This window comes from Achromobacter ruhlandii (genome assembly GCF_902859695.1).
In the GTDB taxonomy this organism is placed as follows: domain Bacteria; phylum Pseudomonadota; class Gammaproteobacteria; order Burkholderiales; family Burkholderiaceae_B; genus Achromobacter; species Achromobacter ruhlandii.
On sequence record NZ_CADIJL010000001.1, the window covers coordinates 227,662 to 283,691 of the forward strand.

Below are 56,030 nucleotides of genomic sequence, written 5' to 3' on the forward strand. Positions count from 1 at the left end.
CGCTCCTGACCGTCGCGGGCGATGAACTCAGGAAGACGGTGGCAACAGGGCCAACCGGGTTCCTCTCGCCGACCGCACCAAACAGCCGAAAGGCTGGGCTCCGAATCTAGGAATCCGGTGTGCGGTGAACAGCAAACCCTTTTTTCTTTGTCAGGAGAAATGAAATGCAACTCGCATCCCGCTTCGCTTCCCGCTCCCCCTCGCTGCGCAGCGACTACCCGCTGTCCGATGACCAGATTCACCGCGTAGCGCCGTCCATCTTCGCGGACGCGCCGCATGAAAGCCGTTCGCAGCGGTACGCCTATATCCCCACCGCCGCCGTGCTGGCCGAGCTTCGCAAAGAAGGGTTCCAGCCCTTCTTGGTGACGCAAACCCGCGTGCGCGATGAAGGCAAGCGCGAGCATACGAAACACATGCTGCGCCTGCGCCACGCCAGCCAGATCAACGGCGCGGAGGCCAATGAAATCGTGTTGTTGAACTCGCACGATGGCACGAGCAGCTATCAGATGCTCGCGGGCATGTTCCGGTTCGTGTGCAGCAATGGGCTGGTGTGTGGCGACACCGTGGCCGATGTGCGCGTACCCCACAAGGGCGACGTTTCCGGGCATGTCATCGAAGGCGCTTACGAAGTCTTGCGCGGCTTCGACCGGGTGAAGGATTCCCGCGATGCCATGCGTGCGATCACGCTGGACGAAGGCGAGGCCGAAGTATTCGCCCGCGCCGCGCTGGCCCTCAAGTACGACCCCACCGACAACAAGCCCGCGCCCATCACCGAATCGCAAATCCTGATGCCGCGCCGGTTCGACGACCGCCGCCCGGACTTGTGGAGCGTGTTCAACCGCACGCAAGAAAACCTGACCAAAGGCGGATTGCATGGCCGCAGCGCCAACGGACGCCGCCAGCAGACCCGCCCCGTGCAGGGCATTGATTCCGATGTGCGCCTCAATCGCGCCCTCTGGATGCTGGCCGATGGCCTGCGCCAGTTGAAAGCCTGATTCCCCACGCGGCAGGGGCAGGCAGCAGCCCTTGCCGCTTCTTTCGCTGCTGCATCCCTGAACCGTTAGGAGTTATCACCATGAACGCAACCACCTACACCGAAGCCCGCGCCGTCAATGCCGCCGCCGCTATCCCGCTGGAAGCCGCCGACCCGACCAAGAACCTGATTCTGGTTCCGCTGTCGCGGCTGGTGCTGCGCCCCACGGGCCGCAACGTGCGCAAGACCCCGCGCATGTCCATCCCCGAACTGGCCGCGAGCATCCAGCGCGTGGGCCTGCTGCAAAACTTGATCGTGATTGCCGCCGCCGATGGCGAACATTACGAAGTCGTGGCCGGTGGCCGCAGGCTGGCCGCGTTGAAGCTGCTGGCGAAGAAGCACCGCATCAGCAAGGAATGGGAGGTGCCTTGCCTGCTGGTGGCCGATGGCACGGCGCGCACCGCCAGCCTGACCGAGAACGTGCAGCGCGAAGCCATGCACCCCGCAGACCAGTTCGAGGCATTCGCCGCGCTGGTGGCCGAAGGCCGACCCATCGAGGACATAGCCGCCGATTTCAGCGTGTCCCCGCTGGTGGTGCAGCGCCGCTTGAAGCTGGCGAACGTCTCGCCCCGGCTGCTGGCCGACTACCGCGCCGAAGCCGTAAGCCTTGACCAGTTGATGGCCCTTGCCATCACCGACGACCACGCCGCGCAGGAAGCCGCCTTCTACGATGCGCCGACGTGGCAGCGCCAGCCGTCCGCGCTGCGCGACCGCCTCACCGAGCGGGAAATCGACGCCTACCGGCATCCGCTGGTGCACTTCGTCGGGCTGGACACCTATGAAGCCGCAGGCGGTGGCGTGCGCCGTGATCTGTTCGCCGAAGGTGACGCGGGCGTGTATCTGACCGATGCCGCGCTGCTGGACAGGCTGGCGCAAGACCGGCTGGCGGGCATGGCCGCCCAGGTGAAGGCCGAAGGCTGGGCATGGGTGGATGCCACGCCGGGCGTGACCCATGCTGACCTGCACGCTTTCCAACGTGCGCCGAGGGAGCGGCGCGAGCCGACCAAGCGCGAAGCGCAGCGCATCGAGAAGCTGCAATCCAAGATGCAGGAACTGGCCGCAGCCGTGGATGACGCGCTGGACGCCGAGGACGAGGACAAGGCCGATGCACTGCAAGAGGAAGGCGAAGCCGTGGGCGAGCAGTTGCAGGCGCTGGAAGATGGCTTGCAGGACTACAGCCCGACCGCGAAGGCCGCAGCCGGTGCCATCGTCACCATCGACCGCAACGGGCAGGCCGTGATTCATCGCGGGCTGATGCGCGAGGCCGAGGCCAAGGCGCTGCGCACGCTGGAACGCCTGCGCCAAGGTTTCAGCGGCGAGGATGCCGGGAACGACGACGAAGGCGAGGACGGAGACGGCGACGGCGACGGGCAGCCAAAGACCGCCGCCATGTCCGACCGGCTGGCGCAACGGTTGAGCGCCCACCGCACCGCCGCGCTGCAAATCGAAGTCGCCCGGCATCCGCAAGTGGCGCTGGCCGCGCTGGTGCATGGCATGGTGCAGACCGTCTTGCAGGAAAGCCGCTACGGCCACGACTTGCCGCTGGGCGTGAGCCTGAAAATGCAAGACCGGCTGGAAGGCATGGCCCCGGACTGGCCGGAATCGCCCGCCGCCGTGGCGCTGCGCGAACTGCAACAAGTGGCCGGTGAAGGCTTGCCGCAGGACAGCGCCGAACTGTTCGCCGCGCTGCTGGCAAAGCCGCAAGACGAACTGGTGCGGCTGCTGGCCGTGTGCGTGGCTTCCACGGTGGACGTGGTGACGCCTCGCGCCATGCTGCGCCAGCCCGGCGAGGAACTGGCGCAGGCCGTGGGCCTCGACATGGCAGCATGGTGGCAGCCGAGCGCGGAAGGCTACTTCCAGCACGTTCCCAAGGCCGCCATCCTGCAAGCCGTGGGCGAGTACGCGCCAGAGCAGGTTTCCCGGCTGGCGAAGTTGAAGAAGGCCGACATTGCCAGCGAAGCCGAGCGGCTGGCGAACGGCACAGGCTGGATGCCTGCCATCTTCAAGGCCGAAGGCACGCAGGCAGCCACGCAGGCAGAACCGCAGGCAGAACCGCAGGAGCAGGACGACGCCCCGGAGGATTCCGAGGCAATGGCGGATGAACCCGCCGTGGCGCTGGCCGCTTGACCCGCGCCGACAGCAAGCGCCCCGGCCTCGACCGGGGCGCTTCGCTGGAAGGAAAACGCCCCATGACCCGCACTACCACCAGCCGCCCACGCATGGCGGCGATCTATGCCCCCGGCGTGGTACGCGCCCGCCGCTGGCACGGCGACGGCGACGTGCGCGGCTACCGTCCGCCCTCGGGCTGGTCAGCCCGCGCCGACCTCACCGACATTCACCCCATCACGGGCCGCGCCTTGCCGCGTGCCGTGTGGTGGCTCATCGAGACGAAGGAATAACCCGAACAGCACCGCGCCCAGGCCGTTCCGCCCTGGGCGCGGTGAAAAGAAAATCCGGGCGCGGCGGTGGCCGCGCCCGGTGTTCAAGGCCAACAGCCGAATCAGAACGCCGCCGCCTTCGCGGTGGCTCAGGCGGCGGCGTTAGAGCAGCCGAGCATTCGCCCGGCCCATACCTGCGCGCTACGCTTATGTCCAGGGGAAAGCCCTGCGGGCTATCCCCCGCCGCGCAATGCTTGGCGCCCCTTGATGCCGCCGAACCGGCTGCGCCGGATCGGCTCGGCCAGCGCCCCGCCGCGATGGACGGCGTGCCGGCGAACACGCTGGCGCTTGCTGCGGCGGGTTGTGCAAATGCGTGCGGTCCTCAACGCTGGCGGTTCCTGCCTGTCACGTCACGAAGGACGGTTCACGGACAACCCGCCCGACATCGCTATGGAGCTTCCACACCACGCCTCAAGACCGGCACCGCAAGGTGCGGCAGGGGCGTTCTCGCCTGTCGTCGGGTGGTTGACCTGGCCCGCGTCAGCGGGCGAGCCGGAGCAGCCTTCATGCGGGGATGCCGAGCCGGCCCCATCTCCTTTCGGAGCGGTTCGGCCCAAGGCGTCCTTGTCTCGTTGTGAATCCTGGCGGTGGCGCGGCTGCGCCTCGGGCTTCATGACTGCAACCGTCCGGCGAAAACAATTTCCCCGCCGCTGCGCGGCTTCCTCGCGCAGCAAATTCTTTTCGCCTTCCGGTTCTCCACTGCGTTTCGACCGCAAGCGGTGCAGCCAGCCCGTCTCCCGCCAGCCGGATCACAACAAGGACGCGATGGGCGCGAACCTTGTTCAACCGACAGGAGAAAACATCATGGCCAACATCGGCACCTTCACCGCAGACAAAGACGGCTTCACCGGCACGCTTCGCACCCTGACGCTCAATGTCAAGGTCAAACTGGTTCCCAACGACAAGGGCAGCAGCGAGAACGCTCCCGACTTCCGGCTCCAGGCCGCCGGTCACGACATCGGCGCGGCATGGAACAAGAAAAGCGAGGCCGGGCGGGATTACAAGTCCGTGAGCATTGACGATCCTTCGTTCCCGGCGCCGGTCTATGCCCGCCTGATCGAAGGCGAGGACGGCACGCACGACCTGATCTGGTCGCGCAGCAAGCCCCAGGCGGCGTGACCGCCACAGCGCCCCGCCCATCGCGGCGGGGCGCTGTGCTGCTGATCGCAGCACATCACCGCATCACGCACGCGGCTTCGCCGCGTCGCGTTCGCTCAACACCGCCTCTAGCTCCTGGCGCACCTGCGCCAGCAGCTCGTCGGCCTTGCTCGGGCTGTTGCCCGCATAGGCCAGCGTCAGCAGCGTGAGCGGGTGGATCTCCATCACCTCGCACAACTCCGCCAGCTTGTAGAAGGTCGGGCTTTTCAGATCGCGTTCGAGGGTACTCATATAGGTGCGGCTGGACACGTCAGAGAAGGCTTCCTGGCTCAAGCCACGCGCCTTTCTGACCGTCTTCAACGCCTTTGCCAATGAATACCCAGCCGCCACCTATGGTTTCCCTCAAAAAACCAAGATGACAGCCCATTGCGCCCTATAGGACTACAATCTATAGTGTTCATTTGGTGTTGCTATCCGTTTTTGTGCCTTTACGGAAATCCGCATCGGCGGGTTCCAGCAAAGCCACGGAACCGCGTCCGTGCTTGCGCACGAAGGCACAAATCCGGCTCGGCAGTTCTGCGCTTTGGCGCGAAACCGCATCCGTGCATCATTGGATTCGTGGGATTACCGACCATGCCCCAGCCACTCGCCACCGACCCAGAGCGCGCGCAACTGCTCGCCAACGGCGAGGCCCGTGCCGCTGGCCGGGCCATCGACCCGGTGCCCGTGGTGCGGCTGTTCACGCCCGACGCGCATGTGACTTGGCTGCTGGCGGCGCTCGATCCCGCCGATGGCGACACCGCTTGGGGCCTTATCGACCTGGGGATCGGGATGCCCGCGCAGGGCACCGTCAAGCTGTCCGAGCTGGCCGGCATCGTCGGGCCGCGCCAGCAGCCCGTACTGCGCGACCTCTATTTCCGGCCCACGCGCACGCTGTCGGAGTACACCCGCCTAGCCGAGCGAGACGGGGCCATTCCAGATTGACCACCGCCGACTGTGACTTTTTCAGTCTTTTGTCATACCGGGCAAGTCTCAATCGGGATTATTGCGGCATACCCACGCCAGTCTGATCCAAATAGACATGATGCCCCGCGCGGGCTGCGGCAGGCTGGACGATACGGCGTCCCACGGCTGGGGCGCCGCTGCCCCGCCATTGAGACGACTACCGCAACGCGTCGGAGCCAATCGGTCTTGACAGGTCCATCCATCTTTTTTAACCCATGACGTTCTGACGATACCGATGTAGCGCGTAGTTCTTCCGTGGCGGCCAGTCCTGTTCGCAGGGAGGTTGCGTCATGGTCGATCGCAGCGCCGAGCCTTGGTATCCGACTGCCGCGTACCTGTACGCGCTGCATTTGGACGACCTCGCGCTCGCCTGGGAATACCTGCGCAGGCATCCCGACTACCGGCTCGACTGGCTGCGCCGTCATCGCCGGCCGCAGGCGGCACAGGACGCGGCGCATCGCTGGGGCTTGCGCCTTCTGGAAGACCCGGTGCTGGATGTGCGCGACGCGCATCCAGCCTGGCTGCCCGGCCACGCTGCCGTGGTGCAGCTCTATCCCGACGCCGACCCGCCGCTCGATGCGGCGGTCTTTGCGTTCTGGCACATCCCTGGGCACAAGCAACTGCTGCATGACGGCAAAGGGCTGGCGCTGATCGCGCGCAGCCCTGGCCGATGCGTGCGCTTCGTGCTGGCGCCCGGCCTGGAGGACGGCATGGCTGTCGCCTATGCCCACCGCGGCGGCGCTGCCGCGCCGGTGCATGGGCATCTGCCCAGCTCCGACATGGCCGATACGAAGCCCCGGCCGACACTCGCCGCGCTGCTGGAACTGCACACCTTGCAGGCGCTCGACGCAGCCCTGGCGGGCGCGTCCTTGCGCGAAATCGCCGAAGGGCTGTTCGGCGCCGATGCCGTGGCGGCCGACTGGCACGCCGACGGTGATCTGCGCGCCCGCGTGCGCCGTCTGGTACGGCGCGGCGATGCGCTGATGCGCGGCGGCTATCGCCGCCTAGCACAGCTTGCGCCGCTTGAGAAGGGACGTTTTGCAGCCGACGCAAAACGTCCCTGATCGAAAACCCCTCGCTTCTTGAGACTGCCTCCATCCGGTCGCGCTGTGTGGCTGGTCGTTTTCAACCGATGGAGGTTCACACCATGCGTCCCGCTCCCTTGCGGCCTGCCGCCACTGTCTCGACCGCTGCCGCGCAGCCGCAGCGTTACCTCACCAACGACGAAGCCGCCGAGTACCTGCGCCTGTCGCCGCGCACGCTGGAAAAGCAGCGCGTGATCGGCGGCGGCCCACGCTTTCGCAAGTTCGGCCGGCGCGTCATGTACGCCGTGGCCGACCTCGATGCTTGGGCCGCCGACCGCAGCTTCGAGACGACTTCCGATCCCGAGTACGCCGAGCACCACTCGGCGGACAGCCGTGCGCGCTGATCGCTGGCGCGCGTCAGGCCATCGTCATGTCCAGCCCCGCGCTGCCCGTGCGGCAGCGGCCGATGCAAGAGCGCGAACAGCTCGACCTGTTCCGCGCCTTGCCGGGCGACATGGCGCCGCGCGACAGCCAGGACTTGATGGCCTTTCCGTTCTTCTCGCTGGCGAAGTCTCGGCGCGTTGCGCCAATCGACTTCCGGGCCGGCAACGTCACGATCCGCGTGGAGGGCACAGCCGAGCACGGCATCGCCACGATTTGGGATGCCGACATTCTGATCTGGGCCGCCAGCCAGATCGTGGAAGCGCGCGACGCGGGCCTGCGCCCGTCGCGGCTGATGCAGGCCACGCCCTACGAGATCCTGCGCTTCATCGGGCGCGGCACGTCGCTGCGCGACTACCAGCGCCTCAAAGCGGCCTTGGATCGCCTGCAATCGACCACCGTGGCCACGTCCATCCGCGAGACGACAGGCCGGCGCCTGCATCGGTTCTCATGGATCAACGAATGGAAGGAACTGGCCGATGCCAGCGGCACGCCGCTGGGCATCGAGCTGATCCTGCCGGACTGGTTCTATGCGGGCGTGATCGACGCCGCCCTGGTGCTGACCATCGACCCGGCGTATTTCCGATTGACCGGCGGCATCGAGCGGTGGCTGTACCGCCTGGTGCGCAAGCACGGCGGCAGGCAGGAACACGGCTGGCAGTTCGACTTTCAGCACCTGTACCGCAAATCGGGCAGCGTGGCGCGCTACTACGACTTCGCCGCCGACCTGCGGGCATTGGTCGCGCGGCAGTCCTTGCCCGGCTACCACTTGGGCATCGAGCACGTATCCGGGCTTTCGTCGCCGCTGCTCACGTTCCGGCCCGTGCCGTCCACGGCACGGGGATAAGTGCGGGAGAGCCTGTGGACGGACTCGTGCTATCAGGCAACAGAAGTATCGTGCTATCAGGCAACGAACTATCGTGCTATCAGGCAACAAAATCGGCCGCAAACCCGCGCCAGCACTGGGTTTGCGCGCCCTCTAACTTCCCTAACTTAATTTCTCTAACTTTTAGTAGGGAAACGCCGCTGCGGTGGATAACCGCCACGCGGCCATCAACGCAGCAGCAACAGCCGGGCTTTCCAACATGGAGGGCCAAGCCATGATCGTCGCGCTACTCAACCAGAAAGGCGGCGTGGGCAAGACCACGCTCGCCACCCACATCGCTGGCGAACTGGCAATGCGCGGCCAGCACGTCGTGCTGCTGGACGCCGACCCGCAGGGTTCATCACTGGACTGGACGCAACGCAGAAGCCAGCAAGGCTTGCCACGGCTGTTCAGCGCCGTGGGCCTCGCACGCGAGACGCTGCATCAGGAAGCGCCAGAGCTGGCACGCCGCGCCGATCACGTCGTCATCGACGGCCCGCCGCGCATCGCCGCCTTGGCGCGCTCCGCGCTGCTGGCGGCCGAGCGCGTGCTGATCCCGGTGCAACCCAGCCCCTACGACTTGTGGGCCAGCGCCGAGATGGTGGCGCTGATCCGCGAGGCGCAAGTCTTTCGGCCTGCGCTGCGCGCGGCCTTCGTCATCAACCGGCGTGTCAGTACCACCGTGATCGGGCGCGAAGCACGCCAGGCGCTCGCCGACCAGCCGCTTCCTGCGCTGCGCGCGGAAGTGCATCAGCGCATCGTGTTCGCCGACAGCGTGGCCGCTGGCCGGCTTGCACGCGAGACGGCACCGGACAGCGCCGCCGCCCGTGAAATCACCGTCCTGGTGGACGAACTGCTGCGGTGGACGACATGACAGCGAAGCCACCACCGAACGGCAAGCGCGCAGCAAAGCGCGTCGGCATAGGCGCGCGTCCGCCCGCGAATCCGCACGCTGAAGCGTGGATTCGGCAAGGCGACGCCGATGCGCTGGGCAAGGGCGACCTCTACACCGCCCGCCTCACGCTCGACATCACGCCCGCCATGCGGGCGCGCATCAAGGTATCGGCCTTCACGCAAGGCGTGACCGTGGCCGACCTGCTGCGCGGCCTGCTGGAGCGGGAGTTTTCCGAGAACCGCAGGGAGAACACACCATGACCGCATCCACTGCACCTGCTGCCGCGCCTGCCGCTGGCGCGGCCACGGCTGCGCCACAGCCATCATTCAGCGCGCCTTCCGGCCAGCCCGCCAGCGCGCCGCTGACGCGCGTGGCGCTGGCCTACATCGAGGCCCGTTTCAAGCTCTACCTGCGCTTCGGCGAACCCGCGCGCACGCACCAGCTCGACCGCTGGCGGCGTAGCGCGGTGTTCCTGCCGGGTGCGGTGTTCTGCCGCGTGCGCTGGCAGTCCAACGATTTCGGCACCGTGCGCTGGCAGCTCATGGTGATGCAGGCTTGCACGCCGCTGGACGGCGCGCAGCGCATCCCCGGCGTGCAGCCGGGCGCGCGCCTGCTGCTGCACGCCGAGGGCGACGGGCAAGTGCGCGCCGTGCTGGAGCGCATCGACGCCATCGAGGCGCTGGGCATCGCAGCCATCGCCGTCTCGCCCGCGTACTGGCGCACGCTCGCCAACCGGCTTGCTGCGCGCCTGCCGCTGCCCGAATACACCACCGAGCGGCACGCCGCCTGGCTGACCGGGAGGGCGCTGCCATGACCGCCGTTTCCACTGGCGGCACTGCGCCGCGTCCTCGCTCGCACACCCGCTCACGCTTGCGCGCTCGCATCGTGCTCGCGGGCCTCGCCGCCTGCGGCCTCGCTGCGCTGGCCTGGGCGTCCTTCGTTCATCCGCTGCCGCGCCTGATCTACAACCCGTCCGACAGCGTGGCGGTCGGCTGGTATCGCATCGACCCGTTCGACCCACGCACCGCCTCGCTGCCACGTCCCTTGTCCGTGGACAGCATCGTGCTGGTGCCGCTGCCGACCACGGCCGCCGCACTCGCTGCGCAGCGCGGCTATCTGCCGGTGCGCGTGCCGCTGCTCAAACGTGTAGGCGCAGTCGCGCCGCAGCACGTTTGCGTTTTCGATGCGCTGGTGTGGATCGACGGCGTGCCGGTGGCTGCCGTTCGGCCCGCCGACCGGCTGGGCCGCCCGCTGCCATCCTGGCCGCAGTGCCGGCAGCTTCGGCCTGGCGAACTGTTCCTTCTCAGTGTGACCAATCCGGCGTCGTTCGACAGCCGGTATTTCGGGCCGGTCAGCGCATCTGCCGTGATCGGCGTCGCGCGCCCGATCTGGCTGGAGGCCCACCCATGATGGCCGCCGACTCACTGCACGTTGCCGTGCATCTTGTCGTGCCATCGGGCGTGCCGATCCCGTGGCTTTCCTCATGTCGTCGCGCGTGCCGTGCGAGCGCCGATCCTACGTATCGGGCGCCGCACTTCGCGCTGCCTTCCCATGTGCAGGCGTCTTGCCTCGAATGCGCCCGGCCTTTGGCCGTCGCTGCGTTCGCCGGCGCGCTGGCTGCTCGCGCAGCAACGCCGCCGGGCCGCCGCTGCCCGGAGCGTCAGCGAGGGGCAAAGGCGGAAGGCAAGACAAAAGTACGCGGCACCGGGCCGCGTCGAAAGCCAGTCTGCACGTGGGGTTGGCACGGCACGGAGCGGCTTCGCCGCCGTGCCGCGTGTGGTGCGAGGCCCACGCCAAGACAGGGCGGCCCGCGTGCTTCGCACGCCGGGGCACGCCCCAGCTTTCATGGAACGCAGCCATGAGCGACCGCCGCGATGACGATTTCCGCGTGCGCCCCAGCGCCCCGAAGAACCGGGGCAAGGGACAGGGGCAGAGCTTCGTTTCCAAGGTGCTCAAGCAGACCGGCAAGGCCAGCGGCGGGAAGTCCTCGGTGCGCCGTCCTGGCGCGACGGGTGGCACCGGCCAGCGGCCCGGCTCGCGCCTGGGGCGCGGCCATACGGCGGCGCGCTTCGCGGACGCGAAGCTGACGCCCATGTCCCGGCGCGTGACCATCAAGACGCTGCTGGTGAATCACCAGCGGGCCAGCCCGCAGTCGCTCGCCAAGCACCTGCGCTACATCGAGCGCGACGGTGTGGGACGCGACGGTGAACCGGGTCAAGCCTACGGAGCGCAGACAGACGTGGCCGACCTCGACGCCTTCAAGGAACGCTGCGCCGACGACCGGCACCATTTCCGCTTCATCCTCTCGCCCGAGGATGGCGCGGAGCTGGAAGACCTGCGCACCTACACGAGGCACCTCATGGGCCGCATGGAGGCCGACCTGGGCACGGGCCTCGATTGGGTGGCCGTGAACCACTTGAACACCGACAACCCGCACACGCACATCGTCGTGCGCGGGCGCGACGACACCGGCAAAGACCTCATCATCGCGGGCGACTACATCGCCGACGGCTTCCGCCACCGCGCCGCCGAACTGGCGACCGAGTGGCTGGGGCCGCGCACTGAGCTGGAGATCCAGCAGACCTTGCAGCGCGAGGTGGAGCAAGAGCGGTGGACGAGTCTGGATCGCACCTTGAAGCGCGAGGCCGGCGACGATGGCCTGGTGCATGTCGAACGGCTCAACGAACCTCGCTTGCAGCGCCAACGCCTGTTGCTGATCGGCCGCCTGCAACGCTTGCAGCGCCTGGGCCTGGCCGACGAGACGCAGCCCGGCTCCTGGGCCATCCATGCCGATGCCGAGAAGACCTTGCGCGCCTTGGGCGAGCGCGGCGACATTATCCGCACCATGCAGCGGGCCATGAGCGGCCAGCCGCGCGAGCTGGCGGTGTTCGAGCCGGGCGAGGATGGCCGCACCATCGTCGGCCGCGTGGCCGCGAAGGGGCTGGCCGACGAACTGCACGACCGGGGCTATCTGGTCATCGACGGCGTGGACGGCAAGGCCCACTACGTCGCGCTCAACGCCCGCGACGAGTTGGCGAACTATCCGACCGGGGCCGTGGTGGAGGTGAAGGGATCGGCCGACGTGCGCGCGGCCGACAGGAACATTGCCGCGCTGGCGAGCGATGGCCTGTACCGCACCGACCACCACCTGGCCGTGACACAGGGCCAGGCCGTCCCCGGACGCGATCCGCAGGAAGTTGTGGCGGCCCATGTCCGCAGGCTGGAAGCCCTACGCCGGGCGGGCATCGTGGAGCGCGTAGCCGAGGGGCTATGGAAGGTGCCGGGCGACCTGCCCGAGCAGGGCCGCCGCTACGACGCGCAGCGCCTGGGCGGCGTGGCCGTGGAGCTGAAATCGCACCTGCCCATCGAGCGGCAGGCGCGCGTGATCGGGGCCACCTGGCTTGACCAACAGTTGATCGGCGGCGGCACTGGCCTGGGCGACCTGGGGTTTGGCGGCGAGGCCAAGCAGGCGATGCAGCAGCGCGCCGACTTCCTCGCCGAACAAGGGCTGGCCGAGCGGCGCGGGCAGCGCGTGATCCTGGCGCGCAACCTGCTGGGCACGCTGCGCAACCGGGAACTGGCACAGGCCGCGAAGGCCATTGCTGCTGATACCGGCCTGGAGCATCGCCCGGTCGCCGACGGGCAGCGCGTGGCCGGAATCTACCGGCGCTCCGTCATGCTCGCCAGCGGGCGCTACGCGATGCTCGATGACGGCATGGGATTCAGTCTGGTGCCGTGGAAGCCGGTGATCGAACAACGCTTGGGGCAGCAGCTTGCCGCCACGGTGCGCGGCGGTAGGGTGTCGTGGGAGATTGGGCGGCAGCGAGGATTCGGGCGATAACCAACCCCCAATTTCAGCTCTGCTACAGGACAGTTAAGGTTCAATGCGTACCTCTTGCCATCCCCAGCAGACCGGAATCACCATTGTCAGAATCAGTGCCATGCCACGTGCGTGTTTTGGCAAGGCTTCATTGAGGCGACTTGGGCCCATGCCATGTAGCAGTGCTGGCAGCAGTGCGTCACCTGCACGCCAATGCACCCATAGTTGGCCCAACATCTGCAAAACGACGGCCAGCACCAAGACGGAGGCCAGTCCTTGGTGCCACGTGCGGGAGAACATGGCGGAAAAGGCCATTCCTAGCGCAAGCAATAGCACCAGTGCTCTGATGGCTAATCCTTGATGACCTGGGCCGAGCATTCTTAATGACCAAGGCGCCAGGGAACTGTGCCAATTCCAGCTTGCGCCCAACTGCGCTCGCACGGCTGCACCGCGCGGCCCGAACAGTGGCCATAGCACATGAAACAGGGCAAGCCAAGGCAACGCTACATCCAGGCTACGGTGAAACGTCTGCCACCGAAGCATGTCCACCGTCAGCCATGAGCCGAACGCCCCTACCAGAAGTAGCAACGGAGCGAGTCTTGTTTGTGCGTCCCAAAGATAGACGGTATGAAAAGGCCATTCGGCAGGCGAGTCGGCGGGTTGTACGGAATCTGTCTGGCAACGCATGTCGGCCCATGTCGGTTCTATGTTGGTCGGTCTTCACACCGACTCCGTACATGACAGATCGGCGAGGGCCTGCGGAATCGCAGGATCTGATGGTTAGATGCCCTTTAGGCTGTTCCATCCATCTTCTCGTAGCTCGACATCCTCGCTAGATCGACATCTGCGAGGAAGTCACACTTTCATGTTGCCGACAATGAGCTACGAGGTTCACGCCCTCAAGACAGGGGGTGAGGCGTACTCGGCTATTCGTGGTCAACCTGGCGACTGCCGACAAGCACACGATGTGCGCTCAGGGCGGAGTCACAGGGAAGAAGTAGCCGCAAGGAAGTGGCCGACCAACCAAGGCAGGCTGATGCTTCCAAGACATACGACCGCAATGGGACATGACCCATTCTAGTGCTGGCATTGAACATGAGTCGCAGAACTCGGACATCGCCGAGCGGTCGCTAAGAAAGAGACCTTAGAAGCTACCAAGCGTCTGGGCAATCATCGGGAACGGCAGCAACCTAGCAAGAGACGCGCTGCCGGGACTTGCTGCGGTGCGCAAAAGCAGTTACAATCCCCGCACTACCCATCAGCACACAGCCACCTATTTGGAGCTCTTACCAGTGTAACTATCAGTCTCGCAGCGAGCCGCTTTTCTAATTTCAAACTTCGCTCGCACGAGGCTGTACGTTCGACTGGCTGTGTTTTGCCAGCCCTTACTTTTTGGGCTGTTCTCTATTCCGGGTTCGGAAAGAGGCATTCGCGCCTAGATCCGTTCCAGCCTGCGGCCGAGCCTGCCCCCGGAATAGATCAATGATGAAATCCCTGCGCCAGGACTGGTTCTCCAACGTCCGGCACGACCTATTGGCTGGCGTCGTCGTAGCGCTCGCCCTCATCCCCGAAGCCATCGCCTTCTCGATCATCGCAGGCGTCGATCCCAAGGTCGGCCTGTATGCCTCATTCTGCATCGCCGCAGTGACTGCTTTCACAGGCGGCCGACCGGGCATGATTTCGGGGGCCACCGGCGCGATGGCGCTGCTGATGGTCACGCTGGTCAAAGAACACGGACTGCAATACCTGCTGGCCGCCACGGTGCTGACGGGTGTACTTCAGATCATCGCTGGCTGGCTAAAGCTCGGCGCGTTGATGCGCTTCGTCTCGCGCTCGGTCATCACCGGCTTCGTCAACGCGCTGGCGATCCTGATCTTCATGGCCCAGTTGCCCGAGCTGACGAACGTGACCTGGCACGTCTATGCCATGACGGCGGCGGGCCTGGCCATCATCTATCTCTTCCCCCGTATCACCAAGGCCGTGCCGTCCCCCCTGGTGGCCATCGTGGTGCTGACCGCCGTGGCGATCGTCCTTGGCCTCGACATCCGCACCGTGGGTGACATGGGCCAGTTGCCCGACAGCCTGCCGGTGTTCCTACTGCCCGATGTGCCGTTGAATCTGGAGACGCTCAAGATCATCTTCCCGGTGTCGGCCACCTTGGCCGTGGTGGGCCTGTTGGAATCCATGATGACGGCTTCCATCGTCGATGACCTGACCGACACGAACAGCAACAAAAACCGTGAATGCGTAGGCCAAGGCGTGGCGAACATTGCCAGCGGTTTTCTCGGCGGCATGGCGGGTTGCGCCATGATCGGCCAGTCGGTCATCAACGTGAAGTCGGGTGGCCGGGGCCGGCTGTCCACGCTTGCAGCCGGTGTATTCCTGCTGCTGATGGTGGTGTTCATCGGAGATTGGGTGGCGCGCATTCCAATGGCTGCACTGGTTGCAGTGATGATCATGGTGGCCATCGGTACCTTTAGCTGGACATCGTTTCGCAACCTGCGCGCGCACCCCAAGAGTTCCAGCGTGGTGATGCTCGCGACTGTCGCCATGACGGTAGGTACCCATGACCTAGCCAAGGGCGTGCTGGTTGGTGTGCTGCTCTCGGGCTTTTTCTTCGCCCACAAGGTCGGCCGGATCTTCCATGCGTCCTCCCTCACGGAGGACGAAGGCCGCATACGCACCTACACCATCACCGGCCAGGTGTTCTTCGCATCGGCCGAACGCTTCGTCAATGCCTTCGACTACAAGGAAGTCATCGACAAAGTACGCATCGACGTCAGCCGCACCCACTTCTGGGACATCACCGCGGTGAGCGCCTTGGACAAGGTGGTCATCAAGTTCCGGCGCGAAGGCACGGAAGTGGAAGTGATCGGCCTGAACGAGGCCAGCACCACGATGGTGGACAAGTTCGGCGTCCACGACAAGGACGGCGCTGCCGACATGCTCGCGGGCCACTAACAAGGAGAACGGATCATGAAAAACGAGAATAAGGTGCTGGCTTGCGTCGATCAATCACGATACGCGGTTCATGTGGCCCACTGCGCGGCCTGGGCGGCCCACCGCATGGATGCACCGCTGGAGTTCCTACACGTGATCGACAGCCATCCCGAGCGGGGACCGGGCGACGACCACAGCGGTGCCATCGGCGTCGACGCTCAGGAAAGCCTGTTGGCACAACTGTCAGCCGAGGACGAAGCACGCGCCAAGAGCGCGAGAGAGCAAGGCCGGCTGTTCCTGAACCAACTGCGCGAACGCGCATTGGCGGCGGGTGCGGCGCGCGTCGATGTGCGGCAGCGTCACGGCGCACTGGAAGACACAGTGGTGGAACAGGCGCAAGGCGTGCGTCTGTTAGTGCTGGGCCGACGAGGTGCAGGGGCCGAAGTGGCGCGACGTGAGCTGGGCCATCATGTCGAGCATCTGGTTCGCGCTCTGAATCGCCCCATCCTGACCGTGACCGAAGACTTCAAGGCGCCCCAACGGGTGATGATCGCCTTCGATGGCGGCACCGTCACACGGCGCGGCGTTGAAATGGTGGCGGGCAGCCCGCTGTTTCGCGGATTGCCCATCCTATTGCTGATGTCCGGCAAGCAAAGCAGAGACGCACCCAAATCGCTTGATTGGGCCAGGGACACCCTGAAAGCAGCAGGCTTCGAGGTGACGGTTTCACTGGTTCCCGGAGATGCCGAAACAGTGATTGCAACGGCAGTGAAAGAACAGTCCATTGACATGCTCATCATGGGCGCATTTGGTCATTCACCACTGCGCGGCCTGCTATTTGGAAGCAAGACGACGGACTTATTGCGCTCGTCACGCATTCCAACGCTCTTACTGCGGTAGCAAGAGGCGATCGCCACAAGGCAGTCGTCTGTTTTGGAACGAGGCCCCATTGCCGCCTGATGGGGTAGTCAATCTGCATCGTGAGGGCCTAAAGATAAGTTGGTCGGCAACACGAACATTTGAGTTTTTCAGTTACGACAACTCGGTCTGATTACACGCTCTGCTAGCGCGTTGACAGTTTCAGAGCGACAAGGCTGTAGATATGCATGCGCGTGGAGAAGGCGGCACACGCCTATATATAGGGAAGTTCTCATGGAGTTGCGCCATCTACGCTATTTCTGGGCCGTAGCCGAAGAACTCCACTTCGGCCGCGCCGCGGAGAAGCTGCACATCGAGCAATCACCGTTGTCGCGTGCTATCAAAGAGTTGGAAGAAGAACTGGGCGTTGTGCTGTTTGCTCGAACCACTCGCAGCACTCAACTCACCCGCGCCGGGAAACTGTTTCTGGAGCACGTGCGCCGCGTCTTCGCCGCCTTGGAACAAGCACGGGACAGTGTGAGGGCAGCGGCCAATGGATTTCATGGACAGTTGCGCGTGGCGCTGTCCGACGGCATCACCCCGTCACGCCTATCTGCTTTGCTCGCCGTCTGCCGACAAGAAGAACCAGAGGTCGAAATCCGATTCTTCGAGGTGCCACTGTCACAACAGATCAAGGGACTACATGACGATCTGTACGACGTAGGATTCGCGCAGTCCAGGGAGGCAGGCGATGGCATCGTCGCTTTACCGGCTTGGAGCGATCCGCTTATGGTGGCGGTGCCGGCGAGGCATCCGCTATTGGCCCACAAACGCATCCCTCTGGATGAGTTGCTGCGCTACCCGCTTGTCTTGTGCGACCCGCAAGTGTGCGAAGGCCATGCCAAACACGTTGATCGAGTGCTGCGTCGGGCGGACATGGAGCCGCTAATTGCGGAGCGGGTCGCTTCCTGCGACCTGATGATGGCGCTCGTATCGGCAGGCTTCGCACTTGGCCTGGCGGGTGCAGCGCACATTGTCGCAAGCCGTGAACCGGGCGTGGTAGCGCGACCACTGGCGTCCCGTGTACCGCCGCTGACGACGTACCTGCTCCGCCCAGAGAATTTCCCCTCCGATGTGCTGACACGCTTCATTAAACGTGTGCAGGCTATCGAATCACCGGAATCTCCCCGGCCCATCACGGGCCATACTCTTGACCTACCGGAGGTACCTACGCCGTGAAGAAGACCATTCCTTTCTTGCTGGCGGCCGCATTGACCGCCTGCGGCCAATCCGAGGCGCCGCAGAAAGCCGCCGATTCGGAGGCAAATATCCCGACGGTGGAAGAACTGGCAGCCAACCCCGAACGGCTCAAGGAGCTGCGCCAGCAATGCAAAACCGACCGTGCCAAGCTGGGCGACGTGCTGTGTAATCGGGTCGCCGAAGCCACGCGCAAGCGGTTCTATGGCGACGGAGAAACCCCGTACACGCCACCGAAGGAATCGCCCAAGTTCTGATTGTTGTCGGTTCGCCGCATTACCTTCATTTTTCCGCCCAACACGCCGCAATGCGCCCGCGCTTGCGGCGTTTTTCTTTGGCTCGCCAGTGCGCTAATTCTTTCTTTTTGTTCGACCTTTCTGTCCTAAACGGTCTTTGACCGGCACTGGCCCGGCACCGATCCTGACGCCTGCGGCACGTCCGTGTGCCGCTTTTTCCATGAGGAATCAGCGCAGGAGAAATCGGAGGCGAGGTCATGCAAGGGACGAACGTGCTATTCGGTCAGATCGCCGTGGTATTCGGCATCGTGATCGCCGGAGTGTGGGGCGCCACACAATGGACAGCAGCAGCCCTTGGCTATCAAGTACGCCTTGGCTCGCCTTGGTTCGATCTTCTTGGCACGCCGATCTATCACCCGTGGAAGCTGTTTGAGTGGTGGTTTTCTTACGGCGCCTATACCCCGGAAACCTTCGACACCGGCGGAGCCATCGCGGGCAGCAGTGGCATGGTCGCCGTGGCCGTCGCCATTGCCATGTCGGTCTGGCGCTCGCGGCAGGCACGCCTGGTCACGACCTACGGGTCGGCCCGCTGGGCGAACGCGCAGGACATTCGCAAGGCGGGCCTCACGCAGCCAGCGGGCGTGTTCCTCGGCCAGCACGACCGCCAGTACCTGCGCCATGAAGGGCCAGAGCACGTCCTGACCTTCGCGCCCACGCGCAGCGGCAAGGGTGTCGGCCTGGTGGTGCCCACCTTGTTGAGCTGGCCGGCTTCAGCGGTCATCCACGACATCAAGGGCGAGAACTGGCAGATCACCGCCGGCTGGCGCAGCCGTTTCAGCCATTGCCTGCTGTTCAACCCGACCGATGCGAAGTCGGCGGCCTACAACCCGCTGCTGGAGGTACGGCGCGGCGCGCATGAAGTGCGCGACGTGCAGAACATCGCGGACATTCTGGTCGATCCCGAAGGCGCGCTGGAGAAGCGCAACCATTGGGAAAAGACCTCTCACGCGCTGCTGGTCGGGGCCATCCTGCATGTGCTCTACGCGAGCGAAGACAAGACGCTGCGCGGCGTCGCCAACTTCCTCAGTGACCCGGCCAGCCCCTTCGAGCTGACCTTGCACCGGATGATGACCACGCCGCATCTCGGCGATGGCCCGCATCCCGTCGTCGCTTCGGCGGCGCGCGAAGTGCTCAACAAGTCGGACAACGAGCGTTCCGGCGTGTTGAGCACCGCCATGTCGTTCTTGGGCCTCTATCGTGATCCCACGGTGGCCGAAGTCACGTCGCGCTGCGACTGGCGCATCGCCGATCTCATCTCCGCCGAGCACCCGGTGTCGCTGTACCTGGTGGTGCCGCCTTCGGACATCAGCCGCACAAAGCCGCTCATCCGCCTGATCCTCAACCAGATCGGCCGGCGCCTGACCGAATCGCTGGACGGCTCGGACGGCATAGCGCGCAGGCACAAGCTGCTGCTGATGCTCGACGAGTTCCCGGCCTTGGGCCGGCTCGACTTCTTCGAGACGGCCTTGGCCTTCATGGCGGGCTACGGCATCCGCAGCTTCCTCATCGCGCAGTCGCTCAACCAGATCGACAAGGCGTATGGGCAGAACCACTCCATCCTCGACAACTGCCATGTGCGCGTGACGTTCGCCACGAACGACGAACGCACAGCGAAGCGCATCTCCGAGACGCTGGGCACCGCGACCGAGCTGCGCGCCCAGCGCAACTACGCAGGCCACCGGCTCGCGCCGTGGCTGGGCCACCTCATGGTGTCGCGTCAAGAGACGGCCCGCCCGCTGCTGACGCCGGGTGAAGTCATGCAGCTTCCGCCCGATGAGGCCGTGGTGATGGTGTCCAGCGTGGCCCCCATCAAGGCCACGAAGCTGCGCTACTACGCCGACACCAATTTCAAGCAGCGTGTCATGCCGCCGCCTGCGCTGGCGGACGGGCAGTACGCGGACGCGCCGCCTGCGCGCGCTGACGACTGGAGCGGCTTGGCGATCCCCGCCGTGCTGACTCCGCCTGCCGCCGGAGAAGCCGAGGGCTTCCCGGCCAGCACTGACGACGGCGGCCCGCGCCGTCAGCCAGAGCTTTCCGAAACCGTCGCCTACGACCCCGAGCTGGCCGCGCCCGCGGCCGACCTGGCGCTGCTCGATGACGACGACGACCTGCCGCTTCCCCTTCCTCGCCAGCTTGATCCGCCCATGCAGCGCGTGGCCCGGCTGGCGTCCCTCGACCCCAACGACGGAATCGAGCTATGAGCTACCGCCTGAACCTCTTTATTCAGCCCGAGCACGCCCAGCGGCTCGATGAACTGGCCGCCAAGAAAGGCGTGTCCAAGTCATCCATCGTCGCGGCGGCGCTCGCATCGTGGCTGTCGCCCGATGCCGCCGACCAGCGCGAGGCCGCTATCGCCAAGCGCCTTGATCGGCTGTCGCGCCAGGCCGAGCGCATGGAGCGCGACCAGAACATCGCCATCGAGACGCTGGCGCTTTTCATCCGCTACTACCTGACCGTCAGCACGCCGGTTCCCGAAGCGCACCAAGACGCGGCCCGTGCTCAGGGCAAGGCGCGCTTCGAGCAGTTCACCGAGCAGCTTGGCCGCCACCTGATGCGCGGACGCAGCCTGGTGCGCGACGTGGTGGAGGAACTGCACCCCGACCCGATGCGGATGGAGGACGCCGCCGCAGCGGCTCAGGCGCGGGAGCGTGCGTCATGAGTGCCGTTCCCCAATCCATGAGTGCCACGTCGCTCGACCGGCGCATCCAGATGCTGCGCACGGCAATGGGGCCGCTAATCGCCACCGCGCTCGAAGACCCCGACGTGGTGGAAATCATGCTCAACCCCGACCGCACCCTTTGGGTGGATCGCCTGTCGTCGGGCCGCGCGCCTATGGGCGTGGAGCTGCCCGAAGCCGATGGCGAGCGAATCATCCGCCTGGTCGCGACCCACGTCGGCGCGGAGGTGCATCGCGGCCAGCCGCTGCTGTCCGCCGAACTGCCCGAAACCGGCGAACGCTTCGAGGGCATCTTGCCGCCCGCCGCGCCGGGGCCGGCCTTCGCGCTGCGCAAGCGCGCCATCGGCGTGATCCCGCTGGAGCGGTACGTCGTGGACGGAATGATGACCGCCGCCCAGGCAGGCTTTCTGGTGCGCGCCGTGCGCGAGCGCCAGAACGTCTTGATCGCCGGGGCCACCAGCAGCGGCAAGACGACCTTGGCGAACGCGCTGTTGGCCGAGATAGCCGCCACCGGCGACCGCGTACTGGTGCTCGAAGACACCGTGGAACTGCAATGCGTCGCCCGCGACCACGTGCCGCTACGCACGCGCTCCGGCGTGGTGTCCATGACCGAGCTGGTGCGCTCATCCATGCGCCTGCGGCCTGATCGCGTCGTCGTCGGCGAGGTGCGCGGAGCCGAGGCACTAGATCTCATCAAGGTGTGGGGCACAGGCCATCCCGGCGGCATCGCCACGATCCACGCCGGTTCCGCGCTGGGCGCGCTGCTGCGCATGGAGCAACTGATTCTCGAAGTGGCGGTGAACCCGCCGCGTGCGCTGATCGCCGAGGCGGTCAACGTGGTGATCCACATCGCCGGGCGCGGACGGAAGCGCCGCATCGAGAGCATCGCCCGCGTCGTCGGCTTCGACGGCGTTGGCTACCAACTGGCGGATGCGATGGACACGCCGTTTCCCGAGCTGTCGCCAGTTCCCGATGCCGCATCCGCTGCGGCGACTTCCTCATCCCCGTCCCTCAATCCCTCTGGAGAACTGCCATGACGCACGCCCATGCCTTCCGTGTTTCCGTAAATCCGCCTTCGCACCTGTCCATCCTCGCGCGGCTGCGCTGCCTGGGCCGCCCTGCGGGGCAAGGGCTGCTGCTGGCCGCGCTGCTGCTGTTCCTGGCCGGAACCGCGCAGGCCGCCGGTTCCTCGATGCCGTGGGAAGGCCCGCTGCAATCCATCCTCGAATCCATCCAGGGGCCGGTGGCACGCATCGTGGCCGTCATCATCATCATCGCCACGGGCCTCGCGCTGGCCTTCGGCGACACGTCGGGCGGTTTCCGCAAGCTGATCCAGATCGTGTTCGGCCTGTCCATCGCGTTCGCGGCTTCGAGCTTCTTCCTATCGTTCTTTTCGTTCTCGGGCGGGGCTGTCGTATGAGCGCCCCGGATAGCTTCGCAGCCGGGTTCGAGGTGCCGCTGCATCGCTCGCTCACCGAGCCGATCTTGCTGGGCGGCGCACCGCGCACCGTGGCGATTGCCAACGGGACGCTGGCCGCCGCCGTCGGGCTGGGCCTGCAACTGTGGATTCCGGGCGTCGTGCTTTGGATCGTCGGCCATTCGCTGGCGGTATGGGGTGCGCGCGTCGATCCGCAGTTCATGGCCGTGTTCGCCCGGCACATCAAACACCGCCCGCTGCTGGACGTGTGAGGGGGCCGCCATGCTGAACCTCGCCGAATACCGCCAGCGGCCCGCGCTGCTCGCCGACTGGCTGCCCTGGGCCGGACTGGTCGCGCCGGGTGTCGTCTTGAACAAGGACGGCAGTTTCCAGCGCACGGCCCGGTTTCGCGGGCCTGACCTCGACAGTGCAACGCAAGGCGAGCTGATCGCCACGTCGGCGCGCTTGAACAACGCGCTGCGCCGGCTGGGTTCGGGCTGGGCGCTGTTCATCGAGGCCGAGCGCCGCGCCGCCGCCGACTACCCGCACTCGGACTTTTCCGAGCCGCTTTCGTGGCTGGTGGACGAAGAACGCCGCTCGGCCTTCGAGGATACCGGCCACCACTTCGAGAGCGGCTATCACCTGACGCTGGTGTACCTGCCGCCCGAGGAATCGCGCGCCCGAGCCGCCAAGATGCTCTACGAGAACACGCCGACGAGTGGCGTGGACTGGCGCGAGCGGCTGCAAGCCTTCGTCGCGGAAACGGATCGCGTCTTCGACCTGCTCGATGGCGTGATGCCGGAAATCGCCTGGCTGGACGACGCGCAGACTCTGACCTATTTGCATTCGACTATCTCGACGCGGCGCTTTCGCGTCGGCGTGCCCGAGGTGCCTTTCCACATCGACGCGCTGCTGACCGACTCGCCGCTGGTCGGTGGCTTGGCGCCCATGCTGGGCGACCGGCACCTGCGTGTGGTGTCGGTGCGGGGCTTCCCGACCTCGACCTGGCCGGGGATTCTGGACGACCTCAACCGCCTGGGATTTGGGTATCGCTGGAGTACGCGCTTTCTGTGCCTGGATAAATCCGAGGCGGAAAAAGAACTCGCCCGCCTGCGCCGTCAGTGGTTTGCCAAGCGCAAGAACGTCATTGCGCTGCTGCGCGAAACGATCTTCCAGCAGGAAAGCCCGCTGGTCGATACCGACGCGAACAACAAGGCCGCCGACGCTGATGCCGCCTTGCAGGAGCTGGGCAGCGATCAAGTCGCCTTCGGCTACCTGACGGCGACCGTCACCGTCACGGACGAGGACGCCGGCGCAGCCGACGAGAAGCTGCGCATGGTGGAGCGCGTCATCCAGGGCCGGGGCTTTGTCACCATCCCCGAAACGCTCAATGCCGTGGATGCGTGGCTGTCCTCGCTCCCCGGCAACGCCTACGCCAACGTGCGCCAGCCCATCGTCTCGACGCTGAACCTGGCGCACATGATGCCGGTGTCGGCGGTATGGGCCGGGCCGGAGAAGAACGACCACCTGGGCGGCCCGCCGCTGATCGTCACACGCACCGATGGCGCGACGCCGTTCCGGCTGGTGACGCACATCGGCGACGTGGGCCACACGCTGGTCGCCGGCCCGACCGGCATGGGCAAGTCGGTCTTGCTCGCCACGCTGGCGATGCAGTTCCGCCGCTATCGCGGCTCGCGCATCTTCGCCTTCGACATGGGGCGCTCGATGCGCGCCACCATCCTCGGGCTGGGCGGCGAGCACTACGACCTGAGCATGGATGGCGAAATCGCCTTCCAGCCGCTCGCCCGCATCGACCGCGAGGGCTACCGCACCTGGGCCGCCGAATGGATCGAGGGGCGCTTGCTGCACGAAGGCGTGGCGGTCGGCCCGGACGAGAAGGCGGCCATCTGGTCGGCACTCGGCAGCCTTGCCGGTGCGCCGGTGGAGCAGCGCACGATGACCGGGCTGTCCGTGCTGTTGCAGAGCAATGCGCTGCGCCAGGCGCTCGCGCCGTATGTGCTCGGCGGCGCGCACGGCAAGCTGCTGGATGCCGATCACGACCGGCTGGGCATGGCCGACGTGCAGGGTTTCGAGATGGAGGAGCTGATGCACAGCAAGGCCGCCGTCATGGCCGTGCTGCATTACCTCTTTGCGCGTTTCGATGAACGCTTTGACGGTGCGCCCACGCTGCTGATCCTCGATGAAGCGTGGCTGTTCCTCGATGACCCCGTGTTTGCCGCGCGCATCCGGCAGTGGCTCAAGACGCTTCGCAAGAAGAACGTCAGCGTCATCTTCGCCACACAGTCGCTTGCGGACATCAAGGATTCGAGCATCGCGCCCGCGATCATCGAAAGCTGTGCAAGCCGCATCTTCCTGCCGAACCCGCAGGCGACCGAGCCGCAGATTCGCACGATCTACGAAGGCTTCGGCCTAAATTCGCGGCAGATCGAGATCGTCGCCACCGCGCAGCCCAAGCGCGACTACTACTACCAATCCCGCCTCGGCAACCGCCTATTCGACCTCGACCTGGGGCCGGCAGCGTTGGCGTTTGCGGGCGCTTCCACGCCGCAAGACCAGCGCGACATAGACCGCGTGCTGCTGGACGCCGGCACGCCTGGCTTCGCGGGCGCCTGGCTGCGCCATCGCGGCCTCGATTGGGCGGCTGACCTGCTGCCCTCGTTCCCCGGCCTCGCGCCGGGTTCCTTCGCTGACCACCCACAGGAGATCCTGCCATGAAGAAGCGCCTTGTCGCCGCTGCCATCGCGGCCATGCTTTGCACCGCCACTGCCCATGCGCAATGGGTCGTGATCGACCCCACCAACCTCGTGCAGAACACGATGACCGCGATCCGCACGCTGGAGCAGATCAACAACCAGATTCGCCAGCTCCAGAACGAAGCGCAAATGCTGATGAACCAGGCGCGCAACCTCGCCAGCCTGCCGTCCAGCGTGGTCGGCCAGTTGCGCGCCAACCTGGCGACGACCGAGCGGCTGATCGCCCAGGCCCGAGGCTTGGCCTACGACGTGACGAATCTGGATCGGGAGTTTGCCCGCCTGTACCCGGAGCAGTACGCCGCCACCGTCAGCGGCGACCAGATGTACCGCGATGCCCAGGAGCGGTGGAAGAACACGCTCAACGGCTTGCAGACCACCATGCAGATGCAGGCGCAGGTGTCGCAGAACCTGGGCGAAGACGAAAGCGTGCTGGCCGATCTGGTTGGCAAGAGCCAGTCGGCGCAAGGCGCGTTGCAGGCGATGCAGGCCACGAACCAGTTGCTCGCCTTGCAGGCCAAGCAGTCGATCCAGTCGCAGCGGCTCCAGATCACGCAAGACCGGGCCGCCTCGCTGGAACTGGCGCGGCAGGCGGCGGCGACCGAGCGCGCCCGCGAAGTGCGGCGGCGCTTCCTCGGGGAAGGCACGCCGTACACGCCGCAGTCCGTCAACTTCTACCGCGACTGACGGGGGCCGACATGCGATGCGTCCTCGTCCTTGGTGCCGTGCTGCTGGCCGCTTGCGGCGAGCAGCCGGCCGACAACCTCGCCGATGCCCTGGCTGCCGACCCCGCGCGGCTCAAGGCGTTGCGCGCGCAATGCGCGGCCGACCGGGAGGCCACGGGCGAGGACGCTTGCCGCGCCGCCGCCGAAGCCTTCCGGCGGCGCTTCTTTTCCGGCGAGGCCGGGCCGGATGAATACCGGACGCTGGCCGACATGCCGCCGATCCCGCCCAGCTTCGAGGAACCGGCCGATGGCACCGCGCCGGCCTTGCCCGCCGCCCCGGAGGGCACGCCATGAATGACGTGACCATCATCGACCAGTTCCTCAACACCTTCGCCACCTACATCGACTCGGGTTTCGGGCTGCTGCGCGGCGAAGTGGCGTTCCTCACGGCCACGCTGATCGTCATCGACATGACGATCGCCGGGCTGTATTGGGCCATGAGCCACGCTACCGGCCAGGGCGATGACGTGATCGCCAAGCTGCTGCGCAAGGTGCTTTACGTCGGTGCCTTCGCCTACATCCTCAACAACTTCAACTGGCTGGCCAGCATCGTGTTCCGCTCGTTCGCTGGGCTGGGCATCACCGCCACCGGCTCGTCCATCACGATGGAGAACTTCTTGCAGCCGGGCCGGCTCGCGAAGACCGGCATCGACGCCGGGGCGCCGATTCTGGAGCAGATCGGCGAGATGGCCGGCTTCCCCGAGGTGTTCGTGAACCTCGACCCCATCGTGGTGATGTTCCTCGCGTGGCTGGTCGTGGTGCTGTGCTTCTTCGTGCTGGCGATCCAGCTTTTCATCACGCTGATCGAGTTCAAGCTGACCACGCTCGCCGGGTTCGTGCTGGTGCCGTTCGCGCTGTGGAACAAGACCAGCTTTCTCGCCGAGAAGGTGCTGGGCAATGTCGTGGCCGCCGGTATCAAGGTCCTGGTGCTGGCCGTGATCGTCGGCATCGGCTCGGGCCTGTTCTCGCAGTTCCAAGTCCATCCCGCCGAACCGAACATCGACCACGCGCTGGTCATCATGCTGGCCTCGCTCACCTTGCTGGCGCTCGGGATCTTCGGCCCTGGCATCGCCACGGGCCTCGTGTCCGGTGCGCCCCAACTCGGCGCAGGCGCGATGGCCGGCGCCGCCGTCGGTGCAGCCGGAACCGCAGTGGCTGTCGGTGCCGCCGCGACGGGCGTGGGCGGTGCGGTGGCCGCTGGTGCTCGCATGGCACCGGCCGCCGCCAAGCTGGCCGGCAGCGGCGCGCGTGCCGCCACGTCGGCGGCTGGCAGCGCGAAGTCGGCGTTCCAGGCGGGTTCCGCAGCAGCAGGCGGCGGTGCCAAAGGCGCGATGGCGGGCTTGGGCAACGTCGCCAAGACCGGCGCGCAGTCTGCCGGACGCGCAGCCGCATCCCGCGCTTCCGCTGCCGGGCAGCGCATGGCCGCGCCGTTCCGCGCGGGCTGGAATGGCGACGCCGGCGCGTCAGCCGGCCAGGCCGCCACCAGCGAAGCCCCCGCAGGCGCTGCCGCTGCACAGCCCTCCGAGCAGCCCGCCTGGGCCAAGCGGCTGCAACGCCGCCAGCAACTCACCCAGGCCGCGACCACCACCGCCCACACGCTCCGCGGTGGCGATGGCGGCGGCTCCGGCCAGGGGCCGAGCCTGCGCGATTCCGATTCATAAGGAGAACTGACCATGCGATTCAAGAAACCGCAGGTGCGCTACGCCGACACGCCGCAGCCTGCCACGCCGTACCAAGCTGCCGGCCAGGTGTGGGACGACCGTATCGGCTCGCCGCGCGTGCAGGCGAAGAACTGGCGCCTGATGGCCTTCGGCTGCCTGACGCTCGCGCTGCTGATGGCCGGCGGCCTGGTGTGGCGCTCGGCGCAGTCCATCGTCACGCCCTACGTCGTGGAGGTGGACAACGCGGGCCAGGTGCGCGCAGTGGGTGAAGCCGCCACGCCGTACCGGCCGGGCGATGCGCAGACGGCGCACCACATCGCGCGCTTCGTGACGCTGGTGCGCTCGCTGTCCATCGACCCCATCGTCGTCCGCCAGAACTGGCTCGACGCCTACGACTACACGACCGACAAGGGCGCAGCCGTGCTCAACGATTACGCGCGGGTCAACGACCCGTTCGCGCGCATCGGAAAGGAGTCGGTGACGGTGCAGATCACCAGCGTCGTGCGCGCCAGCGACACGTCTTTCAACGTGCGCTGGACGGAACGGCGCTACGTCAACGGCGCCGCGGCGGGCCTGGAGCGGTGGACGGCGGTGGTGTCCATCGTGCTCCAGCCGCCGCGCACCGAAGAACGCCTGCGCAAGAACCCGCTAGGCATCTACGTCAACGGCCTGTCGTGGAGCCGTGAACTGGATTCTTCCGAAGGAGCAAAACCATGAATGATCTTTTCCGTAAATCCGCCTTGTCGTTGATCGTGCTGGCCCTCGCGGGCTGCGCCACGCAGGGCAAGCCGCCGCCGACCATCTCACTCGATGAGCCGGTGCAGGCCCAGCCGCTGCCCGAGCCGCCCGCGCCGGTGGAGGTGGTGGCCGTGCCCGAGGTGCTGCCGATGCCGGCGCAGTTGATGCCGGCTCCCGAAGCCGAGGACGCCAAGCCCGCGCCTGAACCTGCCGACGAGAAGGTGCGCGTCTCGCGGGCCAATACCGAGGCGCGCGTCGCGCCCACGCGCGAGGGCTATGTCAACGCGATTCAGGTGTGGCCCTTCACCGATGGCGCGCTCTATCAGGTCTATGCGGCCGTGGGCCGCGTGACCGTGGTTTCGCTCCAGCCGGGCGAGGAACTGGTGACGGTGGCCGCCGGCGATACGGTGCGCTGGATCGTGGGCGACACATCCAGCGGCAGCGGTGCCGACTTGCGCGTCAACGTGCTGGTGAAGCCCATTCGGTCGGGCCTGAAAACCAATCTGGTCATCACCACCAGCCGCAGGACGTACCTGCTGGAGCTGACTTCCACGGAAAAGACGTGGATGGCGTCGGTTTCCTGGGAGTACCCGCGCGACCGGATGCTGGCCTTGCAGCGCCAGGCGCAGGCGGCCAGCGCCGCCGCGCCGGTCGATAGCGGCCTGTCGCTGGAGAACCTGCGCTTCCGCTACGCGATCAGCGGCAGCAATCCGCCGTGGAAGCCGCTGCGCGCCTTCGACGACGGGCAGAAGGTCTATATCCAGTTTCCCGCAGGCATCGCGCAGGGCGATCTTCCGCCGCTGTTCGTGATCGGGGCCGAAGGCGACGGCCAACTGGTGAACTACCGCTTCCGCTCGCCGTACTACATCGTGGATCGCCTGTTTGGCGCGGCCGAGCTGCGCCTGGGCGGCGACAAGAGCGACGTGGTGCGGATCGAGCGCACGGACGGCGTGGCACGGAGGAACTGACCATGAGCCAGGACGACACTCCCGACCTCGCCACGCCGCAAGCGGGCAAGGTCGCGCCCGAGGCGGTGGCACTGCGCGCCCAGCCGCGTGCTGTGACCCGGTTGAACCGGCGCACGCTGGCCGTCCTCGTCGGCGGCCTGTCGGTCGCCGTGCTCGGGGCCACGATCTGGTCGCTGCAACCGCAGCGGCGTGGTGCCAACGAGCAGACCGAGCTTTACAACGTCGATCGCGTCTCGAAGTCTGAAGGGCTGGATGGCCTGCCGGCCGACTACTCGAAGCTGCCGCCGAAGGCGCCCGAGTTGGGGCCGCCGCTGCCGGGCGACCTCGGCCCGGCCATCGTGAACTCGCAGCAGCCAGCCGTGGCCGCTTACGCGGCCCCCGGCCACGATCCGAACGATGCCTTGCGCAAGGAGGCCGAAGCCGCAGCGGCTTCGTCGGTGTTCTTCCGCTCGGGCGGTCAGGGCCAGGCCGTCGCCACCGCCACCGCCACGATGGCGCAGACGGCGCCGGGTGTGCCTAGTGCTGCCAATGCGCTCGCGGCCTTCGACCCGCTCGCTGCCGGGCCGGCCTCGGTGGCGGCCCAGGTTGCCGCCCCAGCCGCTGCGCGGAGTCGGCAAGACCAGAACGAAGCATTCCTGCAAAGCGGTTCTACGGAAACCCGCAATTCCGGCAATCTGGCGCTGCCCGCGTCGCCTTATCAGGTCATGGCCGGAACGGTGATCGCGGGCGCGCTGGTGACGGGCATCAAGTCCGATCTTCCGGGCGACGTGATCGCCACGGTGACGGAGCCAGTCTATGACTCGGCCACAGGCAAGTTCCTGCTGATTCCGCAGGGATCGCGGATCCTCGGGCGCTACAACAGCCGAGTCAGCCACGGGCAGAGCCGCGTGCAGGTGGTTTGGAATCGGGTCATCCTGCCCGACACGTCCTCGCTGACGCTCGACAACCTCATCGGCACCGACCCGGCCGGTTACTCCGGCCTGGAGGATGACGTGGACTGGCACTGGGATCGCATCGTTGCAGGCGCGGTGCTGACGACACTGCTAGGGGTCGGTGCCGAGCTGGCCTCGCCGGAGAATCGCCAGGACGGCAACCGCATCATCATCGCCGGGCGCGATGGTGCCCAGGACAGCATCAACCAAGTCGGCCAGGAGATTACCCGGCGCAACATGGACATCCAGCCGACGCTGACCATCAGGCCGGGCCTGCCGGTTCGCGTCATCGTGAACCGGGATCTGGTGCTGCGGCCGTACCAGCCGCTGTTCTTCAACCGGGGGGCTTCGCAATGAGCACGAAGAAGCTGCGGCTCGGGCCGCTGCCCAAGACCGAGAGCGTCAAGCTAACCTTTGCCTGCCCGGCCAGCTTGAAAGCCGACCTCGACCGCTACGCCGCGCTGCACGCGCAGACCTACGGCGAGGCGGTCGATGCCGAGAAGTTGATCCCGCACATGCTGGAGGCGTTCATGGCGGGGGATCGGGGGTTCAAGAAGGGCACCGCGACGCGGAGCGCGCCACCGAAGCCGACATGATGGCCTGGCCCATCATCCAGCGGCAGCCATTGAACGCGCAGCCCAAGGCTGCGCGTTCTTCATTCTGGACGCCGCCAAGAGCCGCTTGGGCTATGATGCTGCGACAGGCCCGCCGTTCCTCGGCAATCCAGCACGACACAGTGCGATGCGGCTTTCTCTCCCGACGCTCTTATGTGGCTCCTAGCCCACGCGGCCAAACTTCTGCAAAGTGGCCTGGAAAAGAGCTAACCTACTGTCCCATATACGGTTTCAAGCCTTGCGTGATTGGCACGAAAGACTTGACACCGGCACTTTTTTGGTCGTCCCCCGCGTGGCGTCGCGGCGCTCCCTGGCCACGGGGAAGGAGCGCGGGCCCCGCGGGGGAAGGACACGTCAGGCCCATGTTGACCGGCAGTCGGCGCCGGGCCTGCGTCAACCCGCGGTCAGCAGCAGGCCGGCGAGCAGGCCGCCAACTTCCTCGCAACGCGCCAGCTCGGCCGGCGCCACCGTCTTGGAGGCGAGGATCTGGTCGGGCGTCTGCGCGCCCAGGTTGACAATCAGGGCTGGCGCCACGGGCCGCAGGCGCCAGCCGGTGCAGATGCGCTCCATCTGGCGCGCCGCGCCGGCGCCGTCGCTGCCGGCGCTGACCAGGCAGGCGTAGGGACGGCCGGCGATGCGGTCCAGCACGCCGTAATAACAGCGGTCGAAGAATTCCTTCATTTCACCGCTCAGGCTGGCCAGGTTCTCCGGCGCGCAGAACAGCAGGCCATCGCTGGCCAGCACCTCGTCCATCCCGGCGTCCGCGGCGCGGCGCAGGGTCACCGCCAGATCGTCCGGCTGTTCCAGCAGCGCCGCCGCCGCGGCCGCGCCCCGGGCGGCGGCCTCGGCCATCTGGCGGGCCGCGCCGGTGCGGGAATGCCACACGATCAGCAGCCGTTTCATGCGTAGCGCGCCAGGGGATCCTGGCGGTAATAGGCCCGCAGCAGGGCGAACCATTCCGGCAGTGCCTCGGCCATCGGGTGGGGATCGACGAAGAAGTGCTCGGAGCTGACGGCGAAGAACTCGGCTTCGTCGGTGGCGGCGTAAGGGTCGAGTGGCAAGCGCCCGTACCAGGCGTCGGCCTCGGCGCTTTCCGGATCGACGTCATGCGGAATGGCGGCCTCCACCGCGTCGACCGCGGCGATGAAGCGGTCCAGGCTATCGTCCAGGATGCGGCGCCATTCGCGCGGCTTGATATCGCCGTGCGCCGCCAGCGATGGCATGCCATCGGCAAAGCCCGATTGCAGGTCGAGCTTGTGCGCGAACTCGTGGATCACCACGTTGAAGCCGCCTTCGGACAACTGCGTGTCCTCCCAGGACAGCACCAGCGGGCCCCCGTCCCAGGCCTCGCCGGCAGCGTCTTCCAGGTATTCGTGCATCACGCCGTCCTCGTCCATCTGCTTGCGCGGGATGCGAAAGCCCGCGGGGTACACGATGATCTCCTCCCAGCCCTCGTACAGCGCGGGCGTCAGGTTCAGGATCGGCAGGCTGGCCTGGGCCGCGATCGACAGCCGCATGAAGTCGGTCACTTCCAGCCCCCGCGCGCCATTGATCGTCTTGCTGGCCAGCAGCCAGGCCGAGCGCGCCAGCAACTGCGCGGATTCGTCGGCGTCCAGCGCCGCCAGGAAAGGGTGGGCGTCCAGCACCTGCCGCCAGAGGTCGGGTGCGATCCGGGCCTGCATCTGCGCCACCTCGGCGGCGCGCGCGCCCCGGCCCTTGAGCCAGCGCAACATAAGCTTGGGTTCCTTGAATATGTGCCCGGCGTTGGCCGGGGTTTTCAGCATTGATTCCTAGTGTAGAGTGTCGGAATCCTCGATTACCGTAACCGCAATACGCCCGCGATGTCCGCCCCGCCCGTTCCTGATGCGCCTTCGACTTTCGACGCTTCCTGGCGACAGGAGGCGGGGGCGGGCCTCGACGCCGACGGCCTTGCGCTTATCGACCAGGCGGTGGCCTGGTCGGTTCCCCGTTTCGAGGGCCAGCAGGCCCTGACGGGCGAGCCGCTGGCCTCGCACGGCGCGGGCGTGGTGCGGATCCTGGCGGGCCTGCATACCGACGCCGCCACGCGCGCCGCGGCCCTGCTGGCCGCCTTGCCGACCGACCTGACCGCGCCGGCCCCGGCGCTGCGCAACGACCCGGTCGCCGCTGCCTTCGGCGCCGAAGTCGCCCGCCTGGTGCAGGGCACGCGCGCCCTGCTGCGGCTGGGCGTGGTGGCGCGCCAGGCCAGCGACGCCGAGGCGGAAACCGGCTCGCAGAAGGAAATGCAGCGCAAGATGCTGCTGGCCATGGCCGCCGACCTGCGCATCGTGCTGATGCGCCTGGCCTCGCGCCTGCGCACCCTGCGCTGGCACGCCGAAAGCAAGACGCCCTGTTCGATCGCCTTCGCCCGTGAAACCCTGGACCTGTACGCGCCCCTGGCCAACCGCCTGGGCATCTGGCAGATCAAGTGGGAAATGGAAGACCTGGCGTTTCGCTTCCTGGAGCCCGACCGCTACAAGCAGATCGCCCGCCTGCTCGAGGAAAAGCGGGTCGAGCGCGAGGCCTTCATCGCCGGCGCCATCGAGCGCCTGCAGACGGCGCTGGCCAAACATGGCATCGAAGCCGAGGTCAGCGGCCGGCCCAAGCACATCTACAGCATCTGGAACAAGATGCGGGTCAAGCGCCTGGATTTCTCGCAGATGTACGATCTGCGCGCGCTGCGCATCATCGTCGACGACGTGCGCGCCTGTTACATGGCGCTGGGCATGGTGCACGAGATGTGGACGCCGCTGTCCGACGAGTTCGACGACTACATTTCGCGGCCCAAGCCCAACGGCTACCGTTCGCTGCACACGGTGGTGGCCGACGATGACGGCCGCCCGTTCGAAGTGCAGATACGCACCCGCGAGATGCACCAGTTCGCCGAGTACGGCATGGCCGCGCATTGGCGCTACAAGGAAGCGGGCGCCAAGGGCGGGCAGGTGGCCGCCTCCAGCGAATACGACCGGCAACTGGCCTGGATGCGGCAACTGCTGGCCTGGAATACGGATGTCGAGGCGGGCGAGGCGCCCGCCGCCGACAAGCAGGATGCGGCCAGACCGGCCGGCAAATCCGGCCCGGGCAAGAGCCGCCATGCCGCCGTCACGCCTGCGCCCACGGACGAACGCATCTACGTGCTGACGCCGCAGGCCCGCGTGATCGAGTTGCCGGCCGGCGCCACGCCGGTCGACTTCGCCTATCACCTGCACACCGACCTGGGCCACCGCTGCCGCGGGGCGCGGGTCGACGGCCAGATGGTGCCTCTGCAGACGCGTCTGGCCACCGGCCAGACGGTCGAGATCATCTCGGCCAAGTCCGGCGGCCCGTCGCGCGACTGGCTCAACCCGCAGCTCGGTTTCCTGGCCAGCCCGCGGGCCCGCGCCAAGGTGCGCATGTGGTTCAACGCCATCGAACTGCAGCAGCGCATCACGCAAGGCCAGGCGCTGGTCGAAAAGGAACTGCAGCGGCTCGGCAAGACCGCGGTCAACCTGGAACAGCTGGCGCAGAACCTCGGTTTCGCCCGCGCCGACGACCTGTACGTGGCCGCCGCCAAGGAAGAGTTCAGCCTGCGCCAGATCGACGCCGTGTTCCAGCAGCCGGCGCCCGCCGCCGAGCCGCAACCGGCCGCCCTGCGCCACGCCAGCGCCGGCAGCGCCGAGAAAAGCGGCAAGAGCGGGGTGTTGGTGGTGGGCGTGGGCTCGCTGCTGACGCAGCTGGCGCGCTGCTGCCGGCCCGCGCCGCCCGATGCCATCGCCGGCTTCGTGACACGCGGGCGCGGCGTGTCGATCCACCGCTGCGACTGCCACAGCTACCTGGCGCTGGCCGCGCGCGAACCCGAGCGGGTGATCGAGGTGGCCTGGGGCGAGACCCCGGCGGACACGTTCTACCCGGTCGACATCAGCGTGCGCGCGCACGACCGCTCCGGCCTGCTGCGCGACCTGTCCGAAGTGTTCGCGCGCCTGCGTTTGAACGTAGTGGGCGTGAACACCCAGAGCCGGCAGTCGCTGGCCCATATGGTGTTCACGGTGGAAGTGCGCGGCGGCGAATCGCTGGCGCGCGCGCTGGATGCGCTGGCCGAGGTGCCGGGCGTGTCGTCGGCGGTGCGCCGCTAGCCCGGCGCGGCATCCTGGAGGGAGAGGTCCCAAGGCAGGCCATCCGGGATGGAGCCCGGATGCAGGCCGCGCGGGACAGAATGCGGACGCGGCTGCCCGGGCCATCGCGGCCCGGGCGCATTCCGGCGAAGTTCAGTGGTCCAGGTTCTCGTGAGCGCGTTCGCGCATGAAGAACGACGCCACCAGCCCCAACGCCACGCCGAACATCACGTAGTAGGCCGGCGCCATCGGCGAACCGGTGGTCTTGATCAGCCAGGTCACGATGAACTGGGCGAAGCCGCCAAAGATCATCACCGCCACGTTATAGGCCAGCGACAGGCCCACCGAGCGCACCCGCGCCGGGAACAGTTCCGCCATGACGGTGCTGAACACGCCGAAGAAGGCCGACACGAAGAAGCACACCACGATCTGCACGGTCAGCAGGCGGCCGATCGACGGCGCGTCCGACAGCCAGTAGTACAGCGGGTACAACACCACCAGGTAGCCGATCAGCGAGCCGATCACGATGGGGCGGCGGCCGGCACGGTCGGACCAGGCGCCCATGAACGGCGTCAGCAGCACCATCAGCGCCGCGCCCGCCATCTGCACCAGGAAGGTCTGGTTCAGCGGCAGCTTCAGGATCTGGGTCGAGTAGGTCACCAGGTAGGTGAAGGTGATGTAGATGGACACCGTTGCCGTCACCACCAGGCCCACGCCGATCAGCGTCTCGCGGGTGTGGGTGCGGACCATCTCGGCCAGGCTCAGCCGCTGCACCTCGCCGCGCGCGGCGGCCTGGCGCTCGTCTTCCTTCATCTGCTTGAAGGCGTCGGTTTCGTCGATGTTGCGGCGGATATAGATGGCGATCGGCACGATCACCAGGCCAAACGCGAACGGCAGGCGCCAGGCCCAGGCCGCGATCTGCTCCTGCGTGAAGAACTCGGTGATCAGCGTGCCGCAGGCTGCGCCGATCAGCAGCGCCAGCATCTGCCCGGCCATCTGCCATGAGCCGTAGAAGCCGCGCTTGCCATTGGGCGCCATCTCGATCAGCAGGGCGGTCGAGGTGCCGAACTCGCCGCCGGCCGAGAAGCCCTGCAGCAGCCGCGCGATCAGGATGAAGATAGGCGCCAGGATGCCGGCCGCGTGATACGTCGGCGCCACGGTGATCAGGGCGATGGACACCGCCATCAGCGACGTGACCAGCACCATGGCCGCCTTGCGGCCCTTCTTGTCGCCATACAGGCCCAGGATGATGCCGCCCACGGGGCGCATGAAGAAACCGACGCCGAAAATCGCCGTGGTCATCAGGATCGCGTTCAGCTCGCTGCCGGGAACGCTGGGATCGGTCGGAAAGAACAGTTTCGAGATGATCGGTGTCATGAACGCGAACACCAGGAAGTCATACCATTCGAGGGCGTTGCCGATGACTGCCGCCACGATATTGCGCGTGGGAACTGCTTTGTGCTGCACGGTTTCTCCTTGGGGGCTTTGCTGCTTGAAGGGCGTCATTCTAGGCCCAGGCACGGCCTGCGTCCGGCCCGGGGCGCGGGACGCGGACGCGTCCTGGCTTTACACTGCTGCTTTTACCCAAGAGAGTTGCTACATGAACGCGCGCACCTGGCTGGAGACGCTGGTCGGTTTCGACACCACCAGCCGCAATTCCAATCTTGCCCTCATCGAGACCGTCCGTGATTGGCTCAAGGGCCAGGGCGTCGATGCATGGCTGGCGCACAATCCCGAACGCACCAAGGCCAACCTGTTCGCCACCCTGCCGGCGCAGGACGGCAACCAGCAGGGCGGCATCGTCCTGTCGGGCCACACCGACGTGGTGCCGGTCGATGGCCAGGACTGGAGCACCGACCCGTTCCAGCTGATCGAGAAAGACGGCCTGCTGTACGGCCGCGGCAGTTGCGACATGAAGGGTTTCATCGCCGGTTCGCTGGCGCTGGTGCCGGAATTCCTGGCGATGCCGCGCAAGAAGCCGATCCACCTGGCGTTCTCCTACGACGAGGAAGTCGGCTGCGCCGGCGCGCCGTACATGCTGGCCGACCTGCACGAGCGCGGCATCCGCCCCGAAGGCTGCGTGGTGGGCGAACCCACCGGCATGCAGGTGGTGGTGGCGCACAAGGGCATCAACCTTTTCCGCTGCAAAGTGCACGGCAAGGCGGCGCACTCGTCGCTGACCCCGCGCGGCTGCAACGCCATCGAATACGCCGCCCGCCTGATCTGCCGCATCCGCGACCTGGCCGACAGCTTCAAGGCCAACGGCCCGTACGACCAGTTCTACGACGTGCCGTTCTCCACCATGACCACCAATCAGATCCGCGGCGGCATCGCGGTCAACACCATTCCCGAATTGTGCGAATTCACCTATGAATTCCGCAACCTGCCGGGCATGCAACCCGACCAGATCCAGGCGGAAGTCGAAAAATACGTGCGCGATGAGCTTCTGCCGCGCATGAAGGCCGAATTCGACGGCGCCAGCATCGAAATCGAGACCGGCGCCGCCGCGCCCGCCCTGGAGGCCTCCGAAGAGGCCGCCATCACCCAGCTGGTGCGCGCCCTGACCGAAGACCGCGCCACCCGCAAGGTAGCCTATGGCACCGAAGCCGGCCTGTTCCAGGGTATCGGCATTCCCACGGTGGTCTGCGGCCCCGGCCACATCGAGCAGGCGCACAAGCCCAACGAGTTCGTCGCGCTCGACCAGCTCGCCGCCTGCGAGACCTTCCTGCGCCGCATGGGGCAGTCGCTCTGACGCGTCTGGCCGGGTAGGCCCGGCTCGGCAACGCCGGTGCGGGAGCAGGGGGCGTTGCCCCCGTCCGCGACCGGCGTCAGGTAAAATGACGGGTTGCAAACCGGATTTGCGGGCGGCAGACGTTGGCCGTGATACCGGGGGAGATGCTTGGTGAAACCTTACGATTTTCCGGATGCCCAGGGCCATTTCGGCCCTTATGGCGGTGTTTTCGTGGCGGAAACGCTGATGCACGCGCTCGACGAGCTGCGTGCCGCCTATGACCGCTACCGTGTCGATCCCGCCTTCCTGGAAGAGTTCAACTACGAACTCAAGCATTTCGTCGGCCGTCCCAGCCCGGTCTATCACGCCCGCCGCTGGTCCGACCTGGTGGGCGGCGCCCAGATCTGGTTCAAGCGCGAAGACCTGAACCACACCGGCGCACACAAGGTCAACAACTGCATCGGCCAGGCGCTTCTGGCCAAGCGCATGGGCAAGCCGCGTGTCATCGCCGAAACCGGCGCCGGCCAGCACGGCGTGGCCACGGCCACGGTGGCGGCCCGGTACGGCATGGAATGCGTGGTCTACATGGGCAGCGAAGACGTCCGCCGCCAGGCCTCCAACGTCTACCGCATGAAGCTGCTGGGCGCCACGGTGGTGCCGGTCACCTCCGGCTCGCGCACCCTGAAGGACGCGCTCAACGAAGCCATGCGCGACTGGGTCACCAACATCGAGAACACCTTCTACATCATCGGCACGGTGGCGGGCCCCGATCCCTACCCCCGCATGGTGCGCGATTTCCAGACCGTCATCGGCAATGAATGCCTGACGCAGATGCCCGAGGCCATCGGCCGCCAGCCCGACTACGTCGTGGCCGCGGTCGGCGGCGGCTCCAACGCCATGGGCATCTTCCATCCCTACATTCCCTACGAGAACGTGCGCCTGATCGGCGTCGAAGCCGCCGGCGAAGGCATGGACAGCGGCAAGCACGCCGCGTCGCTGGCCGCCGGCCAGGTGGGCGTGCTGCACGGCAACCGCACCTACGTCATGCAGGACGCCGACGGCCAGGTCCAGGAAACGCATTCTGTCTCGGCCGGGCTGGACTACCCCGGCGTGGGTCCCGAGCATGCCTGGCTCAAGGACTCCGGCCGCGCTGAATACGTCGGCATCACCGACGATGAAGCGCTCAAGGCCTTCCACGATTGCTGCCGCATCGAAGGCATCATGCCGGCGCTGGAGTCCTCGCACGCCATCGCCCAGGCCGTGAAGATGGCGGCCACGCTGCCGCGCGACGCCGTCATCCTGGTCAATCTGTCGGGCCGCGGCGACAAGGACATGCATACCGTCGCCGAACGTGCCGGTATCGAGCTCTAACATGACGACAACCCGTTCCGATCGCATTGCCGCCGCCTTCGCGCGCACCGCCGAATCCGGCCGCGCCGCGGCGCTCATCCCCTACATCGCGGCCGGCGATCCGTCGCCCGCCGCCACCGTTCCCCTGATGCACGCGCTGGTCGAGGCCGGCGCCGACGTCATCGAACTGGGCGTGCCGTTCTCCGATCCCATGGCCGACGGCCCGGTGATCCAGCGCGCCGCCGAGCGCGCCATCGCGCAGGGCGTGGGCCTGGGCCGCGTGCTCGACCTTGTGGCCGAGTTCCGCCAGCGCGATACCGCCACCCCCGTGGTGCTGATGGGCTATGCCAACCCCATCGAACGCATGGGCCAGGCTGAATTCGCCCGTCGCGCCGAGGCCGCGGGCGTGGATGGCGTCCTGGTGGTCGACTATCCGCCCGAGGAAGTGATCGAATTCGCCAGCACGCTCGGCCGCCATGGCATCGCCCCGATCTTTCTCCTGGCCCCCACCTCGACCGACGCGCGTATCCAGGCCGTGGCCGCCGTGGCGCGCGGTTACGTCTACTATGTGTCGCTCAAGGGCGTGACGGGAGCCGGTTCGCTCAATACCGACGACGTGGCCGAGCGCGTGGCGGTGATCCGCCGCCATGTGCGCGAGATCCCGGTCGGCGTGGGCTTCGGCATCCGCGACGCCGACAGCGCGCAGCGCGTGGCGCGCGTGGCCGACGCGGTCGTCATCGGCAGCAAACTGATTGAAACCATGGAGCAGGCGGTGGCCAACGCCCCCGCTGCCCAGCAAACCGACGCCGCAGTCGCCGCCGCCAGCGGCTGGCTGCGCACCATCCGGCAGGCGCTGGATCAAGTAAAACGACCGAGCGCGTCGGCCTGAGCGGCCTGGCGCGACTTCCTTACGGGATGAACAAACAATGAGCTGGATCGAAAAACTCCTGCCGCCTCGCATCAACAAAACCAGCGACAGCGGCGCCCGCCGCGTGCCCGAAGGCCTGTGGGTGAAATGCCCGTCGTGCGAAACGGTGCTGTACAGCGAAGACCTGGCGGCCAACCTGCACGTCTGCCCCAAGTGCGATCACCACATGCGCATCGGCGCCCGCGCCCGCATCGACTCGCTGCTCGACATGGAAGGCCGCGTCGAGATCGGCCAGAGCACGCGCTCGGTCGATTCGCTGAAATTCAAGGACACCCGCAAGTATCCCGAGCGCCTGGCCGAAGCCGTCAAGCAGACCGGCGAGACCGATGCGCTGGTGGTGGTCAGCGGCTCGATTCGTGGCGTGCCGGCGACGCTGGCCTGCTTTGAATTCGAGTTCATGGGCGGCTCCATGGGCTCGGTGGTCGGCGAGCGCTTCGCGCGCGGCGCCCAGGCCGCGCTGGACAACAAGACGCCCTTCATCTGTGTCGCCGCTTCGGGCGGCGCGCGCATGCAGGAAAGCCTGCTGTCGCTCATGCAGATGGCCAAGACCAACGCCATGCTGACGCGCCTGTCGGCCGCGGGCCTGCCGTTCATCAGTGTGCTGACCGATCCCACCATGGGCGGCGTGTCCGCCAGCTTCGCCTTCATGGGCGACGTGGTCATCGCCGAGCCCAAGGCCCTGATCGGCTTTGCCGGCCCGCGCGTGATCGAACAGACCGTCCGCGAAAAACTGCCGGAGGGCTTCCAGCGCGCCGAGTTCCTGCTGCAGAAGGGCGCCATCGACATGGTGGTCGACCGCCGTCAGTTGCGCGAGGAAATCGCTCGCCTGCTGGCCTTGCTGACCAACCAGCCGGCCGACGTCGTCACCGCGGCCTGATCGCGTTTCCCCGGCTCCTTCGGACTGGGGGCTAAGATGAAAAAGCCGCCGCGCATCCGTGCCGGCGGTTTTTTCATGGCTGTTTGTTCAGCCCTCTGACAGCGTCATTTTTCGTGCGTCGGGCGGAACAGTGTTTTCCATGATTTTTGTTGCCTTATTGCGACATATTGCGAGCCTTCTGGCCCGGTTTTTGCTATGTTCTGTAGTACTGGATAACACTCGTGAATTGCGCCGAGATGTCATCCCAACAAAATACGGAGTTGCTCCCAATGCAGTCGACGAAGAAGAAAATGCTTGTCCGCCTTGTCGGTTTGGCCCTCGCCGGCGCCGCGACCCTCGCCAGCGCCCAGTCGTCCGAGGGTACGCAGGGCGGCGTGAGCCTGCACTATGGCGTGGGCGACCACTATCAGCGCTTCACCCTGAACTACGAAACGCCGTCGGTGTGGACCTATCAGTTCGGCGGCAATTGGGGCCGCCTGGATCTGACGCCCGAACTCGGCGTGTCTTACTGGTGGGCCGACGGCGACCGCTCGCCGAGCAATGTGTGGCAATTGAACGCCATCCCGATGTTCCGCTGGTGGGCGGGTGAGCGCTTCTACCTCGAAGCCGGTATCGGCGCCACCGTGTTCTCGCGCACCCGCTTCGCCAACGAGAACATCAGCACCGCCTTCCAGTTCGGCGACCACGTCGGCCTGGGTTTCCTGCTGACGCCGAACAACCGCATCGGCGTGCGCTATTCGCACTTCTCCAATGCCAGCATCAAGCGCCCGAATCCCGGCCTGGATACGGTGCAGCTGACCTACACGTACCAGTTCTGATCGCGGCGCGATCCGGCCTGACGAAAGAACCCTCGGTGACGAGGGTTTTTTTTCGGCCATGTTCGCGCCCTATCCCGGCGCCATGTTCCGCCGGCGTGTTCCGGCGCCATACCCGGGCGGCGTGGTCGACTGGCAAATAAAAAAGCCCCCATCATTCGATGGGGGCTTTGCTTGCGCGGCTTGCCTTTAGTGGCGGGTTTCGACCTGAACCAGGGGTTCGTTCGAAACCGGGGCCACCGGCTTGCGCTCGCGGCCCAGGCGGGCCGGCGTGTGCGCGGCGGCGATGCGCAGTTGCGTCTGCGCGTGGCGCTCGGGGTCGGTTTCCACCCACTGCAGGCCGGCGGCGTTGACCACTTCGTGCAGGGCCTGCGCCTTGGCCGAGGGGGCCGTCGCCGGCACCACGATGGGCTGGGCGCTGGCGGGCGCTGCTGCCACAGGCGCGGCGGCCACGGGGGCCGGCGCCGGCGCGGCTTCCGGTTCGACCGGCGCGGCAGGCTCCACCACCGGTTCGACCGCGGCGGCTTCCACCGGGGCCGCGACAGGCGCGACCGGCTCGGAAACCTGGCTGGCGGGTTCGACGGTCACCGGGGCGATTGCCTCGGGGGCCACGGCCGGTACGGGCTGCTGGGCCTGCGGCTCCTGCGCGGCGGCGGGCGCCTGTTCGACCTGGGCCGGTGCCGGCGCGGTCTCAGCCTGGACGGCTTCGGCCTGCCGTACCGGCGCCTCGGCTTGCGGGGCGGGGGCGGGGACTTCGGCCGGAACGGCGGTCACCGGGGCGGCGACTGGCGCGGGCGCGGCGGTCACGTTCTCGGCCGGCTCGCCGGCGTCTTCCTCGGCGCCGTCTTCCAGTTGCTCGTCGCTGCCTGCCACGCCTGCCTCGTCCGGGCTGCGGCGGCCGCGGCGACTGCGGCGGCGGCGGCGCTTGCGTTCCGGGTCTGCGCCGGCTTCGGCGCCTTCGACGGCGGGCACGCCATCGGCGGTCTGCTCGACGGCTTCGGCCGCTTCGGCCTGGGCGTCGGCGGGCTGCTTGGCTTCAGGCAGCGCGGTGGCGACCGACTGGGCCAGCGCGGCGACCATGCTTTCCTGCTCGCTCATCGGCGCGTCGGCCTGGCCTTCCTCGCGGCGGTTGCGGCCACGGCCGCGACGGCGGTTGCGACCGGCGCCGGCATCATCGCCAGCGGCTTCCGGCGCGATGTCGGGGCGGTTCGAGGCTTGCGCGGCTTGCACGGCCTGATCGCGATCGCCGCGCTCGTTGCGGTTGTGGCGCTCGCCGCGTTCCTGGCGCTCGCCGCGTTCGCCTTCGGGGCGACGGTTGCCACGGATATGCGGACGGCCGCCTTCGCTGCCCTCGGCGCCTTCGGCGCGGGACTCACCGCGACGGTTGCGGTTGCGGTCGGAACCGTGGCGTTCGCCGCGGCGTTCCTGGCCATCGTGGCCGCTGCGGCCCTTGCCGCGGGCCGGCGACGCAGCGCGCTTGGCGCTGGTCTCTTCCTGGGCGGCGGGCGCGGCCTTGGCGGGCTCGCTGTTGCCGGTCAGCCAGCCGAACAGGCGCTTGAGCAGGCTGGGGCCGCCCGATTGCGCCGGCGCGGCCGCGGGGGCGGGCGCCGGGGCAGGGGTCGACATGGGAGCCGGCTGCGAAGGCGTGATGCCCTTGACCAGCGCCTCCGGACGGGCCTTGATCTCGCTTTCGCGCGGCTGCCAGGGGGCGTCGGTGGCGGGAGCCTCGACCAGCTCGAAGCTGGTCTTCACTTCTTCCAGGCGCGGATCGTCGTGGCGCAGGCGCTCGATGTGGTGGTGCGGCGTTTCCAGGTGCTTGTTGGGGATCAGCACCAGGTTGACCTTCAGGCGGGCTTCCATCTTGGTGATGTCGGCGCGCTTTTCGTTCAGCAGGTAGGTCGCCACGTCGACCGGCACCTGGGCGTGGACCGCCGCGGTGTTTTCCTTCATGGCTTCTTCCTGCAGCAGGCGCAGGACGTGCAGGGCGCTCGATTCGGCGTCGCGGATCACACCGGTGCCGTTGCAGCGCGGGCAGGTGATGTGCGAGCCTTCGTTCAGGGCCGGACGCAGGCGCTGGCGCGACAGTTCCATCAGGCCGAAGCGCGAGATCTTGCCCATCTGGACGCGGGCGCGGTCGAAATGGAGGGCGTCACGCAGGCGCTGTTCGACGGCGCGCTGGTTCTTGCTGTCTTCCATGTCGATGAAGTCGATGACGATCAGGCCGCCCAGGTCGCGCAAGCGCAGCTGGCGGGCCACTTCGTCGGCGGCTTCCGAGTTGGTCCGCAGGGCGGTTTCCTCGATGTCGGCGCCGCGGGTCGAGCGGGCCGAGTTGACGTCCACGGACACCAGCGCTTCGGTGTGGTCGATGACGATGGCGCCGCCCGAGGGCAGCGTGACCGTGCGCGAGTAGGCCGTTTCGATCTGGTGTTCGATCTGGAAGCGCGAGAACAGCGGGATGTCGTCGCGGTAGCGCTTCACGCGCTGGACGTTGTCCGGCATCACCACGCTCATGAACGCGGTGGCCTGGTCGGCGATTTCGTCCGTGTCGATCAGGATCTCGCCGATCTCGGGCGAGAAGTAATCGCGGATGGCGCGAATGACCAGGCTCGATTCCAGGTAGATCAGGATGGGCGCGGAGTTGTCACGCGCGGCGCCGTCGATGGCGGTCCAGAGCTGCAACAGGTACGACAAGTCCCATTGCAGTTCCTCGACGTTGCGGCCGATGCCGGCGGTGCGGGCAATGATGCTCATGCCCTGGGGCAGCTCGAGCTGCTCCATCGTGTCGCGCAGTTCCTGGCGGTCCTCGCCCTCGACGCGGCGCGAAACGCCACCGCCACGGGGGTTGTTGGGCATCAGGACCAGGTAGCGGCCGGCCAGCGAGATGAACGTGGTCAGGGCGGCGCCCTTGTTGCCGCGCTCTTCCTTTTCAACCTGGACGATCAGTTCCTGGCCTTCGCGCAGGGCGTCCTGGATGCGGGCGGTGCGGACGTCGACGCCTTCCTTGAAGAAGCTGCGAGCCACTTCCTTGAAGGGAAGAAAGCCGTGGCGGTCTTCGCCGTAGTTGACGAAGCAAGCTTCGAGGCCGGGTTCGATCCGGGTGATGACACCTTTGTAGATGTTGCCTTTGCGTTGTTCGCGGCCGGCAGTCTCGATGTCGAGGTCGATGAGTTTTTGCCCATCGACGATAGCGACGCGTAATTCTTCCTGGTGCGTCGCATTGAACAGCATGCGCTTCATGAGAGGGTTTCTCCGTTGTCATGACGCGCCGATATCGGCGCGTGACCTCGGGCCACTCGGGCTGCGGCTGAAGCGGGCAAGAAGATGCGGACCGTACCTGGGCGGCGCCCAGGCGTATCCGCCGCGGGTCAGGCGGGCACGTCGTGCCGTGGGGCACGGGGTTCTTTCAGCAGGAGGGTCAGCTTCACTGAATGTGGTTTGACGGAAATGTGCTGTGAACGGCAGTTGCGGCCGGATTGGTTGCCGACGCGCAGCTGGTGCTTTAAATATGCGACGATTCTTGCAGTGCTTCAAGCCGCTTGCGGCAGGCAACGGACCTGCTGGGACAGCGGGCAAGATGAATGCCACACCACTATCCGGCAGGGCGCGGTTGCGCCGGCGACCAAATGACCCAGGGGTTGAATGAGCAGGCAGTACAATGGCGGCCCACGCGCTCGACGGAGTTGCGTACTTGAGTTGCATCTCTACGCCAGCGGCTGATTCAGCCCCTTAAGGCTGTCCCGATTATATGTCGCTTTCCGCAATGCGCAAAGAAACTTCCTCCCCTATGGCCACCCCCTCCGTCCGCATGGTGGAAGTGGGGGCCGAGCACGCCGGCCAGCGCCTGGATAATTACCTGATGCGCCTGTGCAAGGGTGTCCCCAAAACCCACATCTACAAGGCCATCCGCGGCGGCGAGGTCCGGGTAAACAAGGGACGTATCTCGGTCGACTATCGGGTCGCGGAAGGCGATATGGTCCGTATTCCGCCGCTGCGCCTGCCCGACCCGGGCAAGCCCAAGCCGGTGCCGGCCGCCGAGTTTCCGGTGGTGTTCGAGGACGACGCCATGCTGGTGGTGGACAAACCGGCTGGCGTGGCCGTCCACGGCGGCAGCGGCGTGTCCTTCGGCGTCATCGAGCAACTGCGCGCCGCGCGTCCCGAGGCCAAGTTTCTGGAACTGGTGCACCGGCTCGACCGCGAGACCTCCGGTCTGCTGATGGTGGCCAAGAAGCGCAGCGCGCTGCTGGCCCTGCACGCCATGCTGCGCGAGGGGCGCAGCGACAAGCACTATTACGCGCTGGTCGAGGGCGACTGGGTCAACGACCGCCAGCACATCAAGCTGTCGTTGTCCAAGTGGACCACCCAGTCCGGCGAACGCCGCGTCAAGGTCGATCCCGACGGGCAGACCGCCCACACCATCATCACGCTCAAGCAGCGCTTCGGCCGCTACAGCCTGGTGGACGCCGAGTTGCGCACCGGGCGTACCCACCAGATCCGCGTGCACCTGGCGGCGAGCGGCTTTCCCATCGTCGGCGACGACAAATACGGCCACGATGAAGTGCGCGCCGAGTTCTCCCGCATGGGCTTCGGCCGCATGTTCCTTCACGCGCACCAATTGACCCTGAACCATCCGCTGACGGGCGAACCGATGACGCTGACGGCCGAATTGCCGCCTGCTTGCCGGAAAATACTGAAACAACTGGAGTCGGTCTGATATGTCGTATTCGCTGGTCGTTTTTGACTGGGATGGAACCCTCATGGATTCCACGCACAGCATCGTGGCCGCCATCCAGGGTGCCTGTCGCGACCTGGAGCTGCCGGTGCCATCGGCCTCCGACGCCAGCTGGGTGATCGGGCTGTCGCTGGAAAGCGCGCTGCGGCGCGCCGTGCCGCAACTGACCCAGGCGATGCTGCCGCGTTTCCTGGAGCGCTACCGAACCCATTACCTGCTGCGCGATCCAGAACTGCGTCTGTTCGAGGGCATTCCCGAGCTGTTGACGGCGCTGGCCGAGCGCGACGTGCGCCTGGCCGTGGCCACGGGCAAGAGCCGGGTCGGCCTGACCCGCGCCCTGGCGGCGACCGGCCTGGGGCCGATGTTCGACGCCACCCGCACCGCCGACGAGACCTTCAGCAAGCCGCATCCGGCCATGCTGCACGAGCTGATGACCGAACTGGACGTCGATCCGGCCCGGGTGGTGATGGTGGGCGACACCTCCCATGATCTGCAGATGGCCGCCAATGCCGGCGTGCATGGCCTGGGCGTCACCTACGGTGCGCACACCCTGAAGGAACTCGAAGGTTGTGGCCCGCAGGCCATCCTGGACAGCGTGCCGCGGGTGCGCGAATGGCTGCTTGGCCGCACGCTGGCGGCGGCCGCCTGAGCCGTCCCCGGCGTCCGGGCGGGGCAATCGGGCGGGAACGCCGGCAGCCCGATTGGGTCTATCGCTGATCTGCGCCGCCGCTGTCGGCGGAATATCATGGGGGCGCGCAACGTCCACACGCTGTGCAAGGTGGTCGAAAGCCGTCCCCACGCGCCGGCCCTTCCAGGAGAATCCCATGCTGATACGCAAGCCCGACGACATCATTCCGTCCGATATCACTAGCGAGGCGGTCTGGCGGTCACGCCGCGACCTGATTCTGCGCGCGGGCGTCGCGGCTGCGGGGTTGGGGTTGCCGGGCTGGGCAGCGCGCGGCGCCTTTGCCCAGGGGGCCGCTGCCGGCACCCTGGCGGGCCAGCCCAATGCGGCCTTCAGCGTCATGGACAAGCAGACTTCCTTCGCTGATATCACGTCCTACAACAACTACTACGAATTCGGTGTCGACAAGGGCGAGCCCGCGTCCAACGCAGGCAAGCTGCGAACCCGTCCGTGGACGGTCAGCGTCGAAGGCGAAGTCGGCAAGCCGCGCACCTTCGACATCGACGAGCTGCTCAAGCTGGCGCCTATGGAAGAGCGCGTGTACCGGCTGCGCTGCGTCGAGGGGTGGTCCATGGTGATCCCCTGGGTCGGCTATTCGCTATCGGCGCTGCTCAAGCAGGTCGAGCCCACGGGCAATGCCAAGTACGTGGAATTCGTCACGGCGGTGCAGCGCGAGAACATGCCGGGCGTGCGCGCCGCCATCCTCGATTGGCCCTATGTCGAGGGCCTGCGCATCGACGAGGCCATGCACCCGCTGGCGATGTTGGTGTTCGGCGTCTACGGCAAGGTGCTGCCCAACCAGAATGGCGCGCCGTTGCGGCTGGCCGTGCCCTGGAAGTACGGCTTCAAGTCGGGCAAGTCGCTGGTCAAGATCCGCCTGGTGGAAAAGCAGCCGGTGTCCTCGTGGATCAAGGCCGCGCCGCAGGAATACGGCTTCTATGCCAACGTCAATCCCACGGTGCCGCACCCGCGCTGGAGCCAGGCCACCGAGCGCCGCATCGGCGAGGACGGCCTGTTCACGCCTAAGCGCAAGACCCTGATGTTCAACGGTTATGCCGATCAGGTCGCGTCGCTCTACCAGGGCATGGACCTGAAGGCCAACTATTGAAGCCGCCCGTGGCCGAAAGGACCGGCGCGGCCGTGGCGCGCAAGCCGCAGTGGTCGGCGCGGGCCGTCGGGCGCGCCAAGCCCTGGCTGTTCCTGCTGGGCCTGGCGCCGTTCGCGCGCTGGATCTGGCTGGGATTCAATAACGGCCTGACCGCCAATCCGGTGGAATTCCTGACGCGCTCGTCGGGCACCTGGACGCTGGTGTGCCTGCTCGTGACCCTGGCGATCACGCCCTTGCGGCGCCTGACCGGGCAGCCGGCGCTGGTGCGACTGCGCCGCATGTGCGGCCTGTTCGCGTTCTTCTATGGCGCCATGCATTTCATGGCCTGGGTCTGGTGGGACCGGGGCCTTGATCCGGCGGCCATGCTGCAGGACATCGGCGAGCGGCCCTTCATCACGGTGGGATTCGCCGCCTTCGTGCTGATGACGGCGCTGGCGGCCACCTCCACGCAGTGGGCCATGCGCAAGTTGGGCCGGCGCTGGCAGCAACTGCACCGTGCCATCTATCTGATCGGCCTGCTGGCGATACTGCACTACTGGTGGCATAAGGCCGGCAAGAACGACCTGTCGCAGCCAATCCTGTATGCCGTGGTGCTGGCGTTGCTGCTGGGCTGGCGGCTGGCCGTCTGGTGGCGCCGCCGCCCGGGGTGAGTGGCGCGCCGTCCGGCTAAGGCATGGCCAGCATAATCGCCGCGGTCTCGGCGTCGGGCTGGCCGTCGTGCAGGGCGGGGCGGTAGTGCATCTGGAACGCCGCCAGCACATTGAGGGTAGCCCGATCCAGCGTGCCGTTCTGCGGGACGGTGTAGCCCAGTCGTTGCAACTGCTGCTGGAACCAGGCGACGTCGGGCGTGCCCTGGGCCTGCAGGCGCGCCAGATGCGAGGCGGCGCCGGCTTCGTCGTACCAGCGGCCGATGCCGGCCGCCGCCAGTTGCTTCCACGGGAACAGCGGGCCGGGGTCGACCTTGCGCTGGGGCGCGATGTCGCTGTGGCCCACCACGTTCTCGGGGGCGATGCCGTTGCGCTGGATGATGTCGCGCAGCAGGATGGTCAGTGTGCGGATCTGGCGGTCGCCATAGGCGTGCCACTGCGGCTTGCCATCATTGCCGTCGGTCCAGCCCGGGTTGACGATCTCGATGCCGATCGAAGTGCTGTTCATGGCGTTCAGGCCGTACCAGGCGCTTTCGCCGGCATGCCAGGCGGCGCGGGTCTCATCCACCAGGCGGTAGGCGCGTCCCGGGGTGTCAATCAGGTAGTGGGCGCTGACCTTGCCCTGCGACAGCAATCTCATCGACAGCGCGTCGTCAGTCGAGGTGTAGTGCAGGACCACGAAGCGCACCCGGCTGCTCTGGCTGACGGCGGTGATGGAGGTGTCCAGGTTCAGGTCGGCGGGACCGCGCTGGGCGCACCCGGCCAGCGCCGCGAGGGCCAGGAGTACTGCGGCAAATCGGATCATGGTCAGCGCGCCAGGTACAGGAACAGGGTGGGCATCTTGTCCAGCTGCGGGGCGGGCTGCTTTTTCCAGTCGGCAATGGTGCGGGTGGCGATCCATTCGTCGGCGGTGGTCAGCGCGCGGGCCACGCACAACCTGGTGTCGCCTTTCAGGCTGGCCAGCAGCGTCGCGAACATGGCGGCGTTGCGGTAGGGGGTTTCGATCAGCAGTTGCGTCTGGTTGTGCCGGGCGGAGTGCTGTTCCCAGGCCTTGAGCTGCTTGGCGCGCTCGCCGGCGTCCACCGGCGCGTAGCCGTGGAAGGCGAAGCGCTGGCCGTCCAGGCCGCTGGCCATCAAGCCCAGCAGGATGGAGGAGGGGCCGACCCAGGGTTTGACGGTGATGCCCAGCCGGTGGGCGGCGTCCACCACCTTGGCGCCAGGGTCGGCGACCGCCGGGCAGCCGGCTTCGGACACCAGGCCGATGTCGGCGCCGCGGCGCACCGGCTCGAGCCAGGCGCCGATCTCGGCGGCGTCGGTCTTGTCGCTGAGCGTGTGGATGGTGATTTCCTGCAGTGGCCGGGTCGTGCCGATCAGCTTGAGGAAGGCGCGCGCCGTCTTGGCGTTTTCGGCGATGTAGGTATCCAGGCGGCCGGCCAGCGCGCGCGCGTCGGCGGGCAGCCAGCTGTCGGGGCCGGCTTCGCCCAAGCCGACCGGGATCAGGTGCAGCGCGCCGCTCATGCGGGCGCTCCCGGGGCGTCCAGGGGGGGCAGCCCGAATCCGGCCAGCATGCCGGTCAGGGCGATCAGCGGCAGGCCGATGATGGCGGTCGGGTCGTCGCTCTGGATGCTTTCCATCAGGGCGATGCCCAGGCTTTCCGCCTTGGCGCTGCCTGCGGTATCGTAGGGTTCCTCGGCGCGCAGGTAGGCGTCGATCGCGCGGTCGGACAGGCGTCGGAAGCGGCAGCGCGTGACGATGTCGGCTTTTTCCACCCGTTGACCGTCCGTGACCGCCAACGCGCTGTGAAATTCCACCATCTGTCCGGAAAGTGCCCGCAATTGCGCCTGGGCGCGCGAAAAGTCGCCAGGCTTGCCGATGGGCTGGCCGTCCACGGTCGCCACCTGATCCGAGCCGATCACGATGCTGCCCGGGTGCGCGGAAGCCACCACCATGGCCTTGGCGACCGACAGGCGCAGCGCCAGCGCTTCGGGGGATTCGCCCGGTTGTGGCGTTTCGTCCACATCCGGCGAAATGGCGGTAAAGGGCAGGCGCAGGCGGCTGAGCAGTTCTTTGCGGTAGCGCGAGCTGGAAGCGAGGATCAGGCTGGGTTGTGAGGGCATTCGATATTTGACGCTGGGACGTAAGTCACAGTATTATCTAACGTTTTGCGGCATTTTTGCAGGGCAGCAAACCCCTTTTGCGGTTCGGGGAGGGTGCAAGCTAGCCAGGCGCGGGCCGCGAAATTGCAAGGACAGATCATCAAGCCCATCGACGCATTCGCATTCGCCCATTCGGGCAAGGAAGCGCAAGGCACCATTCCTCTTGTGCGGTTGACGCGCGCGGTTGACGGGCTTCCCGAGCAACCGGCGGGTGAGGCCGGCCTCGTGACGTGGTCCGTGCGCGGCGAGATGGGCAAGGCCGGGCTGCTGCAAGGTCAGCCGCTCCTGCACATTCATGTGCGGGCGAATCCGGTCGTGGTGTGCCAGCGGTGCAATGAGCCGTTCGCCTATCCGGTGGACAGCGAGGTCCTGCTGCAACTGGTCAAGTCCGAAGCCGACCTCGACGACGGCTTTGCCTTCGGCGGTCACGCCGCGGGTTTCGACGACGAGGATGGGGACGGCGAGGAAGCAGGAAACGCAGGAAAAGGTTTTGTGTCCAACCAGCCTGAAAAGGTGGTGGGTTCGCATCACTTCGATCTGTTGGCCCAGATCGAGGATGAGCTCATTCTGAGCGTTCCGTATGTGCCCAAGCATGATGTATGCCCGGGCGCGCAGGCCAAGGATAGCGAGGCTTCCCAAGAGCCCGTTGTCAAGCGTCCGTCGCCGTTTGCGGTGCTGGAACAACTGAAGCACAAAGATTGAGATCAACATCGGGCCGCATCGCGTACAATGCGCCCCGTTTCTAGGAGTCATCATGGCCGTTCAACAAAACAAGAAGTCCCCGTCCAAGCGCGGTATGCACCGCTCGCACGATTTTCTGGTGAATCCGTCGACCGCGATCGAACCCACCACGGGCGAAACGCACCTGCGTCACCACATCAGCCCCAACGGCTTCTACCGTGGCCGCAAGGTCCTGAAGACCAAGGCCGACGAATAAGGCCCCCGGGCCGAACTCGTACTCGGACCAATTCGGCTGAGCGCTGATACCTGGCACCCGTGATACGCATCGCCATAGACTGTATGGGCGGAGACTTCGGTCTGCCCGTCACGATTCCGGCTGCGATCGAGTTCGCCCGGCAATTCCCGGATACCCGGCTATTGCTGGTCGGGCTTCCCGACGCCATCGAAGCGGCGCTCTCCGAGCATCGCGGCGTCGAGCGTGATCGTTTCGAGATCGTGGCGGCTTCCGAAGTCGTCACCATGGACGACCCGGTCGAGGTCGCCCTGCGCCGCAAAAAAGACTCCTCCATGCGCCTGGCCGCCCAGTCCGTCAAGGACGGGCGCGCCGACGCCTGCGTTTCCGCGGGCAACACCGGCGCCTGGATGGCCATTTCACGCTATGTGCTTAAGACGCTGGATGGTATCGACCGCCCGGCGATCGCCACGTCCATTCCGAACCAGACGGGCCGCGCCACCACGGTGCTGGACCTGGGCGCGAATGTGGACTGTTCGGCCGAGCACCTTCTGCAATTCGCCATCATGGGCGCCGCGCTGTCGCAGGCGGTGGACCATCGCGACAGTCCCACGGTGGGGCTGCTCAACATTGGCGAAGAGGTCATCAAGGGCAATGAGGTCGTCAAGGAAGCCGCCGAGCTCCTGCGCGCCAGTCCCCTGAACTTCTACGGCAACGTCGAAGGCAATGACATTTTCAAGGGCACGGTCGATGTCGTCGTCTGCGACGGGTTCGTCGGCAATGTCGTGCTCAAATCCGTGGAAGGCCTGGCCAAGATGTTGTCCAGCGTCATCCGCGAAGAATTCAAACGCAACCTGATCACGCTGCTGGTGGGCGCACTGGCCAAGCCGGTGCTCAACCGGCTGCGCAACCGCGTCGACAATCGCCGCTACAACGGCGCGGCGCTGCTGGGCCTGCGCGGCGTGGTAATCAAGAGCCACGGCTCGGCCGATGCCTATGCCTTCGGTTTCGCCCTGCAGCGGGCGCGCGAGGCCGTCGTGAGTAAACTGCTGGAGCGCACCGCACAGACGGTGGCGCAGATCAACCAGCGCGTGCAGTCGGCCTCGGGTGCTTCGGCGCTTGAATCGGGCGCGGCTGGGGACACCGCTTGATGGATACCGCAATGAAATATTCCGTGATCGCGGGCACCGGCAGCTTCCTGCCGGAACGCGTGGTTTCGAATGACGCCCTGGCGGCGGAACTGGCGACGCGCGACATCGCCACGTCCGACGAATGGATCGTCGAGCGCACGGGCATCCGCCAGCGCCACCTGGCCGAACGCGGCGTGACCACCAGCCAGCTGGCCACCGAGGCCGCGCGCCGCGCGCTGGCCGACGCCGGGGTCGATGCCTCCGAGATCGACCTGATCGTGCTGGCCACGTCCACGCCCGATTTCGTTTTTCCCAGCACCGCCTGCCTGGTGCAGGCCAACCTGGGCGCCAAGGGCTCCGCCGCCTTCGACGTGCAGGCCGTGTGCAGTGGTTTCGTCTACGCGCTGAGCACCGCGGACAGCTTCATCCGCGCTGGCCGCGCCCGTTGCGCGCTGGTGATCGGCGCGGAAGTGTTCTCGCGCATCCTCGACTGGAATGACCGCAGCACTTGCGTGCTGTTCGGCGACGGCGCTGGCGCGGTGGTGCTGAAGGCTTCCGACAAGCCCGGTATCCTGGCCGCGCAGCTGCATGCCGATGGCAGCCAGATGAAGATCCTCAGCGCCGCCGGCAACGTGGCCTACGGCGACGTCACGGGCGACCCGTTCCTGCGCATGGATGGCCAGGCGGTGTTCAAGCAGGCTGTTACGGTGCTGGACCGCTCCGCCCGCGACACCTGCGCGGAAGCTGGCGTCGAGATCGGCGACGTCGACTGGCTGATTCCGCACCAGGCCAACGTCCGCATCCTGAATTTCCTGGCGCGCAAGCTTGCCGTGCCGGTCGAGAAGGTCGTCATTACCGTCGACAGCCATGCCAATACCTCGGCCGCCAGTGTGCCGCTGGCGCTGGATGCGGCGCGTCGCGATGGCCGCGTCAAGCCCGGCCAGCTGGTGCTGATGCAGGGCGTGGGCGGTGGGTTCACCTGGGGTTCGGTGCTGGCCCGCATGTAAGGACGGGATCGGCCGGGGCGCGTCACGGCGCGCCCGCCTGGCTGGCAAGTCCGACATTCCACAGACTCAGAATCAATCCACACGGTCAAACATGAAAATCGCTTTTGTCTTTCCCGGCCAGGGTTCCCAGGCGGTCGGCATGCTGGATGCCTGGTCCGATGTCGCCGCCGTTACCGATACCGTGGCGCGCGCCTCCCAGGCGCTGGGCCAGGATCTCGGCGCCCTGATCGCGCAAGGTCCCACCGAACAGCTCAACCTGACCACCAACACGCAGCCCGCCATGCTGACGGCCGGTGCCGCGTTCTTCGCGGCCTGGCGCGCGGCGGGCGGCCGCAATCCCGACGTCGTCGCGGGCCACAGCCTGGGCGAATACGCCGCGCTGACGGCCGCCGGCTCGCTGGCGCTCGAAGACGCCGTGCGCCTGGTGCGCGTGCGCGCCGATGCCATGCAAGCCGCGGTGCCCGTCGGCACCGGCGCCATGGCCGCCATCCTCGGCCTGGATGATGACGCCGTGCGCGCCGCCTGCGCCTCGGCGGCTCAGGGCGAAGTGGTCGAGGCCGTGAATTTCAACGCGCCGGCCCAGGTCGTGATCGCCGGCCACAAGGGCGCCGTCGAGCGTGCCTGCGAACTGGCCAAGGCCGCTGGCGCCAAGCGCGCGCTGCTGCTTCCGGTGTCCGCGCCGTTCCATTCGAGTCTGCTCAAGCCCGCCGCCGATGTGCTGGCCGGCGCCTTGTCGGCGGTGACGGTGTCGGCGCCGCAGGTGCCGGTCATCAACAACGTCGACGTCGCCGCCCCGACCGAGCCCGGGGCAATCCGGGATGCGCTGGTGCGTCAGGCATGGCATCCTGTGCGCTGGGTGGAAACGCTGCGCGCGATGAAGGCGCAGGGCGTGACCCACGTCATCGAATGCGGTCCCGGCAAGGTGCTGACCGGCCTGACCAAGCGTATCGACTCCGAACTCACCGGCCTGGCCATCACGGATCCGGCTTCCCTCGAAGCCGCGCTGGCCGCGGTCAACGGAAACTAAGACCATGGAAAACACCTCGATCGAATTGCAGGGCAAGATTGCCCTGGTGACGGGCGCGACGCGTGGCATCGGCCGTGCCATCGCGCAGGAACTGGCCGCGCGCGGCGCGGTGGTGGTGGGCACCGCCACGTCCGAGTCGGGCGCCGCCGCCATCACCGAGGCGCTGGCGCCGTTTGGCGGTCGCGGCGTGGTGCTGGACGTGACCAACGCCGAAGCCTGTGACGCCTTGATCGATGCGCTCGGCAAGGAGGGCGGAGGTCCGCACATCCTCGTCAATAATGCAGGCATCACCCGCGATACGCTGGCAATGCGCATGAAAGACGACGACTGGTCGGCGGTCATCGACACCAATCTGGCTTCGGTCTTCCGTCTGTCGCGCGCAGTGCTGCGCAACATGATGAAGGCTCGCTGGGGACGCATCATCAACGTCACCTCCGTGGTGGGGTCGAGCGGCAATCCCGGCCAGGCCAACTACGCCGCCGCCAAGGCCGGCGTTGCCGGCATGTCGCGGGCGCTGGCGCGCGAACTGGGCAGCCGCAACATCACCGTCAATTGCGTGGCCCCGGGCTTCATCGATACCGACATGACGCGCGCCCTGGGCGAGAACCAGACCGCGGCGCTGCTGCAGCAGATTCCGCTGGGCCGCCTGGGTTCCCCGGCGGATATCGCCCATGCGGTGGCCTTTTTGTCCGGGCCGCAGGCGGGTTACATTACCGGCACCACCCTGCACGTCAACGGCGGGATGTACATGCAATAAGTCACGAATCGCGTGGGCGGCCCAGGCCGCCGCGCCGCCGCCGGGCAACCGGCGCGGCACCGCGCGGTTCATCCGGAAACGCCGCATATCGGCACTCCTGCGCCCCGATGGCGACAGATCAAGGTGTGCGGTGTTATTTTTGTCACGGCCTGGCGTTTGCAGTACTCTGCGCTTGGCTATAATTCGCGGGATTTTTCCCATTTGGAGATCTGCATGGAAAGCATCGAACAGCGCGTCAAGAAGATCGTCGCTGAACAACTTGGCGTGAACGAAGCCGAGATCAAGAACGAATCCTCCTTCCTTGACGACCTCGGTGCCGATTCGCTCGACATGGTCGAACTGGTCATGGCGCTCGAAGACGAATTCGAGACCGAGATCCCCGACGAAGAGGCCGAAAAGATCACGACCGTGCAACAAGCGATTGATTACATCAATTCGAACGGTAAGCAGTAAGCTCAGCCTATATCCTTCCGGTTGCCCCGAACTCGATTTCGGCGCCAACCGGGAACCGGGGCGGTTTCAGGAATTTGCCGTGTGGTCCACGCGCGGGAAGGGCATTGATGCCCGTCCCGCTGTTGCGTGTGCCG

55 protein-coding genes are annotated in these 56,030 nt (G+C 66.7%); 47 read left to right on the forward strand and 8 right to left on the reverse strand.

Features of this window, described 5'->3' with window-relative positions; genetic code table 11:
- Positions 1-164: 164 nt before the first annotated feature.
- The 4 genes from HV742_RS00980 (at position 165) to HV742_RS00995 (ending at position 4,590) form a co-directional block, all read left to right on the forward strand.
- Entirely contained in the window at positions 165-995 is an 831-nt protein-coding gene (locus tag HV742_RS00980) for a DUF932 domain-containing protein (protein WP_023121647.1), read from the forward strand.
- 80 nt (positions 996-1,075) lie between these two features.
- Positions 1,076-3,160, forward strand: coding sequence for a ParB/RepB/Spo0J family partition protein (locus HV742_RS00985; protein ID WP_023121646.1), 2,085 nt, complete (start codon positions 1,076-1,078; stop codon positions 3,158-3,160).
- Between the two features lie 62 nt (positions 3,161-3,222).
- Positions 3,223-3,432 carry a hypothetical protein gene (locus tag HV742_RS00990; protein ID WP_023121645.1) on the forward strand — a complete coding sequence of 70 codons (210 nt, stop codon included), beginning with the start codon at positions 3,223-3,225 and terminating at the stop codon, positions 3,430-3,432.
- A gap of 843 nt (positions 3,433-4,275) precedes the next feature.
- The gene (locus tag HV742_RS00995) at positions 4,276-4,590 is read left to right on the forward strand and encodes a DUF736 domain-containing protein (RefSeq protein ID WP_023121644.1); all 315 of its coding nucleotides are present in this window, start codon (positions 4,276-4,278) and stop codon (positions 4,588-4,590) included.
- A 63-nt stretch (positions 4,591-4,653) separates the two neighbouring features.
- Here HV742_RS00995 and HV742_RS01000 read toward each other — a convergent pair whose 3' ends face one another.
- Positions 4,654-4,959: a helix-turn-helix domain-containing protein gene (locus HV742_RS01000; protein ID WP_023121643.1), complete on the reverse strand. Its 306-nt coding sequence runs from the start codon at positions 4,957-4,959 to the stop codon at positions 4,654-4,656.
- A 243-nt stretch (positions 4,960-5,202) separates the two neighbouring features.
- On the opposite strand from HV742_RS01000, the gene HV742_RS01005 reads away from it, so the two are divergent.
- The 26 genes from HV742_RS01005 (at position 5,203) to HV742_RS01130 (ending at position 30,456) form a co-directional block, all read left to right on the forward strand.
- Complete coding sequence (locus HV742_RS01005) at positions 5,203-5,553, forward strand: DUF2958 domain-containing protein (RefSeq protein ID WP_023121642.1); 351 nt, start codon at positions 5,203-5,205, stop codon at positions 5,551-5,553.
- 311 nt (positions 5,554-5,864) lie between these two features.
- The gene (locus HV742_RS01010; protein WP_023121641.1) at positions 5,865-6,638 is read left to right on the forward strand and encodes a DUF2285 domain-containing protein; all 774 of its coding nucleotides are present in this window, start codon (positions 5,865-5,867) and stop codon (positions 6,636-6,638) included.
- Positions 6,639-6,721: 83 nt separating this feature from the next.
- Complete coding sequence (locus HV742_RS01015; protein ID WP_003107109.1) at positions 6,722-7,003, forward strand: helix-turn-helix transcriptional regulator; 282 nt, start codon at positions 6,722-6,724, stop codon at positions 7,001-7,003.
- A gap of 26 nt (positions 7,004-7,029) precedes the next feature.
- Positions 7,030-7,887 carry a replication initiator protein A gene (locus tag HV742_RS01020; protein ID WP_023121640.1) on the forward strand — a complete coding sequence of 286 codons (858 nt, stop codon included), beginning with the start codon at positions 7,030-7,032 and terminating at the stop codon, positions 7,885-7,887.
- A gap of 253 nt (positions 7,888-8,140) precedes the next feature.
- Positions 8,141-8,779, forward strand: a complete 639-nt coding sequence (gene parA / locus HV742_RS01025; protein WP_023121639.1) for a ParA family partition ATPase — start codon at positions 8,141-8,143, stop codon at positions 8,777-8,779.
- Positions 8,776-9,060 (forward strand): hypothetical protein, encoded by a 285-nt coding sequence (locus HV742_RS01030; protein WP_023121638.1) that lies wholly within the window; start codon positions 8,776-8,778, stop codon positions 9,058-9,060. The genes parA and HV742_RS01030 overlap by 4 nt, the downstream gene beginning before the upstream one ends.
- Positions 9,057-9,614 (forward strand): DUF2840 domain-containing protein, encoded by a 558-nt coding sequence (locus HV742_RS01035; RefSeq protein WP_023121637.1) that lies wholly within the window; start codon positions 9,057-9,059, stop codon positions 9,612-9,614. Before HV742_RS01030 ends, HV742_RS01035 begins: the two co-directional genes overlap by 4 nt.
- Positions 9,611-10,210, forward strand: a complete 600-nt coding sequence (locus HV742_RS01040; protein WP_033457388.1) for a S26 family signal peptidase — start codon at positions 9,611-9,613, stop codon at positions 10,208-10,210. Before HV742_RS01035 ends, HV742_RS01040 begins: the two co-directional genes overlap by 4 nt.
- 448 nt (positions 10,211-10,658) lie before the next feature.
- Positions 10,659-12,641, forward strand: coding sequence for a relaxase/mobilization nuclease domain-containing protein (locus tag HV742_RS01045; protein ID WP_175144309.1), 1,983 nt, complete (start codon positions 10,659-10,661; stop codon positions 12,639-12,641).
- Between the two features lie 1,461 nt (positions 12,642-14,102).
- Positions 14,103-15,581, forward strand: coding sequence for a SulP family inorganic anion transporter (locus HV742_RS01050; protein WP_023121633.1), 1,479 nt, complete (start codon positions 14,103-14,105; stop codon positions 15,579-15,581).
- Between the two features lie 15 nt (positions 15,582-15,596).
- The gene (locus HV742_RS01055; protein WP_023121632.1) at positions 15,597-16,460 is read left to right on the forward strand and encodes a universal stress protein; all 864 of its coding nucleotides are present in this window, start codon (positions 15,597-15,599) and stop codon (positions 16,458-16,460) included.
- Positions 16,461-16,712: 252 nt separating this feature from the next.
- Positions 16,713-17,657 (forward strand): LysR family transcriptional regulator, encoded by a 945-nt coding sequence (locus tag HV742_RS01060; RefSeq protein ID WP_023121631.1) that lies wholly within the window; start codon positions 16,713-16,715, stop codon positions 17,655-17,657.
- The gene (locus HV742_RS01065) at positions 17,654-17,932 is read left to right on the forward strand and encodes an EexN family lipoprotein (protein ID WP_023121630.1); all 279 of its coding nucleotides are present in this window, start codon (positions 17,654-17,656) and stop codon (positions 17,930-17,932) included. The genes HV742_RS01060 and HV742_RS01065 overlap by 4 nt, the downstream gene beginning before the upstream one ends.
- Positions 17,933-18,168: 236 nt before the next feature.
- Positions 18,169-20,172 carry a conjugal transfer protein TraG gene (locus HV742_RS01070; protein ID WP_033457389.1) on the forward strand — a complete coding sequence of 668 codons (2,004 nt, stop codon included), beginning with the start codon at positions 18,169-18,171 and terminating at the stop codon, positions 20,170-20,172.
- Complete coding sequence (locus tag HV742_RS01075; protein WP_023121628.1) at positions 20,169-20,630, forward strand: hypothetical protein; 462 nt, start codon at positions 20,169-20,171, stop codon at positions 20,628-20,630. Before HV742_RS01070 ends, HV742_RS01075 begins: the two co-directional genes overlap by 4 nt.
- Positions 20,627-21,685, forward strand: coding sequence for a P-type conjugative transfer ATPase TrbB (gene trbB, locus HV742_RS01080; RefSeq protein ID WP_023121627.1), 1,059 nt, complete (start codon positions 20,627-20,629; stop codon positions 21,683-21,685). Before HV742_RS01075 ends, trbB begins: the two co-directional genes overlap by 4 nt.
- The gene (locus tag HV742_RS01085) at positions 21,682-22,068 is read left to right on the forward strand and encodes a TrbC/VirB2 family type IV secretion system protein (RefSeq protein WP_023121626.1); all 387 of its coding nucleotides are present in this window, start codon (positions 21,682-21,684) and stop codon (positions 22,066-22,068) included. The genes trbB and HV742_RS01085 overlap by 4 nt, the downstream gene beginning before the upstream one ends.
- The gene (locus HV742_RS01090) at positions 22,065-22,337 is read left to right on the forward strand and encodes a VirB3 family type IV secretion system protein (protein WP_023121625.1); all 273 of its coding nucleotides are present in this window, start codon (positions 22,065-22,067) and stop codon (positions 22,335-22,337) included. The genes HV742_RS01085 and HV742_RS01090 overlap by 4 nt, the downstream gene beginning before the upstream one ends.
- A gap of 10 nt (positions 22,338-22,347) precedes the next feature.
- Positions 22,348-24,801 carry a conjugal transfer protein TrbE gene (gene trbE / locus HV742_RS01095; protein ID WP_023121624.1) on the forward strand — a complete coding sequence of 818 codons (2,454 nt, stop codon included), beginning with the start codon at positions 22,348-22,350 and terminating at the stop codon, positions 24,799-24,801.
- Complete coding sequence (gene trbJ / locus HV742_RS01100; RefSeq protein ID WP_023121623.1) at positions 24,798-25,523, forward strand: P-type conjugative transfer protein TrbJ; 726 nt, start codon at positions 24,798-24,800, stop codon at positions 25,521-25,523. The genes trbE and trbJ overlap by 4 nt, the downstream gene beginning before the upstream one ends.
- Positions 25,524-25,534: 11 nt before the next feature.
- Complete coding sequence (locus HV742_RS01105; protein ID WP_023121622.1) at positions 25,535-25,855, forward strand: hypothetical protein; 321 nt, start codon at positions 25,535-25,537, stop codon at positions 25,853-25,855.
- A complete protein-coding gene (trbL, locus tag HV742_RS01110) occupies positions 25,852-27,222 on the forward strand; it encodes a P-type conjugative transfer protein TrbL (RefSeq protein ID WP_023121621.1) in 1,371 nt (456 codons plus the stop codon). Before HV742_RS01105 ends, trbL begins: the two co-directional genes overlap by 4 nt.
- Positions 27,223-27,234: 12 nt before the next feature.
- Positions 27,235-27,939, forward strand: a complete 705-nt coding sequence (gene trbF / locus HV742_RS01115) for a conjugal transfer protein TrbF (protein ID WP_023121620.1) — start codon at positions 27,235-27,237, stop codon at positions 27,937-27,939.
- On the forward strand, positions 27,936-28,928 hold the full coding sequence (gene trbG / locus HV742_RS01120) for a P-type conjugative transfer protein TrbG (RefSeq protein WP_023121619.1): 993 nt from the start codon (positions 27,936-27,938) through the stop codon (positions 28,926-28,928). The genes trbF and trbG overlap by 4 nt, the downstream gene beginning before the upstream one ends.
- Positions 28,929-28,930: 2 nt before the next feature.
- Positions 28,931-30,217 (forward strand): TraB/TrbI/VirB10 family type IV secretion system protein, encoded by a 1,287-nt coding sequence (locus HV742_RS01125; protein WP_023121618.1) that lies wholly within the window; start codon positions 28,931-28,933, stop codon positions 30,215-30,217.
- Positions 30,214-30,456 carry a DUF2274 domain-containing protein gene (locus tag HV742_RS01130; protein ID WP_023121617.1) on the forward strand — a complete coding sequence of 81 codons (243 nt, stop codon included), beginning with the start codon at positions 30,214-30,216 and terminating at the stop codon, positions 30,454-30,456. The genes HV742_RS01125 and HV742_RS01130 overlap by 4 nt, the downstream gene beginning before the upstream one ends.
- 411 nt (positions 30,457-30,867) lie before the next feature.
- Here HV742_RS01130 and HV742_RS01135 read toward each other — a convergent pair whose 3' ends face one another.
- Both HV742_RS01135 and HV742_RS01140 read right to left on the reverse strand, forming a co-directional pair.
- Complete coding sequence (locus tag HV742_RS01135; protein ID WP_175144310.1) at positions 30,868-31,377, reverse strand: flavodoxin family protein; 510 nt, start codon at positions 31,375-31,377, stop codon at positions 30,868-30,870.
- A complete protein-coding gene (locus HV742_RS01140; RefSeq protein WP_175144379.1) occupies positions 31,374-32,207 on the reverse strand; it encodes a M90 family metallopeptidase in 834 nt (277 codons plus the stop codon). The genes HV742_RS01135 and HV742_RS01140 overlap by 4 nt, the downstream gene beginning before the upstream one ends.
- A gap of 108 nt (positions 32,208-32,315) precedes the next feature.
- On the opposite strand from HV742_RS01140, the gene HV742_RS01145 reads away from it, so the two are divergent.
- Positions 32,316-34,604 carry a RelA/SpoT family protein gene (locus tag HV742_RS01145; RefSeq protein ID WP_059269526.1) on the forward strand — a complete coding sequence of 763 codons (2,289 nt, stop codon included), beginning with the start codon at positions 32,316-32,318 and terminating at the stop codon, positions 34,602-34,604.
- 132 nt (positions 34,605-34,736) lie between these two features.
- Here the strand turns inward: HV742_RS01145 and HV742_RS01150 are convergent, their stop codons facing one another.
- Complete coding sequence (locus HV742_RS01150; protein ID WP_080977337.1) at positions 34,737-36,050, reverse strand: MFS transporter; 1,314 nt, start codon at positions 36,048-36,050, stop codon at positions 34,737-34,739.
- Positions 36,051-36,183: 133 nt separating this feature from the next.
- Between HV742_RS01150 and argE the strand changes: the two genes are divergently transcribed.
- The 5 genes from argE (at position 36,184) to HV742_RS01175 (ending at position 41,287) form a co-directional block, all read left to right on the forward strand.
- Entirely contained in the window at positions 36,184-37,335 is a 1,152-nt protein-coding gene (gene argE, locus HV742_RS01155; protein WP_049072138.1) for an acetylornithine deacetylase, read from the forward strand.
- A 150-nt stretch (positions 37,336-37,485) separates the two neighbouring features.
- Complete coding sequence (gene trpB, locus HV742_RS01160) at positions 37,486-38,685, forward strand: tryptophan synthase subunit beta (RefSeq protein ID WP_064526737.1); 1,200 nt, start codon at positions 37,486-37,488, stop codon at positions 38,683-38,685.
- A gap of 1 nt (position 38,686) precedes the next feature.
- Positions 38,687-39,553 carry a tryptophan synthase subunit alpha gene (gene trpA / locus HV742_RS01165; RefSeq protein ID WP_054419895.1) on the forward strand — a complete coding sequence of 289 codons (867 nt, stop codon included), beginning with the start codon at positions 38,687-38,689 and terminating at the stop codon, positions 39,551-39,553.
- Between the two features lie 37 nt (positions 39,554-39,590).
- On the forward strand, positions 39,591-40,469 hold the full coding sequence (gene accD, locus HV742_RS01170) for an acetyl-CoA carboxylase, carboxyltransferase subunit beta (protein WP_049072142.1): 879 nt from the start codon (positions 39,591-39,593) through the stop codon (positions 40,467-40,469).
- A gap of 269 nt (positions 40,470-40,738) precedes the next feature.
- Positions 40,739-41,287: an acyloxyacyl hydrolase gene (locus HV742_RS01175; RefSeq protein WP_049072143.1), complete on the forward strand. Its 549-nt coding sequence runs from the start codon at positions 40,739-40,741 to the stop codon at positions 41,285-41,287.
- Between the two features lie 186 nt (positions 41,288-41,473).
- On the opposite strand, the gene HV742_RS01180 is transcribed toward HV742_RS01175, so the two are convergent.
- Entirely contained in the window at positions 41,474-44,521 is a 3,048-nt protein-coding gene (locus tag HV742_RS01180) for an Rne/Rng family ribonuclease (protein ID WP_175144311.1), read from the reverse strand.
- 508 nt (positions 44,522-45,029) lie between these two features.
- Between HV742_RS01180 and HV742_RS01185 the strand changes: the two genes are divergently transcribed.
- The 4 genes from HV742_RS01185 (at position 45,030) to msrQ (ending at position 48,456) form a co-directional block, all read left to right on the forward strand.
- The gene (locus HV742_RS01185; protein ID WP_100505113.1) at positions 45,030-45,995 is read left to right on the forward strand and encodes an RluA family pseudouridine synthase; all 966 of its coding nucleotides are present in this window, start codon (positions 45,030-45,032) and stop codon (positions 45,993-45,995) included.
- A gap of 1 nt (position 45,996) precedes the next feature.
- Complete coding sequence (locus HV742_RS01190) at positions 45,997-46,662, forward strand: HAD family hydrolase (RefSeq protein WP_049072147.1); 666 nt, start codon at positions 45,997-45,999, stop codon at positions 46,660-46,662.
- A 175-nt stretch (positions 46,663-46,837) separates the two neighbouring features.
- Positions 46,838-47,806: a protein-methionine-sulfoxide reductase catalytic subunit MsrP gene (msrP, locus tag HV742_RS01195; protein ID WP_049072148.1), complete on the forward strand. Its 969-nt coding sequence runs from the start codon at positions 46,838-46,840 to the stop codon at positions 47,804-47,806.
- Complete coding sequence (gene msrQ / locus HV742_RS01200; RefSeq protein ID WP_175144312.1) at positions 47,803-48,456, forward strand: protein-methionine-sulfoxide reductase heme-binding subunit MsrQ; 654 nt, start codon at positions 47,803-47,805, stop codon at positions 48,454-48,456. Before msrP ends, msrQ begins: the two co-directional genes overlap by 4 nt.
- Positions 48,457-48,472: 16 nt before the next feature.
- Here msrQ and HV742_RS01205 read toward each other — a convergent pair whose 3' ends face one another.
- The 3 genes from HV742_RS01205 to HV742_RS01215 are packed head-to-tail and all read right to left on the reverse strand — an operon-like array spanning position 48,473 to position 50,570.
- Complete coding sequence (locus HV742_RS01205) at positions 48,473-49,264, reverse strand: N-acetylmuramoyl-L-alanine amidase (RefSeq protein WP_437340578.1); 792 nt, start codon at positions 49,262-49,264, stop codon at positions 48,473-48,475.
- A complete protein-coding gene (locus HV742_RS01210; RefSeq protein WP_059269530.1) occupies positions 49,261-49,971 on the reverse strand; it encodes an SAM-dependent methyltransferase in 711 nt (236 codons plus the stop codon). Before HV742_RS01210 ends, HV742_RS01205 begins: the two co-directional genes overlap by 4 nt.
- Positions 49,968-50,570 carry a Maf-like protein gene (locus HV742_RS01215; RefSeq protein WP_175144314.1) on the reverse strand — a complete coding sequence of 201 codons (603 nt, stop codon included), beginning with the start codon at positions 50,568-50,570 and terminating at the stop codon, positions 49,968-49,970. The genes HV742_RS01210 and HV742_RS01215 overlap by 4 nt, the downstream gene beginning before the upstream one ends.
- 123 nt (positions 50,571-50,693) lie before the next feature.
- On the opposite strand from HV742_RS01215, the gene HV742_RS01220 reads away from it, so the two are divergent.
- The 7 genes from HV742_RS01220 to acpP all read left to right on the forward strand — a co-directional run bounded on the left by HV742_RS01220 (position 50,694) and on the right by acpP (position 55,896).
- The gene (locus HV742_RS01220; RefSeq protein ID WP_063582011.1) at positions 50,694-51,311 is read left to right on the forward strand and encodes a YceD family protein; all 618 of its coding nucleotides are present in this window, start codon (positions 50,694-50,696) and stop codon (positions 51,309-51,311) included.
- A gap of 52 nt (positions 51,312-51,363) precedes the next feature.
- The gene (gene rpmF / locus HV742_RS01225) at positions 51,364-51,546 is read left to right on the forward strand and encodes a 50S ribosomal protein L32 (protein ID WP_006389284.1); all 183 of its coding nucleotides are present in this window, start codon (positions 51,364-51,366) and stop codon (positions 51,544-51,546) included.
- Between the two features lie 59 nt (positions 51,547-51,605).
- Positions 51,606-52,673 (forward strand): phosphate acyltransferase PlsX, encoded by a 1,068-nt coding sequence (plsX, locus tag HV742_RS01230; RefSeq protein ID WP_049072158.1) that lies wholly within the window; start codon positions 51,606-51,608, stop codon positions 52,671-52,673.
- Complete coding sequence (locus HV742_RS01235; RefSeq protein ID WP_049072160.1) at positions 52,673-53,659, forward strand: beta-ketoacyl-ACP synthase III; 987 nt, start codon at positions 52,673-52,675, stop codon at positions 53,657-53,659. The genes plsX and HV742_RS01235 overlap by 1 nt, the downstream gene beginning before the upstream one ends.
- A 91-nt stretch (positions 53,660-53,750) precedes the next feature.
- On the forward strand, positions 53,751-54,686 hold the full coding sequence (gene fabD, locus HV742_RS01240) for an ACP S-malonyltransferase (protein WP_175144315.1): 936 nt from the start codon (positions 53,751-53,753) through the stop codon (positions 54,684-54,686).
- 4 nt (positions 54,687-54,690) lie between these two features.
- On the forward strand, positions 54,691-55,443 hold the full coding sequence (gene fabG, locus HV742_RS01245; RefSeq protein ID WP_049072164.1) for a 3-oxoacyl-ACP reductase FabG: 753 nt from the start codon (positions 54,691-54,693) through the stop codon (positions 55,441-55,443).
- Positions 55,444-55,656: 213 nt separating this feature from the next.
- Positions 55,657-55,896, forward strand: a complete 240-nt coding sequence (gene acpP / locus HV742_RS01250; RefSeq protein WP_005012191.1) for an acyl carrier protein — start codon at positions 55,657-55,659, stop codon at positions 55,894-55,896.
- The last annotated feature ends 134 nt before the right edge of the window (positions 55,897-56,030 follow it).

What these genes read in the sequence shown, in the direction of transcription:
- HV742_RS00980 (WP_023121647.1), top strand. Translation starts at nt 165, where the DNA reads ATGCAACTCGCATCCCGCTTCGCTTCCCGCTCCCCCTCGCTGCGCAGC.
- HV742_RS00985 (WP_023121646.1), top strand. Translation starts at nt 1,076, where the DNA reads ATGAACGCAACCACCTACACCGAAGCCCGCGCCGTCAATGCCGCCGCC.
- HV742_RS00990 (WP_023121645.1), top strand. Translation starts at nt 3,223, where the DNA reads ATGACCCGCACTACCACCAGCCGCCCACGCATGGCGGCGATCTATGCC.
- HV742_RS00995 (WP_023121644.1), top strand. Translation starts at nt 4,276, where the DNA reads ATGGCCAACATCGGCACCTTCACCGCAGACAAAGACGGCTTCACCGGC.
- HV742_RS01005 (WP_023121642.1), top strand. Translation starts at nt 5,203, where the DNA reads ATGCCCCAGCCACTCGCCACCGACCCAGAGCGCGCGCAACTGCTCGCC.
- HV742_RS01010 (WP_023121641.1), top strand. Translation starts at nt 5,865, where the DNA reads ATGGTCGATCGCAGCGCCGAGCCTTGGTATCCGACTGCCGCGTACCTG.
- HV742_RS01015 (WP_003107109.1), top strand. Translation starts at nt 6,722, where the DNA reads ATGCGTCCCGCTCCCTTGCGGCCTGCCGCCACTGTCTCGACCGCTGCC.
- HV742_RS01020 (WP_023121640.1), top strand. Translation starts at nt 7,030, where the DNA reads ATGTCCAGCCCCGCGCTGCCCGTGCGGCAGCGGCCGATGCAAGAGCGC.
- parA (WP_023121639.1), top strand. Translation starts at nt 8,141, where the DNA reads ATGATCGTCGCGCTACTCAACCAGAAAGGCGGCGTGGGCAAGACCACG.
- HV742_RS01030 (WP_023121638.1), top strand. Translation starts at nt 8,776, where the DNA reads ATGACAGCGAAGCCACCACCGAACGGCAAGCGCGCAGCAAAGCGCGTC.
- HV742_RS01035 (WP_023121637.1), top strand. Translation starts at nt 9,057, where the DNA reads ATGACCGCATCCACTGCACCTGCTGCCGCGCCTGCCGCTGGCGCGGCC.
- HV742_RS01040 (WP_033457388.1), top strand. Translation starts at nt 9,611, where the DNA reads ATGACCGCCGTTTCCACTGGCGGCACTGCGCCGCGTCCTCGCTCGCAC.
- HV742_RS01045 (WP_175144309.1), top strand. Translation starts at nt 10,659, where the DNA reads ATGAGCGACCGCCGCGATGACGATTTCCGCGTGCGCCCCAGCGCCCCG.
- HV742_RS01050 (WP_023121633.1), top strand. Translation starts at nt 14,103, where the DNA reads ATGATGAAATCCCTGCGCCAGGACTGGTTCTCCAACGTCCGGCACGAC.
- HV742_RS01055 (WP_023121632.1), top strand. Translation starts at nt 15,597, where the DNA reads ATGAAAAACGAGAATAAGGTGCTGGCTTGCGTCGATCAATCACGATAC.
- HV742_RS01060 (WP_023121631.1), top strand. Translation starts at nt 16,713, where the DNA reads ATGGAGTTGCGCCATCTACGCTATTTCTGGGCCGTAGCCGAAGAACTC.
- HV742_RS01070 (WP_033457389.1), top strand. Translation starts at nt 18,169, where the DNA reads ATGCAAGGGACGAACGTGCTATTCGGTCAGATCGCCGTGGTATTCGGC.
- HV742_RS01075 (WP_023121628.1), top strand. Translation starts at nt 20,169, where the DNA reads ATGAGCTACCGCCTGAACCTCTTTATTCAGCCCGAGCACGCCCAGCGG.
- trbB (WP_023121627.1), top strand. Translation starts at nt 20,627, where the DNA reads ATGAGTGCCGTTCCCCAATCCATGAGTGCCACGTCGCTCGACCGGCGC.
- HV742_RS01085 (WP_023121626.1), top strand. Translation starts at nt 21,682, where the DNA reads ATGACGCACGCCCATGCCTTCCGTGTTTCCGTAAATCCGCCTTCGCAC.
- HV742_RS01090 (WP_023121625.1), top strand. Translation starts at nt 22,065, where the DNA reads ATGAGCGCCCCGGATAGCTTCGCAGCCGGGTTCGAGGTGCCGCTGCAT.
- trbE (WP_023121624.1), top strand. Translation starts at nt 22,348, where the DNA reads ATGCTGAACCTCGCCGAATACCGCCAGCGGCCCGCGCTGCTCGCCGAC.
- trbJ (WP_023121623.1), top strand. Translation starts at nt 24,798, where the DNA reads ATGAAGAAGCGCCTTGTCGCCGCTGCCATCGCGGCCATGCTTTGCACC.
- HV742_RS01105 (WP_023121622.1), top strand. Translation starts at nt 25,535, where the DNA reads ATGCGATGCGTCCTCGTCCTTGGTGCCGTGCTGCTGGCCGCTTGCGGC.
- trbL (WP_023121621.1), top strand. Translation starts at nt 25,852, where the DNA reads ATGAATGACGTGACCATCATCGACCAGTTCCTCAACACCTTCGCCACC.
- trbF (WP_023121620.1), top strand. Translation starts at nt 27,235, where the DNA reads ATGCGATTCAAGAAACCGCAGGTGCGCTACGCCGACACGCCGCAGCCT.
- trbG (WP_023121619.1), top strand. Translation starts at nt 27,936, where the DNA reads ATGAATGATCTTTTCCGTAAATCCGCCTTGTCGTTGATCGTGCTGGCC.
- HV742_RS01125 (WP_023121618.1), top strand. Translation starts at nt 28,931, where the DNA reads ATGAGCCAGGACGACACTCCCGACCTCGCCACGCCGCAAGCGGGCAAG.
- HV742_RS01130 (WP_023121617.1), top strand. Translation starts at nt 30,214, where the DNA reads ATGAGCACGAAGAAGCTGCGGCTCGGGCCGCTGCCCAAGACCGAGAGC.
- HV742_RS01135 (WP_175144310.1), bottom strand. Translation starts at nt 31,377, where the DNA reads ATGAAACGGCTGCTGATCGTGTGGCATTCCCGCACCGGCGCGGCCCGC.
- HV742_RS01140 (WP_175144379.1), bottom strand. Translation starts at nt 32,207, where the DNA reads ATGTTGCGCTGGCTCAAGGGCCGGGGCGCGCGCGCCGCCGAGGTGGCG.
- HV742_RS01145 (WP_059269526.1), top strand. Translation starts at nt 32,316, where the DNA reads ATGTCCGCCCCGCCCGTTCCTGATGCGCCTTCGACTTTCGACGCTTCC.
- argE (WP_049072138.1), top strand. Translation starts at nt 36,184, where the DNA reads ATGAACGCGCGCACCTGGCTGGAGACGCTGGTCGGTTTCGACACCACC.
- trpA (WP_054419895.1), top strand. Translation starts at nt 38,687, where the DNA reads ATGACGACAACCCGTTCCGATCGCATTGCCGCCGCCTTCGCGCGCACC.
- accD (WP_049072142.1), top strand. Translation starts at nt 39,591, where the DNA reads ATGAGCTGGATCGAAAAACTCCTGCCGCCTCGCATCAACAAAACCAGC.
- HV742_RS01175 (WP_049072143.1), top strand. Translation starts at nt 40,739, where the DNA reads ATGCAGTCGACGAAGAAGAAAATGCTTGTCCGCCTTGTCGGTTTGGCC.
- HV742_RS01180 (WP_175144311.1), bottom strand. Translation starts at nt 44,521, where the DNA reads ATGAAGCGCATGCTGTTCAATGCGACGCACCAGGAAGAATTACGCGTC.
- HV742_RS01185 (WP_100505113.1), top strand. Translation starts at nt 45,030, where the DNA reads ATGTCGCTTTCCGCAATGCGCAAAGAAACTTCCTCCCCTATGGCCACC.
- HV742_RS01190 (WP_049072147.1), top strand. Translation starts at nt 45,997, where the DNA reads ATGTCGTATTCGCTGGTCGTTTTTGACTGGGATGGAACCCTCATGGAT.
- msrP (WP_049072148.1), top strand. Translation starts at nt 46,838, where the DNA reads ATGCTGATACGCAAGCCCGACGACATCATTCCGTCCGATATCACTAGC.
- HV742_RS01210 (WP_059269530.1), bottom strand. Translation starts at nt 49,971, where the DNA reads ATGAGCGGCGCGCTGCACCTGATCCCGGTCGGCTTGGGCGAAGCCGGC.
- HV742_RS01215 (WP_175144314.1), bottom strand. Translation starts at nt 50,570, where the DNA reads ATGCCCTCACAACCCAGCCTGATCCTCGCTTCCAGCTCGCGCTACCGC.
- rpmF (WP_006389284.1), top strand. Translation starts at nt 51,364, where the DNA reads ATGGCCGTTCAACAAAACAAGAAGTCCCCGTCCAAGCGCGGTATGCAC.
- HV742_RS01235 (WP_049072160.1), top strand. Translation starts at nt 52,673, where the DNA reads ATGGATACCGCAATGAAATATTCCGTGATCGCGGGCACCGGCAGCTTC.
- fabD (WP_175144315.1), top strand. Translation starts at nt 53,751, where the DNA reads ATGAAAATCGCTTTTGTCTTTCCCGGCCAGGGTTCCCAGGCGGTCGGC.
- fabG (WP_049072164.1), top strand. Translation starts at nt 54,691, where the DNA reads ATGGAAAACACCTCGATCGAATTGCAGGGCAAGATTGCCCTGGTGACG.
- acpP (WP_005012191.1), top strand. Translation starts at nt 55,657, where the DNA reads ATGGAAAGCATCGAACAGCGCGTCAAGAAGATCGTCGCTGAACAACTT.